The organism is Pseudoalteromonas sp. D15MCD-2, assembly GCF_038562745.1.
Taxonomy (GTDB): domain Bacteria; phylum Pseudomonadota; class Gammaproteobacteria; order Enterobacterales; family Alteromonadaceae; genus Pseudoalteromonas.
Window position 1 is genome coordinate 1 of record NZ_JBCFQE010000001.1, and the last position, 57,671, is coordinate 57,671.

General features: G+C 43.0%; 41 protein-coding genes, 3 rRNA genes and 1 pseudogene (1 of these 45 running past the window's edge). 33 read left to right on the plus strand and 12 right to left on the minus strand.

Features of this window, described 5'->3' with window-relative positions; translation table 11 throughout:
- Positions 1-152: 152 nt before the first annotated feature.
- The 19 genes from mioC (at position 153) to rrf (ending at position 21,584) form a co-directional block, all read left to right on the plus strand.
- Positions 153-602 carry an FMN-binding protein MioC gene (mioC, locus tag AADY36_RS00005; RefSeq protein WP_239962564.1) on the plus strand — a complete coding sequence of 150 codons (450 nt, stop codon included), beginning with the start codon at positions 153-155 and terminating at the stop codon, positions 600-602.
- A 429-nt stretch (positions 603-1,031) separates the two neighbouring features.
- The gene (gene mnmG, locus AADY36_RS00010; RefSeq protein WP_054554801.1) at positions 1,032-2,921 is read left to right on the plus strand and encodes a tRNA uridine-5-carboxymethylaminomethyl(34) synthesis enzyme MnmG; all 1,890 of its coding nucleotides are present in this window, start codon (positions 1,032-1,034) and stop codon (positions 2,919-2,921) included.
- Between the two features lie 15 nt (positions 2,922-2,936).
- Positions 2,937-3,557: a 16S rRNA (guanine(527)-N(7))-methyltransferase RsmG gene (rsmG, locus tag AADY36_RS00015; protein WP_054554802.1), complete on the plus strand. Its 621-nt coding sequence runs from the start codon at positions 2,937-2,939 to the stop codon at positions 3,555-3,557.
- Between the two features lie 13 nt (positions 3,558-3,570).
- Positions 3,571-4,356 carry a ParA family protein gene (locus AADY36_RS00020; protein WP_054554803.1) on the plus strand — a complete coding sequence of 262 codons (786 nt, stop codon included), beginning with the start codon at positions 3,571-3,573 and terminating at the stop codon, positions 4,354-4,356.
- A 20-nt stretch (positions 4,357-4,376) separates the two neighbouring features.
- Positions 4,377-5,288: a ParB/RepB/Spo0J family partition protein gene (locus tag AADY36_RS00025; protein ID WP_054554804.1), complete on the plus strand. Its 912-nt coding sequence runs from the start codon at positions 4,377-4,379 to the stop codon at positions 5,286-5,288.
- 159 nt (positions 5,289-5,447) lie between these two features.
- The gene (locus tag AADY36_RS00030) at positions 5,448-5,828 is read left to right on the plus strand and encodes an ATP synthase subunit I (protein ID WP_055022070.1); all 381 of its coding nucleotides are present in this window, start codon (positions 5,448-5,450) and stop codon (positions 5,826-5,828) included.
- A 15-nt stretch (positions 5,829-5,843) separates the two neighbouring features.
- Positions 5,844-6,701 carry a F0F1 ATP synthase subunit A gene (gene atpB, locus AADY36_RS00035; RefSeq protein WP_342408334.1) on the plus strand — a complete coding sequence of 286 codons (858 nt, stop codon included), beginning with the start codon at positions 5,844-5,846 and terminating at the stop codon, positions 6,699-6,701.
- A 56-nt stretch (positions 6,702-6,757) separates the two neighbouring features.
- A complete protein-coding gene (gene atpE, locus AADY36_RS00040; RefSeq protein WP_138683981.1) occupies positions 6,758-6,991 on the plus strand; it encodes a F0F1 ATP synthase subunit C in 234 nt (77 codons plus the stop codon).
- A 42-nt stretch (positions 6,992-7,033) separates the two neighbouring features.
- On the plus strand, positions 7,034-7,504 hold the full coding sequence (atpF, locus tag AADY36_RS00045) for a F0F1 ATP synthase subunit B (protein ID WP_054554807.1): 471 nt from the start codon (positions 7,034-7,036) through the stop codon (positions 7,502-7,504).
- A gap of 16 nt (positions 7,505-7,520) precedes the next feature.
- Entirely contained in the window at positions 7,521-8,054 is a 534-nt protein-coding gene (gene atpH, locus AADY36_RS00050; protein WP_054554808.1) for a F0F1 ATP synthase subunit delta, read from the plus strand.
- Positions 8,055-8,068: 14 nt separating this feature from the next.
- Entirely contained in the window at positions 8,069-9,610 is a 1,542-nt protein-coding gene (atpA, locus tag AADY36_RS00055) for a F0F1 ATP synthase subunit alpha (protein ID WP_054554809.1), read from the plus strand.
- 59 nt (positions 9,611-9,669) lie between these two features.
- The gene (gene atpG, locus AADY36_RS00060) at positions 9,670-10,530 is read left to right on the plus strand and encodes a F0F1 ATP synthase subunit gamma (RefSeq protein WP_054563740.1); all 861 of its coding nucleotides are present in this window, start codon (positions 9,670-9,672) and stop codon (positions 10,528-10,530) included.
- A 32-nt stretch (positions 10,531-10,562) separates the two neighbouring features.
- Positions 10,563-11,948: a F0F1 ATP synthase subunit beta gene (gene atpD, locus AADY36_RS00065; RefSeq protein WP_342408335.1), complete on the plus strand. Its 1,386-nt coding sequence runs from the start codon at positions 10,563-10,565 to the stop codon at positions 11,946-11,948.
- Positions 11,949-11,961: 13 nt separating this feature from the next.
- The gene (locus AADY36_RS00070) at positions 11,962-12,384 is read left to right on the plus strand and encodes a F0F1 ATP synthase subunit epsilon (protein ID WP_054554812.1); all 423 of its coding nucleotides are present in this window, start codon (positions 11,962-11,964) and stop codon (positions 12,382-12,384) included.
- 269 nt (positions 12,385-12,653) lie between these two features.
- The gene (gene glmU / locus AADY36_RS00075; protein WP_054563739.1) at positions 12,654-14,012 is read left to right on the plus strand and encodes a bifunctional UDP-N-acetylglucosamine diphosphorylase/glucosamine-1-phosphate N-acetyltransferase GlmU; all 1,359 of its coding nucleotides are present in this window, start codon (positions 12,654-12,656) and stop codon (positions 14,010-14,012) included.
- Positions 14,013-14,155: 143 nt separating this feature from the next.
- Positions 14,156-15,994 (plus strand): choice-of-anchor I family protein, encoded by a 1,839-nt coding sequence (locus AADY36_RS00080; protein ID WP_342408336.1) that lies wholly within the window; start codon positions 14,156-14,158, stop codon positions 15,992-15,994.
- Between the two features lie 585 nt (positions 15,995-16,579).
- A 16S ribosomal RNA gene (locus tag AADY36_RS00085) occupies positions 16,580-18,120 on the plus strand.
- Between the two features lie 277 nt (positions 18,121-18,397).
- Positions 18,398-21,281, plus strand: a 23S ribosomal RNA gene (locus tag AADY36_RS00090).
- Between the two features lie 188 nt (positions 21,282-21,469).
- A 5S ribosomal RNA gene (gene rrf / locus AADY36_RS00095) occupies positions 21,470-21,584 on the plus strand.
- The 16S, 23S and 5S rRNA genes sit together here, the layout of an rRNA operon.
- 285 nt (positions 21,585-21,869) lie before the next feature.
- Here the strand turns inward: rrf and AADY36_RS00100 are convergent.
- The 5 genes from AADY36_RS00100 to AADY36_RS00120 form a co-directional block, all read right to left on the minus strand.
- Positions 21,870-22,571: a hypothetical protein gene (locus tag AADY36_RS00100; RefSeq protein WP_342408337.1), complete on the minus strand. Its 702-nt coding sequence runs from the start codon at positions 22,569-22,571 to the stop codon at positions 21,870-21,872.
- 91 nt (positions 22,572-22,662) lie between these two features.
- Positions 22,663-23,940: a LysM peptidoglycan-binding domain-containing protein gene (locus AADY36_RS00105; RefSeq protein WP_054563028.1), complete on the minus strand. Its 1,278-nt coding sequence runs from the start codon at positions 23,938-23,940 to the stop codon at positions 22,663-22,665.
- 118 nt (positions 23,941-24,058) lie between these two features.
- Positions 24,059-24,598, minus strand: a complete 540-nt coding sequence (locus AADY36_RS00110) for a hypothetical protein (protein WP_304637703.1) — start codon at positions 24,596-24,598, stop codon at positions 24,059-24,061.
- 85 nt (positions 24,599-24,683) lie between these two features.
- A complete protein-coding gene (locus tag AADY36_RS00115; RefSeq protein ID WP_342408338.1) occupies positions 24,684-25,988 on the minus strand; it encodes a sensor histidine kinase in 1,305 nt (434 codons plus the stop codon).
- 3 nt (positions 25,989-25,991) lie between these two features.
- Entirely contained in the window at positions 25,992-27,395 is a 1,404-nt protein-coding gene (locus tag AADY36_RS00120; RefSeq protein ID WP_342408339.1) for a sigma-54-dependent transcriptional regulator, read from the minus strand.
- Between the two features lie 230 nt (positions 27,396-27,625).
- Between AADY36_RS00120 and AADY36_RS00125 the strand changes: the two genes are divergently transcribed.
- The 4 genes from AADY36_RS00125 (at position 27,626) to AADY36_RS00140 (ending at position 32,724) form a co-directional block, all read left to right on the plus strand.
- The gene (locus AADY36_RS00125) at positions 27,626-28,879 is read left to right on the plus strand and encodes an efflux RND transporter periplasmic adaptor subunit (protein WP_285221722.1); all 1,254 of its coding nucleotides are present in this window, start codon (positions 27,626-27,628) and stop codon (positions 28,877-28,879) included.
- An 11-nt stretch (positions 28,880-28,890) separates the two neighbouring features.
- A complete protein-coding gene (locus AADY36_RS00130; protein WP_285221723.1) occupies positions 28,891-29,592 on the plus strand; it encodes an ABC transporter ATP-binding protein in 702 nt (233 codons plus the stop codon).
- Between the two features lies 1 nt (position 29,593).
- Positions 29,594-31,990 carry an ABC transporter permease gene (locus AADY36_RS00135; RefSeq protein ID WP_342408340.1) on the plus strand — a complete coding sequence of 799 codons (2,397 nt, stop codon included), beginning with the start codon at positions 29,594-29,596 and terminating at the stop codon, positions 31,988-31,990.
- 287 nt (positions 31,991-32,277) lie between these two features.
- Positions 32,278-32,724 (plus strand): REP-associated tyrosine transposase, encoded by a 447-nt coding sequence (locus AADY36_RS00140; RefSeq protein ID WP_082401671.1) that lies wholly within the window; start codon positions 32,278-32,280, stop codon positions 32,722-32,724.
- A 299-nt stretch (positions 32,725-33,023) separates the two neighbouring features.
- On the opposite strand, the gene AADY36_RS00145 is transcribed toward AADY36_RS00140, so the two are convergent.
- Complete coding sequence (locus AADY36_RS00145) at positions 33,024-33,551, minus strand: sugar O-acetyltransferase (protein ID WP_342408341.1); 528 nt, start codon at positions 33,549-33,551, stop codon at positions 33,024-33,026.
- Between the two features lie 155 nt (positions 33,552-33,706).
- On the opposite strand from AADY36_RS00145, the gene AADY36_RS00150 reads away from it, so the two are divergent.
- The 5 genes from AADY36_RS00150 (at position 33,707) to AADY36_RS00170 (ending at position 40,877) form a co-directional block, all read left to right on the plus strand.
- Entirely contained in the window at positions 33,707-34,477 is a 771-nt protein-coding gene (locus AADY36_RS00150) for a DeoR/GlpR family DNA-binding transcription regulator (protein ID WP_054552250.1), read from the plus strand.
- A gap of 95 nt (positions 34,478-34,572) precedes the next feature.
- Positions 34,573-36,393, plus strand: a complete 1,821-nt coding sequence (gene glmS / locus AADY36_RS00155; protein WP_342408342.1) for a glutamine--fructose-6-phosphate transaminase (isomerizing) — start codon at positions 34,573-34,575, stop codon at positions 36,391-36,393.
- Between the two features lie 130 nt (positions 36,394-36,523).
- A complete protein-coding gene (locus AADY36_RS00160) occupies positions 36,524-38,110 on the plus strand; it encodes an N-acyl-D-amino-acid deacylase family protein (protein WP_342408343.1) in 1,587 nt (528 codons plus the stop codon).
- 169 nt (positions 38,111-38,279) lie between these two features.
- On the plus strand, positions 38,280-39,407 hold the full coding sequence (locus tag AADY36_RS00165; RefSeq protein WP_342408344.1) for an alpha/beta hydrolase: 1,128 nt from the start codon (positions 38,280-38,282) through the stop codon (positions 39,405-39,407).
- A 168-nt stretch (positions 39,408-39,575) separates the two neighbouring features.
- Positions 39,576-40,877: a DEAD/DEAH box helicase gene (locus AADY36_RS00170; protein WP_342408345.1), complete on the plus strand. Its 1,302-nt coding sequence runs from the start codon at positions 39,576-39,578 to the stop codon at positions 40,875-40,877.
- A gap of 62 nt (positions 40,878-40,939) precedes the next feature.
- Here AADY36_RS00170 and AADY36_RS00175 read toward each other — a convergent pair whose 3' ends face one another.
- The 3 genes and pseudogenes from AADY36_RS00175 to AADY36_RS00185 form a co-directional block, all read right to left on the minus strand.
- Complete coding sequence (locus AADY36_RS00175; protein ID WP_342408346.1) at positions 40,940-44,155, minus strand: S41 family peptidase; 3,216 nt, start codon at positions 44,153-44,155, stop codon at positions 40,940-40,942.
- 158 nt (positions 44,156-44,313) lie between these two features.
- Entirely contained in the window at positions 44,314-45,681 is a 1,368-nt protein-coding gene (locus tag AADY36_RS00180) for a 5-methyltetrahydrofolate--homocysteine methyltransferase (RefSeq protein WP_342408347.1), read from the minus strand.
- Positions 45,682-45,709: 28 nt separating this feature from the next.
- A pseudogene (locus AADY36_RS00185) lies at positions 45,710-48,123 on the minus strand (TonB-dependent receptor).
- A 138-nt stretch (positions 48,124-48,261) separates the two neighbouring features.
- Between AADY36_RS00185 and AADY36_RS00190 the strand changes: the two are divergent.
- From AADY36_RS00190 to AADY36_RS00200, 3 genes are read left to right on the plus strand one after another with little or no spacing between them, the layout of a single operon-like run.
- Entirely contained in the window at positions 48,262-48,765 is a 504-nt protein-coding gene (locus AADY36_RS00190) for a ZrgA family zinc uptake protein (RefSeq protein ID WP_055020614.1), read from the plus strand.
- Complete coding sequence (locus AADY36_RS00195; RefSeq protein WP_055198507.1) at positions 48,762-49,229, plus strand: Fur family transcriptional regulator; 468 nt, start codon at positions 48,762-48,764, stop codon at positions 49,227-49,229. Before AADY36_RS00190 ends, AADY36_RS00195 begins: the two co-directional genes overlap by 4 nt.
- Before the next feature lie 45 nt (positions 49,230-49,274).
- The gene (locus AADY36_RS00200; RefSeq protein ID WP_054563008.1) at positions 49,275-49,676 is read left to right on the plus strand and encodes a MerC domain-containing protein; all 402 of its coding nucleotides are present in this window, start codon (positions 49,275-49,277) and stop codon (positions 49,674-49,676) included.
- Between the two features lie 60 nt (positions 49,677-49,736).
- Here the strand turns inward: AADY36_RS00200 and AADY36_RS00205 are convergent, their stop codons facing one another.
- Together AADY36_RS00205 and AADY36_RS00210 are read right to left on the minus strand one after the other, a co-directional pair.
- Entirely contained in the window at positions 49,737-49,982 is a 246-nt protein-coding gene (locus AADY36_RS00205) for a DUF3297 family protein (protein ID WP_171037140.1), read from the minus strand.
- Positions 49,983-50,067: 85 nt separating this feature from the next.
- Positions 50,068-50,532, minus strand: coding sequence for an energy transducer TonB family protein (locus AADY36_RS00210; RefSeq protein ID WP_342408348.1), 465 nt, complete (start codon positions 50,530-50,532; stop codon positions 50,068-50,070).
- 178 nt (positions 50,533-50,710) lie between these two features.
- Here AADY36_RS00210 and AADY36_RS00215 point away from each other — a divergent pair, with 178 nt between their 5' ends.
- A complete protein-coding gene (locus AADY36_RS00215) occupies positions 50,711-52,795 on the plus strand; it encodes a TonB-dependent siderophore receptor (RefSeq protein ID WP_342408349.1) in 2,085 nt (694 codons plus the stop codon).
- Positions 52,785-53,930: a DUF1624 domain-containing protein gene (locus AADY36_RS00220; RefSeq protein ID WP_342408350.1), complete on the plus strand. Its 1,146-nt coding sequence runs from the start codon at positions 52,785-52,787 to the stop codon at positions 53,928-53,930. The genes AADY36_RS00215 and AADY36_RS00220 overlap by 11 nt, the downstream gene beginning before the upstream one ends.
- Before the next feature lie 62 nt (positions 53,931-53,992).
- On the opposite strand, the gene AADY36_RS00225 is transcribed toward AADY36_RS00220, so the two are convergent.
- Positions 53,993-57,671: the 3' portion of a S8 family serine peptidase gene (locus AADY36_RS00225; RefSeq protein WP_342408351.1), read on the minus strand. 1,259 nt of this gene lie beyond the right edge of the window; 3,679 of the gene's 4,938 nt are visible here — the last part of the coding sequence; its start codon lies off the right edge, out of view; it ends in the stop codon at positions 53,993-53,995.

Consider the following 57,671-nt stretch of genomic DNA (forward strand, 5'->3'; position numbering starts at 1 on the left):
TAAAAAACCATTAAAAACAGTAGATTATAAAAAGTATTGAATTAAAGCTGTCATTTTAAGCAGAAAAACTTATTCAGATCGTAATTCAACGCTTTACTCACACCCTAACTTAGTTATCATGTGGCCACTTATTTCTATACATGATCAATCACATGCAATCAGTAAATATCATCGTTGGCAGCCAAATGGGATCTGCAGAATACGTGGCAGAGCAACTAGCAGAAGCCCTTGAACAACAAGGGATCCAAGTGCAGCTTCATGAACAGCCTGTATTTGATGATATTGATCAGCAAGATACTATTTGGTTGTTATGTACTTCTACATACGGCGCTGGAGACTACCCAGAGAACCTACTGCCATTTGTTGAGTCTATTAACCAACAGCCTGATCTTAAAGGATTAAAATACAGTGTGATCGGATTAGGTGACACTAGTTACGACACCTATAACTATGCAGGCCGTAATCTAGATGAGTTATTAGCTATTAAAGGCGCAAACCGCGTGGCAGAACGCTTAGAGCTAAATATTCTTGATGAAGCATTGCCAGAAGACACAGCATTAGCCTGGTTACCAAGCTGGATCGAATCAGTGGGGCTCAATTAAACCGATCGGTGTTGATCGTTGTTATAAAAGTTACCCACAATTTACTGATAATTTAGATCGGATTGTGGATAAACACTGATCTAACTGCGATTTTAACCTAGTTTATCCCTTGGATAAGATCCAATCGATATTGCCCTGTGTATAAATAGCCCTTTTGATCAAAGCTTTTACGCGGGAAGATCCGATCATATTAACACCTTTAGATCTGCGTTAAGATCATGTTTTAAATAGTAAAGCGAACATTATCAACAGATCTAGCCGTTACTAGTAGTAAGAGTAATAAAAGATCTCTTTAAAAGATCCTTTATATTATTAGAGATCACCCACTTAGATCTTGAGCACTGTTTAATCATTTATCTTCTCTAAATTTCTAGGTAGAATACGCTCCCTTTACAAAGTTTTGCTGGTCGATTAAGTAGGATCCCATAAATGATTTTTCACGAACGTTTTGATGTTATTGTTGTAGGTGGTGGACATGCAGGTACTGAAGCTGCATTAGCATCTGCTCGCATGGGCATGAATACCCTATTGCTAACTCATAATATGGATACCCTTGGTCAAATGTCTTGTAACCCGGCAATTGGCGGTATTGGTAAAGGCCATTTAGTTAAAGAGATCGATGCACTTGGTGGTGCAATGGCTCAGGCTATTGATAAAGGCGGTATTCAATTTCGTACTTTAAATTCATCTAAAGGCCCTGCTGTACGTGCTACACGTGCTCAAGCTGACCGTGCTTTGTATAAAGCAGCTATTCAACACACTTTACAACATCAAGAAAACTTAAAGATCTTCCAACAATCATGTGACGATCTAATCGTTGAAGGTGATCGAGTAATCGGTGTTGTAACGCAAATGGGTCTTCGTTTTAGTGCGCCTTCTGTGGTTCTTACCGTAGGTACTTTCTTAGGTGGTCAGATCCATATTGGTTTAGAGAACTTCAAAGGTGGTCGTGCTGGCGATCCACCTTCAATTGCACTTGCAGAGCGTTTACGTGAATTACCTTTCCGTGTTGATCGCTTAAAAACAGGCACGCCTCCTCGTATTGATGCGCGTACTGTTGACTTTAGCAAGATGCAAGAACAGCCTGGTGATACCCCAACGCCTGTATTCTCATTTATGGGTAAACAATCGGATCACCCACAGCAGATCCCGTGTTACATCACTTATACAAATGAAAAAACACATGATGTGATCCGCAATAACTTACATCGCTCACCTATGTATTCAGGTGTAATTGAAGGTATTGGTCCACGTTACTGCCCTTCAATCGAAGATAAGATCGTACGTTTTGCTGATAAAGACAAACATCAAATCTTTGTTGAGCCTGAAGGTTTAACATCATACGAATTATATCCAAATGGTATTTCAACGAGTTTACCGTTTGATGTACAGCTTGAAATTGTGCAATCAATCACTGGTTTTGAAAATGCACATATTTGTCGTCCTGGTTATGCTATTGAGTATGACTTCTTTGATCCGCGCGACTTAAAGCAATCATTAGAAACTAAGTTTATTAATGGTTTATTCTTCGCAGGCCAAATCAATGGTACAACCGGTTACGAAGAAGCTGGCGCACAAGGTTTAATTGCGGGTATGAACGCGGCATTACAAGTACAAGGCAAAGAGTCTTGGACACCTCGCCGTGATGAAGCATACACAGGTGTACTAATTGACGACCTAGCAACATTAGGTACTAAAGAACCGTACCGTATGTTTACTAGCCGTGCTGAATACCGTTTATTACTTCGTGAAGATAATGCCGACATTCGTTTAACTGAGAAAGGCCGTGAACTTGGCTTAGTTGACGATGCTCGTTGGGCTGCCTTTAACGAAAAAATGGAAATCATCGAAAAAGAAACGCAACGTTTAAAAGAAACATGGATCCACAAAGATCACGTTGCTGTTGATCAAGTAAATGCATTATTAAAAACACCACTGACTCGTGAAGCGAGCCTTGAAGATCTGATCCGCCGTCCTGAAATTCGATATAACGACTTAATGGCGATCGATGGCTTAGGTTCTGAGTTTGATAACCAAGCTGCACTTGAGCAAGTTGAGATCCATACTAAGTACGCAGGCTATATTGCTCGTCAGCAAGATGAGATCAATAAGCAGTTACGTCATGAACAAACTGTATTACCAAAAGACTTTGATTATTCAACTGTTTCTGGTTTATCAAATGAGGTTATCGCAAAGCTTACTGATAGTCGTCCAGATACAATTGGCCAAGCGTCACGTATTTCAGGTATCACCCCTGCTGCTATTTCGCTATTATTAGTCTATCTGAAAAAGCAAGGCTTACTGCGCAAGACTGCGTAGTTGGTGAGGAATACAGTGTTACAACAACAATTAACTTCGCTGTTAGCGCAAACTGATATTGCGCTAACAGAAAAACAGCAACAACAACTTGTGCAATATGTTGAATTATTAGACAAGTGGAACAAAGCGTATAACTTAACCTCTGTTCGTTTACCTGAAGAAATGATGGTTAAGCATATAATGGATAGCTTAGTTGTTGCACCACACCTTAAAGGCAAACATTACATTGATGTAGGTACGGGTCCTGGTTTACCGGGTATCGTATTAGCTATCGCTTTACCTGATACACAATTTGTGTTGTTAGATAGTTTAGGAAAACGCGTACGCTTTTTGATGCAGGTAAAACATGCACTTGGCCTTGAAAATGTAACCCCAGTGCAGTCTAGAGTTGAAGAATATCAACCAAGTGTTAAATTAGATGGTGTATTAAGTCGTGCATTCGCCTCTTTACAAGATATGGTTGACTGGTGTGCGCACTTGATTGATCATTCAGGTAAATTTATCGCCTTAAAAGGCGTATTTCCGAGCGAAGAACTAGACTCATTACCTAAAGGTATTAAGTTTGATGAAAAAATCAGCTTGGAAGTACCTGAGTTAGATGCGCAAAGACATCTAATCATTCTATCTAAAGACTAGGGATCAGAGCACTGTGGCAAAAGTCATCGCATTAGCAAACCAAAAAGGTGGTGTTGGTAAAACAACCACCGCTGTGAATCTCGCGGCATCGATGGCCGCGACGAAGCGTAAAGTGTTATTAATCGATCTTGATCCGCAAGGAAACGCTACCATGGGTAGTGGTGTCGATAAATACGGTGATGTTGCGACTATTTACGATTTATTGATTGAAGAAACACCAATCGATGAAGTGATCAATAAAGAAACCTCAGGTGAGTATCACTTAATTGCTGCTAATGGCGATGTGACTGCCGCTGAAGTTAAACTAATGGAATTGTTTGCTCGTGAAGTGCGTTTACGTAATGCGCTTGAACAAATTCAAGATCAATACGATTTCATTTTTATCGACTGCCCGCCTTCACTTAACATGCTTACTGTTAATGCAATGGCTGCCGCAGATTCGATTTTAGTTCCGATGCAATGTGAGTATTATGCCCTTGAAGGTTTAACTGCATTAATGGATACCATTACTCAGCTATCTAAGCTAGTAAATCCAGCGTTAACAATTGAAGGGATTTTGCGCACCATGTATGATCCGCGCAATCGCCTTGCAAATGATGTATCAGAACAACTCAAACAACATTTTGGCGATAAAGTATATCGTACCGTTATCCCACGTAATGTCCGTTTAGCAGAAGCGCCGAGTTTTGGTGCCCCTGCCATGTATTATGACCGTGCATCAAGTGGTGCTAAAGCTTACTTAGCCCTAGCCGGCGAAATGTTACGTAGAAAAGAGAAAACATCTTCAGCAGTAGCCTAACTTCGAGGTAAAAAAATAACATGTCTGCTAAAAAACGCGGTTTAGGCCGAGGACTCGACGCTTTATTAAGTTCATCAAAACCTGCCCCAAGTGCAAATAATCAGCAACAAGCGACAGCAACACCAGAGCAAGTCTCTGAAGTTGTTGCAGAGCAAAGCAAAGGTGAGCTGCAAAAATTAGCGATTGAGTTTTTACAATCGGGTAAATATCAACCGCGTAAAGACATGTCTGAAGAAGCGCTAGAAGAGTTAGCCAGCTCAATTCGTGCCCAAGGCATCATTCAGCCAATTGTTGTGCGCCAAATTGGTGCAGACAAATATGAAATTATTGCTGGTGAACGTCGTTGGCGTGCTGCTCAACTTGCAAAATTAGATGCTGTTCCATGTATCATCAAAGATGTGCCAGATGAAGCAGCCGTTGCAATCGCATTGATTGAAAATATCCAACGTGAAGACCTAAACGCGATGGAAGAAGCGATTGCTTTGAATCGTTTACTTAACGAATTTGAACTCACTCATCAACAAGTCGCCGAAGCTGTTGGTAAATCGCGTACGACTGTGACTAATTTACTACGTCTAAATAACCTTAACGAAGATGTTAAAATCTTGTTAGAACATGGCGACATCGAAATGGGTCATGCACGCTGTTTATTGGCACTTGAAGGCGAAGCGCAGTCAGATGCTGCTAGATTAGCGGTTGCTAAAGCGTTGACTGTTCGTGAAACTGAGAAATTAGTTCGCTCTATCTTAGAACCAGCTCCGAAAAAAGAAGTGCAAGAAAAAGATCCGGATGTCAAACAGTTAGAACAAAAACTTGCTGAAAATTTAGGCGCCAAAGTAGAAATAAACTACAATAAAAAAGGCAAAGGCAAACTGGTTATCTCTTATACAACTCTTGATGAGTTGGATGGCATTTTAAGCCGTATAAATTAAGACTATTCCCGTCATTAATTAATAACATGTCCAAAAAGAGACATTTGTGGTGTTTTTGCACTACAAAGGGTCGACTCAAGTTGCAAAACTGGTAGGAATCAGTATAATTTCGCCAGTTTTCATACCCTGACAATTTAACGTTCTAAAGGTTAACAAAACGTGACTAATAGGTTAGCAAAGCCGTATAGGCTTGCCGCATTTAAATTAATTTGTCTTCAGGGTATCGTAGCATTAATCGCTGCAGTAATTGTTTTTATAGGTTGGGGAGTCAATGCCGGCCAGTCAGCGCTTGCTGGCGGAGCTGTTGCACTACTCCCTAATTTTGTATTTGCTGTCTATGCATTCCGTTATATGGGTGCAAGTCGAGTAAATCAAGTGTATGCCTCGCTGAAGCGCGGCAACGGATTAAAATTTATGCTAACAATCGTTTTGTTTGCACTGATACTGAAGTCTTACACGGTCGTTTTATTACCGTTTTTCTGTGTTTATGTATTGGTGTTATTTAGCGGATTGTTTGCGCCCGTTTTTTTTAATCATTAACTTTTGGGATATAACATGGCTGCAGAAGAAGTTACTATATCAAGCCATATTCAGCACCACTTAACTAACGCTAAGATGTGCTCGACCGACGCTGGTCTTGCCTTCAACAAAGCGTGTGCAGACAGTGGTTTCTGGACATGGAATATAGATACCCTCGCATGGTCAATCGGTTTAGGTCTTGTATTTTTATGGATCTTCCGTAGTGCCGCTAAAAAAGCAAATACCGGTGTACCTGGTAAACTTCAATGTTTCATTGAAATGGTTGTTGAGTTCGTTGGCGACAACGTACGTGACACATACCATGGTAAAAGCGCATTAATCGCTCCATTAGCTCTAACGATTTTCGTTTGGGTGTTCTTAATGAACTTAATGGACTTGATTCCGGTTGATTTCCTACCTGCATTCGCTGGCTTCGTTGGCGAGCAAGCATTTGGTATGGATCCTCACGACGTTTACATGAAGATTGTACCTACAACAGACATCAACATGACTGCTGCACTTGCTATTGGTGTGTTCATTCTGATGATCGGTTATTCAATCAAAATCAAAGGGATTGGCGGATTCTTAGCTGAATTAACGCTTCACCCGTTCAGCTCTAAAAACAAGCTGATGATGGTGTTATTAATCCCATGTAACTTATTACTAGAAACAATCGCTTTAGTGTCTAAGCCGTTCTCGTTAGCACTGCGTTTATTCGGTAACTTATATGCTGGTGAGTTGATTTTCATCTTGATCGGCGCAGTTGGTTTAATGCAACTACCGTTGCACTTTATTTGGGCTGTATTCCACATCTTAGTAATCGTACTGCAAGCATTCGTATTCATGATGCTTACAATCGTATACCTAAGCATGGCAAGCTCAGATAATCACTAATTTTTTACACTTTTAAATTTTAACTTTAATTTACAATTGAAACTTTGGAGAAAAAAATGGAACTAATGATTGGTCTTAAGTACATCGCTGTTGCTCTACTTATCGGCTTCGGTGCAATCGGTACTGCTATCGGCTTCGGTAACATGGGTGGTAAATTCCTAGAAGCTTGTGCTCGTCAACCTGAACTTGCACCTTCATTACAAGTTAAGATGTTCATCCTTGCTGGTCTAATCGATGCTGTAGCAATGATCGGTGTTGGTATCGCAATGGTAATTCTGTTCGTACTTTAATCTTATTTTTTGAACAGCTTACTATTTTAAGGAGGAGCGGTCGTGAACTTAACAGCCACTCTTATCGGTGAATTAATTGCATTTACGGTTTTCGTACTTTTCTGTATGAAATACGTATGGCCACCACTAAATGGTGCAATTGAAGCTCGCCAGAAGAAAATCGAAGATGGTTTAGCTGCCTCTGATAGAGCCGAAAAAGACTTAGAACTTGCGCAAAAGAAAGCTGCTGAGCAGCTTAAAGAGGCAAAAGCTCAAGCGGCTGATATCATTGAACAAGCTAAAAAGCGTGCCACGCTAATCGTTGACGAAGAAACTGTTCGTGGTCAACAAGAGCGTGAAAAAATTATTGCTCAAGGGCACTCTGAAATCGAAGCAGAGCGTAACCGTGTAACAGAAGAACTACGTAAACAAGTAGCGACGCTGGCAGTGGTTGGTGCTGAGAAGATTTTAGAGCGCGAAATCAATCAAGCCGCACACAGTGACATCGTTGAAAAACTTGTCGCTGAGCTGTAATTAGGAGGGTATGAGCATGTCTGAATTGGCTACTATCGCTCGCCCATACGCTAAAGCGGCTTTTGAACTTGCCGTTGAAAAAGGCACTGTTGAAAGTTGGAACGACATGCTGTTCTTTGCTGGCCACGTTGCCAGCAACGAGCAAGCCGCTGCCGCGCTAGCTGGATTGCCTACTGCTACTGAACAAGCAGATCTGTTTATCAAGATCTGTGCAGAGCAGCTCAACGAACAAGGTCAGAACCTAATCAAGGTGATGGCTGAAAATGGACGTTTAGTTGCACTGCCTGCTGTTGCTGAGTTATTCGCTGAATTTAAAGCGGACTACGACAAAGAAATCGACGTTGACGTGATTTCTGCAACACCGCTTGCTGCTGAGCAGCAAGCAACATTGGTAGCGGCACTTGAAAAACGTTTCGCACGCAAAGTTAAGCTGAATTGTAGTGAAGATACTACAGTTGTTGGCGGTCTTATCATTAAGGCGGGTGACACTGTAATCGACGGCTCAGTACGTGGCAAATTAGCCCGCTTAGCTACATCACTACAATCGTAATTGGGAAAAAGAGCATGCAACTTAATTCCACTGAAATTTCAGATCTGATCAAACAACGTATTGAGCAGTTCGAAGTTGTAAGTGAAGCTCGTAACGAAGGTACTATCGTATCTGTTACTGACGGTATCATCCGCATCCACGGTCTTGCTGACTGTATGCAAGGTGAGATGATCGAGCTTCCTGGCAACCGTTATGCTATCGCACTAAACCTTGAGCGTGACTCAGTAGGTGCTGTAGTAATGGGTCCTTACGCTGACCTTAAAGAAGGCGTAAAAGTTAAATCAACTGGTCGTATCCTAGAGGTTCCTGTTGGTCGTGGTCTACTTGGTCGTGTTGTTAACACACTAGGTGCACCTATCGACGGTAAAGGCGCTTTAGATAACGACGGTTTTGAACCTGTTGAGAAAATCGCACCAGGCGTTATCGAACGTCAATCAGTAGATGAGCCAGTACAAACTGGTTATAAATCTATCGATGCGATGATCCCAGTAGGTCGTGGTCAACGTGAGCTTGTGATCGGTGACCGCCAAACTGGTAAAACTGCATTAGCAATCGATGCTATCATCAACCAAAAAGGTACAGGCGTTAAGTGTGTGTACGTTGCAGTTGGTCAAAAAGCATCTACTATCGCTAACGTAGTACGTAAATTAGAAGAGCACGGTGCATTAGAAAACACAATCGTTGTTGTTGCATCTGCTTCTGAATCTGCGGCACTTCAGTACCTAGCGCCATTCTCTGGTTGTACTATGGGTGAATACTTCCGTGACCGTGGTGAAGACGCGCTAATCGTATATGATGATTTATCTAAGCAAGCTGTTGCTTACCGTCAAATCTCATTACTACTTAAGCGTCCACCAGGCCGTGAAGCATACCCAGGTGACGTATTCTACCTTCACTCACGTCTTCTAGAGCGTGCATCACGTGTAAACGCTGATTACGTTGAGAAGTTCACTAATGGTGAAGTGAAAGGTAAAACAGGTTCATTGACGGCATTGCCAATCATTGAAACTCAAGGCGGCGACGTTTCTGCGTTCGTACCGACAAACGTTATCTCTATCACCGATGGTCAGATCTTCTTAGAAACTGACTTATTCAACTCAGGTATCCGTCCAGCTGTTAACGCTGGTATCTCGGTATCTCGTGTTGGTGGTGCAGCGCAAACTAAAATCGTTAAGAAACTAGGTGGTGGTATCCGTCTAGCGTTAGCTCAGTACCGTGAATTAGCTGCGTTCTCGCAGTTCGCGTCTGACCTTGACGATGCAACACGTGCTCAATTAGAGCATGGTGAGCGCGTAACAGAGCTAATGAAGCAGAAACAGTACGCACCAATGTCTGTTGCTGAAATGTCTCTGTCGCTATTTGCTGCTGAAAAAGGCTACCTAAAAGACATCGAAATCGCGAAAATCATGGATTTCGAAGCTGGCCTAATTTCTTACGCAAACAGCACATACGCAGAGCTAATGGCTCAAATCAATGAAACTGGTAACTACAACGCTGAGATTGAAGCTCAACTTAAAGAACTTCTAGAGAAGTTCAAGTCGACGCAAACTTGGTAATTTAGTTATGAATGGTGAGCTTTAGGCAACTAAAGCCCACCTGATTCGGAGAGAGAGTCATGGCCAGCGGAAAAGAGATTAAAAGCAAGATCGGGAGTATCAAGAATACTCAAAAGATCACCAGCGCAATGGAAATGGTTGCTGCGTCTAAAATGAAAAGAGCGCAGGAACGTGTGGCGTCAAGCCGTCCATACGCTGAAAACTTACGCCAAGTGATTGGTCGTGTTGCTCAAGCAAATCTTGATTTTACTCACCCTTTCTTAGAAGAGCGTGAAGTAAAACGAGTTGGTTATATTGTTATCTCTACTGACCGTGGTCTATGTGGTGGCTTGAACTCAAACGAGTTCAAAAAAGTTGCCCTAGATGTTAAAGCGTGGAAAGAAAAAGGCGTTGAAGCTGAATTTACTACTTTAGGTAGCAAAGCAGCTGGCTTTTTCCAACGTTTTGGCGGTAAGTTAGTCGCTAAAAAAGCGAACTTAGGAGATACACCTTCACTACAAGACGTTATTGGTCCTGTAAAGACAATGCTAGATGCATACTCTGAAGGTAAAATTGACCGCTTATACGTAGTATTTAACAAGTTCGTTAATACTATGAAGCAAGAGCCAACAATCGATCAGTTACTCCCTTTGCCAAAAGCTGAAGAAGAAGTATCTCAACATTCTTGGGATTACTTATATGAGCCAAACCCAGAAGCAATTTTAGAAGCTCTGTTAGTACGCTTTATTGAGTCTCAAGTATACCAAGGTGTAGTTGAGAACGCTGCCTCTGAACAGGCTGCCCGTATGGTTGCAATGAAAGCTGCAACTGATAACGCAGGCGACCTTATGGATGAGTTACAGCTTGTTTATAACAAGGCTCGTCAAGCTGCAATCACACAAGAAATTAGTGAGATTGTTGGCGGTTCGGCAGCAGTTTAACGCTTCGGCAAAGTTTAATGAGAGGAATAGACATGAGTTTAGGTAAGGTCGTCCAAATTATCGGCGCCGTTGTGGATATCGAATTTCCACAAGACAACGTGCCAGCCGTATATGACGCACTAAAAGTAACAGATGGCGACTTAGCTGGTTTAACTTTAGAAGTTCAACAACAGCTAGGTGGCGGTGTGGTACGTGGTATCGCACTTGGTACTACTGACGGTTTACGTCGTGGTACTGCAGTAGAAGGTACAGGTCAGCCAATCCACGTTCCTGTAGGTACGAAGACACTAGGTCGTATCATGGACGTTTTAGGTAACCCTATTGATGAAGCTGGTCCAATTGGTGAAGAAGAGCGTATGTCTATTCACCGTGCAGCACCTTCTTATGAAGAACAATCAAGTTCAGTAGAACTTTTAGAGACTGGTATCAAGGTAATCGACCTTGTATGTCCATTCGCTAAAGGTGGTAAAGTTGGTCTATTCGGTGGTGCCGGTGTTGGTAAAACCGTAAACATGATGGAACTTATCCGTAACATCGCAATCGAGCACAGCGGTTACTCAGTATTCGCAGGTGTTGGTGAGCGTACTCGTGAGGGTAATGACTTCTACCATGAGATGAACGACTCAAACGTACTAGACAAAGTATCTCTAGTATACGGTCAAATGAATGAGCCACCGGGTAACCGTTTACGCGTAGCGTTAACTGGTCTTACTATGGCTGAGAAGTTCCGTGACGAAGGTCGTGACGTACTTTTCTTCGTTGATAACATCTACCGTTATACTCTAGCGGGTACAGAGGTATCAGCACTTCTAGGTCGTATGCCTTCAGCAGTAGGTTACCAACCAACTCTTGCTGAAGAAATGGGTGTACTTCAAGAGCGTATCGCATCAACTAAGACGGGTTCAATCACTTCAATCCAAGCGGTATACGTACCTGCGGATGACTTAACTGACCCATCTCCAGCAACAACGTTTGCTCACTTAGATGCAACAGTAGTACTTTCTCGTGATATCGCTTCACTTGGTATCTACCCTGCGGTAGACCCACTTGATTCATCTTCACGTCAACTTGACCCACTAGTAATCGGTCAAGAGCACTACGATACAGCGCGTGGCGTTCAAACAGTTCTTCAACGTTATAAAGAACTTAAAGACATCATCGCAATCCTAGGTATGGACGAGCTTTCTGACGAAGATAAGCAAGTTGTATCTCGTGCACGTAAAATCCATCGTTTCCTATCTCAGCCGTTCTTCGTTGCTGAGGTATTCACAGGCGCGCCTGGTAAATACGTGTCACTTAAAGACACAATTGCTGGCTTCAAAGGTATCTTAAACGGTGAGTTTGATGATATGCCAGAGCAAGCGTTCTACATGGTTGGCTCTATTGAAGAAGCTCAAGAAAAAGCCAAAAGCATGTAATTAGGAGGGTAGTATGGCGGCTATGACTGTACATCTTGACGTAGTAAGCGCAGAAGAGAGCTTGTTCTCTGGTCTGGTTGAATCGATTCAAGTGAGTGGTAGTGAAGGTGACCTTGGTGTTAACTATGGTCACGCTCCATTATTAACTGCCCTAAAACCTGGTATGGTACGTTTAGTTAAGCAATTTGGTCACGAAGACGTGATGTATATTGCTGGCGGCACGCTAGAAGTTCAACCGGATCGCATCACTATTCTTGCAGATACTGCAGTTCGTGGTGAAGACCTAGACGAGCAAGCGGCTGAAAAAGCTAAACGTGATGCTGAAGAGCAAATGGCGAATACGTCAACTGCTGAGTTAGATTATCAACAAGCTGCAGTGCAACTTGCTGAAGCAATCGCTCAACTTCGCGTAATTCAACAATTACGTAAAAAGTAAGCCTACTCGGTTTTCGAAAAGCCCACTTAATGTGGGCTTTTTTGTGTCTAAAATTCACTGTTTTATACCCTATTCTGAACATTGTACTTATAACCTGCACTTTTCCCCGCTACAATGTGTTAATTGATAATGAGCTAAGCTTTTATACAAGGTTCTTTCCTTCAAGCTAGGATTGAGTATTTGCACATGATGTGACTTGCGCAACTTTGCATGTTTATAGCTAAATTCATTACGTCCCACTAAAACAAAGAAAGAAGGATATTGTTTTAATGTCTCTGACTACCGTTATTCTCGCTGCGGGTAAAGGCACCCGTATGCGCTCTGCTCTACCTAAGGTATTACACAAAGTTGCTGGTAAACCTATGGTGCAGCACGTTATCGATAATGCCACTGCCCTTGGCGCTCGTGAAACAAATCTTGTTTACGGTCATGGCCGTGAGCAGCTTCAAGAAGCCCTATCGCACAACCAAGTAAACTGGGTATTACAAGAAGAACAACTCGGTACGGGTCATGCTGTTGCTGTTGCTAAAGAACATATTGCCGATGATGACACCGTATTAATTCTCTATGGTGATGTGCCACTAACAAAACGCGCGACCTTAGAAAAGCTACTTGCTGCGACTCCAGAAAAAGGCTTAGCAGTATTAACGGTTACCTTAGATGACCCATCAGGTTATGGCCGAATGATCCGTGAAAATGGCAAGCTAGTAGGTATTATCGAACAAAAAGATGCTTCACCTGAGCAACTTGCGATTAAAGAAATCAATACCGGTATTATGGCTGCTAATGGTGCGCTACTTAAACGTTGGTTAGGTAACCTATCTAACAATAACGCTCAAGGTGAATATTACTTAACAGACATTGTTGCGATGGCACACAGTGAAGGTGTTGAAATTACTTCTGCACAGCCAGAGCATCCGATGGAAGTTGAAGGTGCTAATAATCGCGTACAACTTTCAGCGCTTGAACGTGCATACCAAGCGTGGCAAGCAGAAGAGCTAATGCTAAACGGCGCAACACTTGCTGATCCTGCTCGTATTGATATACGTGGTGAAGTAACGACCGGCGAAGACGTACTGATCGACGTTAATGTTATTTTCGAAGGAAAAGTAACTCTGGGTAATAACGTACAGATTGGCCCAAATTGCGTACTTAAAGATTGTACTATCGGCGATAACGTTGTTATTAAAGCTAACTCACTGGTTGAAGAAGCCAGTGTTGCAGCGAAATGTACTTTAGGTCCTTATGCCCGCCTTCGCCCTGGTGCGATTATGGAAGAAGACTCACACATTGGTAACTTCGTTGAGATGAAAAAGACTCGCTTAGGTAAAGGCTCAAAAGCAAATCACCTAACCTACTTAGGCGACACTGAAGTTGGCGAAAAAGTTAATATTGGCGCAGGTACTATTACTTGTAACTATGATGGCGTAAATAAATCAAAAACCATTATTGGTGATAATGCCTTTATCGGTTCTAACTCATCACTGGTGGCCCCTGTTAATATTGGCTCAATGGCAACGATTGGCGCAGGTTCTGTTATCACTAATACTGTTGAAGACGATCAGCTTGCAGTCGCTCGTGGTAAACAACGTAACCTTACTGGTTGGAAGCGCCCAACTAAAAAGTAATGAGCTACCCTACTAATTTATAAATAAAAAGCGAGTTTATACTCGCTTTTTTTATGACTAAATTTTGTTCTCATAAAAGTGCCATATAGTTGTAATACCTGGGTGTTGTAATTACCTCAATACAACTCCAAGGAAAAATAATAATGTTAAAAAGATCAATTATTGCGCTATCACTTTTAACCATTCTTTCTGGCTGCTCATTAGACGGTGACGACGGCAAAGACGGCCTACAAGGTGAACAAGGTCCTGCAGGTCAAAATGGTACTAATGGAACTGATGGGGTAAATGGCACCGATGGTACAAACGGAACTGACGGAGCAAATGGTACAGATGCAAACGCTGCTTTAACTATAAATCTTATCGGCCGTGCAGTGCTGAACGCAGAAAGCCCTGAAGGTGCTGCGGAAATTGTCGCTTACCAAGCATCTAAACAACGAATATTTGCTATCAATAGTTCCGGTGATTCTGCGGTCGTTAATATTATGAAAGCCGATAGCTTTGACCGTGCAGCTTTAGTTAAAGATAACGAAGGGGTTATAAACGGCACTAATTTAAGCTCAGAGATTACCCTTGCACTTAATGAGCACAGTGTGGGCGATGCAAACAGTATCGCTATTGATGCTAATAATGAACTTTTAGCCGTCGCAATGGCAGCAAGTAATACCGGTGATGCCGGTTTAATCGCATTTTATGATATTAGTGGCGACGAGCCTCAGTTTATTAAAAATGTCACTGTAGGTGCCCTGCCCGACATGGTTACTTTTAGCCATGATGGCAATAAAGTATTGGTTGCAAATGAAGGCGAACCTAATGGTGATTACAGTATTGACCCTGAAGGCTCTATCAGCATTATTAATATCAATAATGGTGTAATTGCAGATACTGCTATTAGCATTACTTTTTCAGCTTATAACGACAAACAAGCAGAGCTTGAAGAACTTGGGATTGTATTTGCTAACCCGACAGGTCGAACAATCAACGGTAACTTGATTAATACAACCGTAGCTATGGATTTAGAACCTGAATACGTCAGCGTTTCGAAAGACAATAAGTTTGCTTACGTGTCACTACAAGAAAATAACGCCCTTGCTATCGTCAACCTTGAAGATAATAGCATCGAGCTAAAAGGCTTAGGTTTTAAGGATTGGTCTAATTTACTTTTTGATGCATCAGATAAAGACGGTGGCGTTAACTTTAAATCTTACCCTGGTCTCTATGGCATGTATCAACCAGATACTATTTCAAGCTTTACTTGGAAAGGTGCTAACTTTATTGTCACAGCGAACGAAGGTGATGCACGAGAATACTTCTTTGATACAACCGACGAAGCTGATTGTTTAGCAAAAGGTGGTCTTGATTACGATGAAGATGATGGGTGTTTATCATATATAGATGAAACCAGAGCTAAAGACTTAACACTGGCAAGCAATTTTGATTACCTGAACAATGACAACAGTGATATTGGCCGTTTAAAAGTGACCACTGTTAAAGGTGATGAAGATAATAATGGCGAATATGAATCACTCTATGCATATGGTGCCCGCTCTTTTACCATTTGGGATAGTAACGGCATGGTGGCTTTTGACTCTGGCGATCAAATCTCACGCATTACTGCATCAGTTCACGGAGCAGCATTCAATAATAACGAAGATGAAAATGACGGTGATAGTCGCTCTGATGACAAAGGTGCAGAACCAGAAGCGTTAGCACTGGGTACGATTGGCGAACGTACATTTGCATTTATCGGGTTAGAGCGTATGGGTGGCATTATGGTGTTTGATATTACTAATCCATACAATGTGACATTCCAAGATTACTTTTTTAATCGTGGCCTAGAAGCTGATGCAGATATAACAGGTGATCTTGCTCCTGAAGGTATGGCATTTATACCTGCAGAACAAAGTGCAACGAATGAAGCATTGCTAGTTGTTGGTAATGAAATTTCGGGTTCAATCGCTGTTTGGGAAATTTCTACTAACTAATCCGCCTTATAAAAATAAAAAGCGACATAGCTAATTTAAAGTATGTCGCTTTTCTATACCATTTTATCCTCACAAAAATGACTGCTTTTTGAGCTAAAACCCCTCTGCAGCCCTTTATTTGTATGGTTATTGTACTAATTTGAAAATAATCAAAAAAACCTTCAAAAAGTGCTTGCGTTAATTCTTCGCATCCCTATAATGCGCATCCACTGACACGGCGGGCAGCAATGAAAAGCGCTGAACAAAGTGACACAGAGTTAAGTAAAACTTCGGTTTAAAACGGTCTAAAAAGAAAGTTTAAAATTAAGTGTTGACTCGAAAAATTAAGGATGTATTATACGCATCCCTAGCGACAACGTCGCAACGTTCTTTAACAATATAAAGCAATCATCTGTGTGGGCACTCGTACAGATTGAGTTCTAACAGCAGATTCTAGTTCGCTAGATGACGCAAACAAATTTAGAGTCTCAATTGAACTGAGTGACCAACGGAAACAAGTTTACTTGTTTCAGCACAGTCAATTCGATTCGAAAGAATCAAAATTCAGAATTCATTGAGCACGAAACTTCGGTTTCAAAAAACTTTTAATTGAAGAGTTTGATCATGGCTCAGATTGAACGCTGGCGGCAGGCCTAACACATGCAAGTCGAGCGGTAACAGAGAGTAGCTTGCTACTCTGCTGACGAGCGGCGGACGGGTGAGTAATGCTTGGGAATATGCCTTATGGTGGGGGACAACAGTTGGAAACGACTGCTAATACCGCATGATGTCTACGGACCAAAGTGGGGGACCTTCGGGCCTCGCGCCATAAGATTAGCCCAAGTGGGATTAGCTAGTTGGTGAGGTAATGGCTCACCAAGGCAACGATCCCTAGCTGGTTTGAGAGGATGATCAGCCACACTGGGACTGAGACACGGCCCAGACTCCTACGGGAGGCAGCAGTGGGGAATATTGCACAATGGGCGCAAGCCTGATGCAGCCATGCCGCGTGTGTGAAGAAGGCCTTCGGGTTGTAAAGCACTTTCAGTAAGGAGGAAAGGTTAAGTGTTAATAGCACTTAGCTGTGACGTTACTTACAGAAGAAGCACCGGCTAACTCCGTGCCAGCAGCCGCGGTAATACGGAGGGTGCGAGCGTTAATCGGAATTACTGGGCGTAAAGCGTACGCAGGCGGTTTGTTAAGCGAGATGTGAAAGCCCCGGGCTCAACCTGGGAACTGCATTTCGAACTGGCAAACTAGAGTGTGATAGAGGGTGGTAGAATTTCAGGTGTAGCGGTGAAATGCGTAGAGATCTGAAGGAATACCGATGGCGAAGGCAGCCACCTGGGTCAACACTGACGCTCATGTACGAAAGCGTGGGGAGCAAACAGGATTAGATACCCTGGTAGTCCACGCCGTAAACGATGTCTACTAGAAGCTCGGGTCTTCGGACTTGTTTTTCAAAGCTAACGCATTAAGTAGACCGCCTGGGGAGTACGGCCGCAAGGTTAAAACTCAAATGAATTGACGGGGGCCCGCACAAGCGGTGGAGCATGTGGTTTAATTCGATGCAACGCGAAGAACCTTACCTACACTTGACATACAGAGAACTTACCAGAGATGGTTTGGTGCCTTCGGGAACTCTGATACAGGTGCTGCATGGCTGTCGTCAGCTCGTGTTGTGAGATGTTGGGTTAAGTCCCGCAACGAGCGCAACCCCTATCCTTAGTTGCCAGCGATTCGGTCGGGAACTCTAAGGAGACTGCCGGTGATAAACCGGAGGAAGGTGGGGACGACGTCAAGTCATCATGGCCCTTACGTGTAGGGCTACACACGTGCTACAATGGCGCATACAGAGTGCTGCGAACCTGCGAGGGTAAGCGAATCACTTAAAGTGCGTCGTAGTCCGGATTGGAGTCTGCAACTCGACTCCATGAAGTCGGAATCGCTAGTAATCGCATATCAGAATGATGCGGTGAATACGTTCCCGGGCCTTGTACACACCGCCCGTCACACCATGGGAGTGGGTTGCTCCAGAAGTGGATAGTCTAACCTTCGGGAGGACGTTCACCACGGAGTGATTCATGACTGGGGTGAAGTCGTAACAAGGTAGCCCTAGGGGAACCTGGGGCTGGATCACCTCCTTATACGATTTAGAACTTATTTGTTCGTAGTGTCCACACAGATGATTGTTAGTTAGCTAAACCACTAGGTTTAACTAATTAATATGCTCTTTAAAAATTTGGAAAGCTGATATTAAAATTCTTATAGATATTCGTATCTATAAAGAGTTTTCAAAAGTAAAAATATGCCATTAATCGAAAGATTAATTGGTATCTACTTTAGTATTCTCATCATTATTTGATGAATTAACTTCTGGCGAAGTTAACAGCTGTCACTAACAAAGACCCGTTTGGGTTGTATGGTTAAGTGACTAAGCGTACACGGTGGATGCCTTGGCAGTTGGAGGCGATGAAGGACGTATTAACTTGCGATAAGCCTAGTCAAGCTAGTAAAAAGCGCTTGAGGCTAGGATTTCCGAATGGGGAAACCCACCTGCTTGCAGGTATCTTGCACTGAATACATAGGTGTAAGAGGCGAACGCGGAGAACTGAAACATCTAAGTACCCGTAGGAACAGAAATCAACCGAGATTCCGGAAGTAGCGGCGAGCGAAACCGGACCAGCCCTTAAGCTTATTATGTGTTAGTGGAACATTCTGGAAAGTTTGACGATACAGGGTGATAGTCCCGTACACGAAAATGCATCTTAAGTGAAATCGAGTAGGTCGGAGCACGTGAAACTTTGACTGAATATAGGTGGACCATCATCTAAGGCTAAATACTCCCAACTGACCGATAGTGAACCAGTACCGTGAGGGAAAGGCGAAAAGAACCCCTGTGAGGGGAGTGAAATAGAACCTGAAACCGTGTACGTACAAGCAGTAGGAGCCCTTCGAGGGTGACTGCGTACCTTTTGTATAATGGGTCAGCGACTTATATTTTGTAGCGAGGTTAACCGATTAGGGTAGCCGTAGGGAAACCGAGTCTTAACTGGGCGTATAGTTGCAAGGTATAGACCCGAAACCCGGTGATCTAGCCATGGGCAGGTTGAAGGTTGAGTAACATCAACTGGAGGACCGAACCCACTAACGTTGAAAAGTTAGGGGATGACCTGTGGCTAGGAGTGAAAGGCTAATCAAACCGGGAGATAGCTGGTTCTCCCCGAAATCTATTTAGGTAGAGCCTCGGACGAATACTTACGGGGGTAGAGCACTGTTAAGGCTAGGGGGTCATCCCGACTTACCAACCCTTTGCAAACTCCGAATACCGTAAAGTACTATCCGGGAGACACACGGCGGGTGCTAACGTCCGTCGTGAAGAGGGAAACAACCCAGACCGCCAGCTAAGGTCCCAAAGTCATAGTTAAGTGGGAAACGATGTGGAAAGGCCCAGACAGCCAGGAGGTTGGCTTAGAAGCAGCCATCCTTTAAAGAAAGCGTAATAGCTCACTGGTCGAGTCGGTCTGCGCGGAAGATGTAACGGGGCTAAACTATGCACCGAAGCTGCGGATTCAAAATTTATTTTGAGTGGTAGGGGAGCGTTCTGTAAGCCGTTGAAGGTGTACCGGGAGGTATGCTGGAGGTATCAGAAGTGCGAATGCTGACATGAGTAACGATAATGCGGGTGAAAAACCCGCACGCCGGAAGACCAAGGGTTCCTATCCCATGTTAATCAGGGTAGGGTAAGTCGACCCCTAAGGCGAGGCCGAAAGGCGTAGTCGATGGGAAACGGGTTAATATTCCCGTACTTGGTATAATTGCGATGGGGGGACGGAGCAGGCTAAACAAGCATGGCGTTGGTTGTCCATGTGAAAGTGAGTAGGTTGGTGACTTAGGAAAATCCGGGTCGCTAAGACTGAGACACGAGACGAGCCACTAAGGTGGTGAAGTTGTTGATGCCATACTTCCAGGAAAAGCCTCTAAGCTTCAGATTATACCGAATCGTACCCCAAACCGACACAGGTGGTCAGGTAGAGAATACTAAGGCGCTTGAGAGAACTCGGGTGAAGGAACTAGGCAAAATTGTACCGTAACTTCGGGAGAAGGTACGCTCCTATCTGTGATGAGACTTGCTCTTTAAGCGGACGGGAGCCGCAGTGACCAGGTGGCTGGGACTGTTTATTAAAAACACAGCACTGTGCAAAATCGCAAGATGACGTATACGGTGTGACACCTGCCCGGTGCCGGAAGGTTAATTGATGGGGTTAGTTTTCGGACGAAGCTCTTGATCGAAGCCCCGGTAAACGGCGGCCGTAACTATAACGGTCCTAAGGTAGCGAAATTCCTTGTCGGGTAAGTTCCGACCTGCACGAATGGTGTAACCATGGCCACGCTGTCTCCACCCGAGACTCAGTGAAATTGAAATCGCAGTGAAGATGCTGTGTACCCGCGGCTAGACGGAAAGACCCCGTGAACCTTTACTACAGCTTGGCACTGAACATTGACCCTACATGTGTAGGATAGGTGGGAGGCTTTGAAGCAGAAACGCTAGTTTTTGTGGAGCCGTCCTTGAAATACCACCCTTGTAGTGTTGATGTTCTAACGTTGGCCCCTAATCGGGGTTACGGACAGTGCCTGGTGGGTAGTTTGACTGGGGCGGTCTCCTCCCAAAGAGTAACGGAGGAGCACGAAGGTTGGCTAAGTACGGTCGGACATCGTACGGTTAGTGTAATGGTAGAAGCCAGCTTAACTGCGAGACAGACACGTCGAGCAGGTACGAAAGTAGGTCATAGTGATCCGGTGGTTCTGAATGGAAGGGCCATCGCTCAACGGATAAAAGGTACTCCGGGGATAACAGGCTGATACCGCCCAAGAGTTCATATCGACGGCGGTGTTTGGCACCTCGATGTCGGCTCATCACATCCTGGGGCTGAAGTCGGTCCCAAGGGTATGGCTGTTCGCCATTTAAAGTGGTACGCGAGCTGGGTTTAGAACGTCGTGAGACAGTTCGGTCCCTATCTGCCGTGGGCGTTTGAGAATTGAGAGGGGTTGCTCCTAGTACGAGAGGACCGGAGTGAACGAACCGCTGGTGTTCGGGTTGTCATGCCAATGGCACTGCCCGGTAGCTACGTTCGGAACTGATAAGCGCTGAAAGCATCTAAGCGCGAAGCAGGCCTCGAGATGAGTTCTCACTAGACTTTTAAAGTCTCTGAAGGGCCGTTGAAGACTACAACGTTGATAGGCAGGATGTGGAAGTGGTGTGAGCCATTAAGCTAACCTGTACTAATTACCCGTGAGGCTTAACCATACAACGCCAAACGCGTTTTATGACAGCGTAACAGACAGAAGTTAAGACACTAAAGTAGATTTTACTTGATATCAGAATTCCAGATTTATGTAGGGTGAACCGCAACGCTTAATGCGAAATCAGTTCACCTTGCGCAAAGGACTCGTAAGCGCTACGCGCTTTGTCGAGAATCCTTTCCACGCCTTTTGCTTGGTGACAATAGCGTTTTGGACCCACCTGACCCCATGCCGAACTCAGTAGTGAAACGAAACAGCGCCGATGATAGTGTAGCAGCTGCTATGTGAAAGTAGGTCATCGCCAGGCTCCAAATTAGAGAAAGCCCGATTCGAAAGAGTCGGGCTTTTTTGCGTCTGGAGCTGTCAGCTTTCAGCCGTCAGCCGTCAGCTGAACTGTGGGGTTGTTTAGTGCAGATACTCCCTCAGCAACAACCCCCGTAGGAGGCACTTCAGTGCCGAATTCAGACCTTTACAAACACATTCATGGCTAAAGCCATTCCTACAAGTACACTTTGCCTAGAACCTAGAACCTAGAACCTAGAACCTAGAACCTAGAACCTCCACCTATCGGCTGAAAGCTGACAGCTCGTTGTCACTCACACTGCTGTATTTCTCTCACATCGCCGCGGCCGTCGCTTAGATAACATTGTTCTAGCAACGAGCAGTAGCAGATCTCGGTTTTGATATTAAAGCGTTGGTCATTTACCTTGTCCCACTGAGTTGCATTGAAGCCTGTTTTCTTAAAACCAAAGAGATTAAGTTCAGCGCCTGAGGCTAATAATCGGTTATTACTAACGCCGGTATACAACCAACCAAATTTTTCAAAAAAATTGATCTCTGGTGATTCATTTTGCAACTTATTTAATTGCTCTTGGTAAGCATAGATATCAAAGCAGCAGTCTTTTATTACTTTAAATATCTCTGTATACGACTTTTCATCGTGGAAGAATTTAACGTATTTAATAATGGCTGGGCCTGATCCTGAGTTTTTAATGTAAAAAGTAATTTCTTCAGAATTTTTTTCTTCATTAAAATTTCCCGTCATCACTTCGAGCCATGGCCAGGTTGCGGCTTTTACTTGTCGTTCTGCGGCGTTGGCTTGCAAGTAAGTGGCATAAAAGGAGGCTGCTGAAATTATAATGGCGCAGAGTGCGAGAAATAGGTTTAGCCGCTCGTTGGTAAACCATGCATTGCGCTGAGTGTTTTGCTGGGTGGTCTTTGTTTGCTCTTCAACGTTAGAGTTTTGCTCTGTTTTAACGGTGGAACAGCTTGCGTCCTGTTGCTGATTATCCATAATTTTTAATTGTTGTTTTTATAGACTAATAAAGATACAACTTTAATTGGATAGATAAAAGAGACAGGGAGTAAAACTCCCTGATTTGGTATTAACTATTTGAGATAAATACGGTGAGCTTTTCACCCACTCTTAAGCTATCTCTTGAAAGGTTATTCCATTGTTTGAGTTTAGTGATACTGACTTTGTATTGCTTTGCAATCTTCCAAAGGCTATCGCCAGATTTCACCTTATACTCGATTTGTTGATCAGCCAATTGCGGTAATATCAGTTTTTGACCAATACGAATGGTGTTTGTTTTTAGGTTATTGAAGGTTTTCAGTTGGCTAACTGTTACTTTATAGTTCTTTGCAATCACACTTAAGCTATCACCGCGTTTAACTGTGTAATGTTGCCACTGGCTATAATCATTGCTCTTTTGATTAGCTAATAGAGTTTGATAACTTGCTTGCTGATCTTTTGGGACCACAATGTGTGGCGCATCAATCACCGCGGGATATCGGATAACGCCATGGTTCAGCTCTTCTAGCTCTTGCCATTTCGCTTTGTCTGCCAAGATCACTGCACCAGTTACTGGTAAGGTCGCAATAGCCTGCTCATTCTTAATCGCAGGGAATATCATTTTTTGGTGTTTTAATAATTGTGCTGCGGCCAGTAACTTAGGCACGTATTGTTTGGTTTGCGATGGTAGCTTTAAACTAAAGAAGTCCGTCGACTTACCTTGTTTTTTATTACGAGCAATCGCCTGTAATACACGCCCTTCACCAATATTGTAAGCAGCAATAGCGTGATACCAATCGCCATCAAAGCGTTTATAAAGGTATTCCATAAAATCCAAAGCTGCGCGGGTGCTGTCGATCACATCTTGGCGACCATCATACCAAGGGGTAATTTTTACTTTAAAGTATTTGGCGATTGAGGGGGTGAGTTGCCATAAACCCGATGCATGTTTGTGCGAATAGGCACTGGCATCAAAATCGCTCTCTATAAGCGGCATTAGAGCGAGTTCTATTGGTAAGTCACGGTTTTCTACTTCTGTGACGATATGATACAAATACGGCGCTGCGCGGCGGCTTATTTCTTCCATGTAATTTGGATGAGTAAGGTACCAAGCAATGCGCTTTTGCACATCTGGGTGACTTGAATCGCTAAACTGCAGTTGAATGCGAATACGCTGCCATACGTCATCAAGTTCACTTGGTTTGAGCGGTGTCACCGCGTCTACTTGTTTTGTTTTAGCTTCTGCAACCACAGTGCCTGGATTGGCTTTGATGATGGGCTTCTTTTCGGGAAGTGACTCAGGGGCAGTCTGACAGCCTGTTACAATAAAAGAAACAACAACAAGGCCTAAAAATCGATTTAAAAACACGTATTAAAATACTCCGTTAACTTAGGTGCGGGTAAACTAAAGCGCCTAAGCTTAACATAGGGTGAGCTAAAAATGACCATTAGATTAACAGCTCGCTAACTTACTCACCCAATTGAAATTAAAACGAAATACTAACTTGTAACCCAGCATAACCATGGTTTTGTGCTTCCCAATAGCGACTGTCTATTTCTCGGGCTCTGGCATAGATCTCTATTCTAAATGGCTTTGAGTCCACGCCCATACCCACACCAACATAGCCATCAATATTATTGTGGTCGTCATCATAACGGTCGCTGTAGTCGTGGTCATCTCGGTCGTCGTATACAGCAAGCTCAATTAAATCTAAACCCACTTCGCCATAGACAAAAAAGTCGCTGAAATAGCCAAATTTGATGCCGCTATCTAAGGTGAGAAATGTCTCCCGATCACCTTTTTTAGTAAATACTTCTGCTGAGCCTAGTGCCGTTGTAAATGCTGCGCCGAAATTGCTGTAGTTATTTTTAGCCATGACTTCGATGCCGGCTGAGGTGATTGAATCAGTACTATTATGCTCTGATTTAACAAACAGGTTCATATTAGGGCTGTCATAAATACCAGCAAAGCTTGTAGCAGGAATGAAGGCAAGTGATGAAAAGAGTGCTAAGGCGAGGTATCGCATATTGGTTAGTCCATTAAACGTTAATGGGTACATGATACCAAACAGCGTCTTAGCAAATTGTAAGTAAGTGTTCTAACTATGTAAGTTAGCCGAACACGCAGCGGAAGCAGGCTCCTTGCTGGCGTTTGATATAAACCAGATCGCCGCCATGATTGAGCATGATCTGGCGTGATAAACTTAAGCCTATTCCTGAGCCTTGTTGCTTGGTAGTAAAAAATGGCACAAAAATCATCTCGATCACATGATCGCTGATACCTGTACCATTGTCGCCTACCTCTAAATACAGTTGCTGATTAGCATTTTGTGCAATGCTTACCTCAATGCACTTTGCTGACTCTGGACTATTTAACTGCTTAAGGACATCAAGGGCATTTGTAAGCAGGTTTATTATTACTTGTTCAACTTGGCCTCTATCTATCATTACTAACTGTTGGCTTTGCACCGATAAATTCAACTTGATATTAAGCTGCTTAGCTTGTTGTGAGTGCAGAGCGACAACTTGCTTGGCAAGATCTGCAAGAATATGTGGCTGTAAGTGTGGGACGGGTAAGCTACTAACCTTTTTAAATTGCGCTATAAATTCCCCTAAATGCTCGGTTCGTGATGCGAGTGTTGTTAGGGCGAGTTGCAAGTCTTGTTTATCTTCCTGATCATCAAAACTAAGCTCAGTTGGCAGCAGTGCCGTACAAGTTTGTGCTAAAGAAGAAAGTGGCGTAATCGAATTAGCAATTTCATGGGTTAGTACTTTGGTAAGGCGCTTATAAGCTTGTTGCTCTTTTAATTGCAGCTGATCATGAATCGATTGCAAACTGATCACTTTACGAACTTTACCTTGTATTTCGGCTATGCTGATTTGCACAGATAGCGTATCGTGCTGCTCACCATTTTGCCATGGCACGGTATTACGGCTATTTTGTTTTGCGTCTTGGACTAGATTTGCTATTACACCTAGATCATCGATGTGCTTTACAGCCTGCCCAAGCAAGCGGCTGACCGCCGGATTGTTTTCAATAATATTGCCTTGTTCATCACATACTAATACCGCTAAATCGATATGAATTAATAGTGCTTGTAAGAACTGAGCTTGTTGCTCTGCATTAAAACGTGCAGCCTGAATTTGTTGTTTAACCTGCTCAAATTGCTGCTGCATAGGGTGTTGGTCGCCAAAGCCTAATGTGCTGTCTCCATTCGCTAAAGCGCGAAACACCATATCCGCACGCCTTGTTTGGCGTTTAAATAAATTAAAAATTTGCGCGGCACATACCAAATTTAAAATTCCTAAAAGTGCCGAAATTGCAGAAAACCCGCTTTGCTCTACTTGCCAAAACAAAGTAATTGATAAACCTATTAATGCAGCTAATAGACTGGCTAAGCTAGTAAAGTTTCGCATCGATTAAAGCCCGTATTTTTCTAAACGACGATACATGGCTCCGCGTGTTAGGCCGAGCGCTTTTGCTGCATGACTCACGTTCCCTTGAAAATGCTTTAAAGCTGCACGAACGGTTCTCTGCTCGATGATGTCGAGATCAAAAGTGTCGTAGTCAGTGGCGTTTGAAGAGAGCTCACTTGTGCTAACAGCAGCATTTGGTGAGCTTATTACTGAGCTAATATCGAGCTCTGAGCCTTCTGAGAGGATGGCTGCTCGCTCAATTGCATGCGCAAGTTCACGGACATTGCCTGGCCAATGATACTGACTTAAACGTGTCATATCAGATGCCGTAATCGAGAGCTCACGTTTGTATTTATGTGCAAAGTGCTGCAAGTAGTAGTTACATAGTAATGGAATGTCTTCACTGCGCTCACGCAGAGCTGGCAAACGGATCTCTACGGTATTAACACGGTACAGTAAGTCTTGCCTAAACTTGCCTTCAGAAACTGCTTGTTCGAGGTTTTCATTGGTTGCACAAATCAAACGAATATCAATATCGATGACTTTTGAACCACCAACCGGTGTTATTTGCCTGTTTTGTAGTGCTGCGAGCAGTTTAACTTGTTGGTTAAGCGGTAAATTACCTAGCTCGTCTAAAAATAAACTACCACCATGGGCCAGCTCAAATCGGCCAATGCGATCTTCTTTCGCGCCGGTAAACGCCCCTTTTTTATGGCCAAATAGTTCGCTTTCAAACAGGCTTTCGGCTAGTGAGCCCATGTCTAGGCTTATGAAGGGTTGGCTTTGGCGCTGGCTTGCATTGTGGATTGCATGGGCAGTGAGTTCTTTACCTGTGCCACTTTCGCCACTAATCAATATGTTGGCATCTGTGTTGGCTGCTTTGTCGATAACCGAAAAAACCTGCTGCATGGCATCACTTTGGCCTAAAAACTCAAATGGTTGATTGCCGATTGACTGCTGCAAGGCCTGCTTTTGTTTTGTGAGCTTACCAACTTGCTGTTTGTCTTTAGCGTGTGAAAATGCCGCTGCAACAGCACCGAGTAATTGCTCATTTTGCCAAGGTTTGGCAATAAAGTCAGAGGCACCAGCTTTAATTGCTTCGACAGCTAGCTGAATATCGCTGTAGGCCGTCATAAGCAGTACCGCAATGTTAGCGTCTTGGCTCATGATTTTTTTTAGCCAGTAGAATCCTTCTTTGCCACTAATTGAGTCTTGCGTGAAGTTCATATCGAGTAACACAACATCTATAGCCTGATCTGCCTCATGCTGTGCGTTAATGATACCTTCGATATCAAAGGGGTTATCTGTGGTTTTTACAACCTGATAATGCTGCTTTAAAAGTAATCGTGCGGCGATAAGTACGTCGGGGTTATCATCGACGATAAGAATTGATCCTGCTTGTTTCATAGCTATTTATTATTATTCCTTTATGGGAACACTAAGACTAATTGAAAATAGTAAGAGTGTCCATTTATGGACGATATATAGCTTTTGAAGTGTTCTATAAGCGGACACTTGATTATATGCATCTTTATTAGCTTTTATGTAAGTTGTTGTAATTTAATAAAAATAAAAGTTGGCACAAGAGTTGTTTTATCTATAGGTAATTAGCACCTAGATAACTTAAAGGCGTCAACATGGATAAGAAAATTACACGCTCAAATAACAAAGCATTTTTTAAGAAATCAGTCATTGCAGCTGCATGCTTAGCTGTTGCGGCTGCAGCTTATGGTTTCACACAAACTGAGCAAACAGGTCGTAGCCAGCAAGTAACTGCTACAAGCTTAACGATTAGCACAGTACAACAAGGTGAATTTGTTGATGCTTTAAGTCTTCGTGGTCAGGTTATGCCTCGCACTACAATTTACCTCGACACCATTGCCGGAGGCCAAGTCGAAGAGCGACTTGTTGAGCAAGGTGAGTTTGTTAAAAAAGGCCAACCACTTGTGCGTTTAAGCAATACCAATTTGCAGCTTGATGTAATGAGCCGTGAAGCACAAGTGACTGAGCAACTTAACTTTTTACGCAACACGCAAATGAATATGGAAACCAGCCGTTTAAACTTACGCCGAGATTTGCTTGAAATCGATCTTAAAATCACACATTTATCGCGTCGCTTAAAACAAACTCAGCCGCTAGTTAAAACGGGTGTGTTAGCACAAGAACAATTATCTGAAATTCAAGAAGACTTAGCGTATTACAAAGCGCGTAAAGAACTAACCCTTGAGCGTCAAAAGCAAGAAAACAGCATTCGTGAAGTTCAGGTAGCTCAGTTAAAAGACAGTGCCGACATGCTAGAGAAAAACCTACAGTTTGCGCGTAAGAACCTTGAAAACTTACTCGTAACAGCACCTGCCGATGGTTATTTAAGTGAACTTGATGTTGAAATTGGTGAATCAAAAGGCCGTGGTGCTCGCCTAGGGCAGATTGATATTCTTAATGAATACAAGCTAGTTGTGAGACTAGACGAGTTTTACCTGAGCCAAGTTCAAACAGGTATGCAAGTGCTTATTGAACACGAACAAGGCGAAATTGCAGCAACAGTTAGCAAAATTGATAGCCGTGTTCAGCAATCACAGTTTCAGGTTGAAGTCGATTTACCCAATGGCACGAGCAACATAAAGCGTGGGCAAAGCCTTGATGTGCAGCTGATGCTAGGTGATAGCAAAGGCACTGCTTTATTACTTGAACGCGGCGCATTTTTTACCAGCTCAGGGGGTAACTGGGTTTATGTCATGGAAAAAGATGGCAATCGTGCAGTACGAAAAGACATTCGTCTTGGCAAAAAGAATCAAAACTATTATGAAGTGTTAAGTGGCCTAAGCGCCGGAGATCGCGTGATCACCTCAAGCTATAGCAACTTTGATAAAGCACAGCAACTACAATTTTAAGGATAAAAACAATGATTAAATTAACTAACTTATCACGCGTATTCCGTACTCAAGATGTTGAAACAACAGCGCTTAATAATATTAACTTACATGTAAACGAAGGCGAGTTTCTTGCCATTATGGGGCCATCTGGCTGTGGTAAATCAACATTACTTTCTATTTTAGGTATGTTGGATTCGCCATCTGAAGGCAGTTTTGAGTTTTTAGGCGAAGACATCGCAGGGTTTGGTGAAAAGCAATTAGCGGCACTTAGAAAAGCGTCGATTGGTTTTGTTTTCCAAAGCTTTAACTTAATTGATGAATTAACAGTATTTGAAAACGTTGAGCTGCCATTACAGTATCAAAATATCTCAAAAAGTGAACGTAAACAGCGAGTAGAAGAAATTTTAAAACGTGTTGCGATCGACCATAGAGCAGATCACTTACCGCAGCAGCTATCGGGCGGTCAGCAGCAACGTGTAGCAGTAGCCAGAGCTCTGGTGATTAATCCAAAACTTATCTTAGCGGATGAGCCTACGGGTAACCTTGATTCAAAAAATGGTGATGAAGTCATGGCGATGCTGCGTGAGCTAAATCGCGAAGGTACCACGGTAATTGTGGTTACTCACTCAGAAAAAGAAGGCAATTATGCTGACCGTTTAGTGCGCTTACTTGATGGCCAAGTGATGGTAGATAAAGCTAACCGTGTTCAACAAACAGCAGAGGTGGCATAACATGATTTTAAGTTATCTGATCACCGCGCTGCGTGCGTTTAAAAACCAAAAACAGCACTTTATTTTAAATGTTCTGGGTTTAAGTGTGGGCTTAGCTGCGGCAATTCTAGTTGCTTTGTTTGCAAAAAATGAGCTTTCGTACGATAGCCAACAGCCACATGCTGAGCGTGTTTATCGCGTTGGACAAGACTTCTCAAAACTTGGTTTAGCTGTGGTGCCTATTTTTAATTATGTGCAGTCAAAGCAGGCCGAAGATTACAGCCAAGTTGAAGAAGTGTTCGGATTAACTATGGTCGAGTTGACTCGTGAAGCCATGGTTGATGTGAGTTACCGCAACCAAGGCTATAAGTTAAATGCCTTATATGGTGCTACAGCAAATATTGAAAACTTTATTGCTATGAAGACGATTGCGGGTGACTTAACAACAGCAATGAGTACACCAGATAGCCTCGCTTTAAGTGAATCAGAAGCACTGCGCATTTTTGGTCGCACCGATGTGATTGGTGAAACACTTACGCATGAAAAAGGACAATACACAGTGCGTGCCGTGTTTGCAGACTTAGCAGACAACACTCACTTTGCCTTTAAAAACCTTGTTTATGTTAAGCATGATCCAAGCAAAATAGACATCAACAGTAGTTATGTTTATATGCGTGTCGCAGAGGGCACCGATACAGATGCATTAGCTAAAACCTTAACAGAGCGCTTTTTTAGCAATTCGATGCTGGAACAAGTTAGTTTAGAGCTGCATCCATTACTTGATTTGCACTTAACGGCTAAATCACCATTTGAGATGAAAGCAGGTGGTGCTAAACAAGTGGTGATGATTTGTGTTGGTTTAAGTGTGTTACTTATTCTTATTGCAGGTTTTAACTTCATCAATATGACCGTCGCTCAATCGACTAAACGTGCAAAAGAAGTGGGAGTGCGTAAAGCGCTTGGCGCAAGTAAAGGCCAGTTAGTAACGCAGTTTTTATCTGAATCTGTGTTGGTATCAATGCTTTCAATGGTGATTGCATGTGCTTTAGTGGAGCTATTTTTACCAAACTTTAACCAACTAGTAGACCGCGAATTGGGCGTGAATTATGCTTCTGAATTTGGCATTGCGATTATTGTGGTCGCAATTGCTGTGGGCATATTAGCTGGGCTTTATCCTGCATTCTTTATCTCGTCATTCAGTGCAAAGCGCGTTTTAAGTGGTGACTTACAGCGTGGTAATACAGCAATATGGGTTCGTAAGAGCTTACTAACCTTACAGACTTCACTAGCAATAGGTTTAATCATTGCCTCTATTACCTTGTTAAAGCAATTAACTTACTTACAAAGCTTACCTTTAGGCTATGAAACAACACAAAGATTGGTTATTTCAGAGCTACCTGTAGGCGAAGTATTCACAAAAGAAAAAAATGCCTTAGTTAACCGTATTAGTGCAATTCAAGGCGTACAGCAAACAACAGTTATTGATACCCGTTTAACCGTTTCAATCAATAATACACTTATGCCAACGTGGCCAAATGGTGAAGCGTCTGGCAGCTTAACGCCTGTTGTTGGCGCAAGCTACGATGTTGTAAAAACACTAGGATTAAAACTTGTTGCTGGTCGTGACTTTAGTCGTGAATTTGCTGGTGATTGGGCAAGCCGTGCAAATGGAGTAACAAGTACGGGCACCATCGTGACTGAATCTGTCGCAAGGCAAGCGGGTTACACTAACATGAGTGACATTATTGGTAAGGTAATTAAAGACTCAGGTCGCGGCGTAGATATGCGTGTTGTGGGTGTGGTTGAAGATGTAAAAGTAGGTAATGCTAAAGATGCCAACTCTAATATCATGTTCTTGTGTGGTTTTAACTTTTTATCACCTGTATCAGAATTAATTTTAACGATTGATCAGCAAAACTTGCCTTATATTAAAGCTCAGATCGCAGAAGTATTAGCAAGCTCAGCCAATATCTATGAGCCAAAAATTAACTTACTCGCAGACAACTATAAAACTCTGTTAAAAGGTGATGAGCGAATTTCGAATGTAGTTTTAATCTTTACTGGTCTTGCTGTGTTCTTAACTTGTTTAGGTACCTTTGGTTTGGCTTCGTTTGCAACAGTGCGTCGTCAAAAAGAAGTGGCCGTTCGAAAAGTGTTAGGTGCATCACGAATCAGTATCGTCAATATCATTGCTAAAGAGTTCTTATTGCTGGTGGGCGTGAGTATTGCTATTGCGTATCCAGTGACTTACTTGTTAGTTGGTGATTGGTTAGCAAACTTTAATGACCGTATTGAACAAGCTGTATGGGTATATTTAGTTGCTGCCGTCGCGGTGGCTGCCATTACTTGGGTTACTGTTGCAAGTTTAGCCTTTAAGGCCGCAAGCACCAGACCATCACTTATCTTACGATATGAATAACAGTTAACTAACTCCCAACTATAAGCCCAGCAATACAGCTGGGCTTTTTTTACTCGCTAAATACCTGTTTGGAGTGTTATTGCCATACATGGCGATCTTCGGCAAGGAGTGCTTTAGCGCGTTAGTATGTATTTTTTGTCGCCATAAATGACGACCTACGGTAGGACGTGCTTTAGCGCGTTAGTGTGTATTCTTTGCCACCATAAATGACAATCTACGTAGGACGTGCTTTAGTGCGTTAATCTACTATATTTAATGTTCTACAATTTTATGAAAAAGGATTTTTCATGAGCTGGAGCCATTTAAAGAAAGGACGAGTTTCAATTCAATCAGGTGAATATTTCATAACGTTCAACTGCCATAACAGAAAAGCACTGTTCAGTGATCATAACTTAGCAAAAGTATTTTGTAGGTGTATTGAAATAAATGAATTAATACATCAATGTTGTTGGTTAACTTGGGTTCTTATGCCCGATCATTTTCATGGTTTATTAAGGCTTAGTGATAGTAGCTTGGGTAAAACAGTTGGTCATCTAAAAGGTCTTTCTGCAAGAGAGATAAATAAGAGACGCAGTTTTTCGCAAACAGTGTGGCAACCTGCTTACTATGATCATGCACTACGTAAAGATGAAAGTAGAATAGCAGTAGCCAGATACATAGCAGCAAATCCTTTACGAAAAAAGCTAGTTGATAATTTAGGTAGTTATCCATATTGGAATTCTGTTTTTTTGTGATTGGTTGTCGCCATAAATGACGACCTACGGTAAGACGTGCTATAGCGCGTAAGCATGTATTCTTTGTGTCGCCATAAATGACGACCTACGGTAAGACGTGCTATAGCGCGTAAGCATGTATTCTTTGTCACCATAAATGACGACCTACGGTAAGACGTGCTATAGCGCGTAAGCATGTATTCTTTGTGTCGCCATAAATGACGATCTACGTAGGACGTGCTTTAGCGCGTTAGTATGTATTCTTTGTCGCCATAAATGACAACCTACGGTAGGACGTGCTTTAGCGCGTAAATATAGGCTTAAAGGTCTTTGACCTTCACCGCAGGGTTACCTGCTACTAAAGTATTTGCCGCGACATCTTTGGTAACTATAGCCCCTGAGCCAATCACGGCATTATCAGCAACTTTAATACCCGCAAGTATAATAGCGCCTGCACCAATCCATACATTGTTTCCAATGCTAATCGGTGCTGCAAAGTTAGCTTTTGCTAAACGCTCGGTTGGGTTTACTGCATGCGATACCGCGAGTATTTGCACATTTGGGCCTATTAAGCAGTCATCGCCTATCGTAATTTGCGCATCAGATAACGGCGCATCGAGCATAGTACAGTTAATATTTATGAAGGTTCGATCACCTATTTTAATACCACTGCCATAATCACAATGAAAACCCGCTTCTATAACAACCTGTTCTCCACAGTGAGCAAACATGCCTTTTAGTCGTTTTAAATTGCCTTTACTTGGACTTTTGGCAAATAAACGGCAAATTTCATGGGTATTTTTTCGTTGTTCGAGTAAGGACTTATCGAGGCTATTAAACTCTTTCATCGGGCATACTCATGGTTATATTTGCCAATAGCTTAGCGTGTTGGTGATGAAGATCAAAATTAAAGCTGTGTAGGTTAACGAGTATTCACTTGCCATTTATATTGTTTCGTTTAAAATCTCACAACTTTCGAAACGAAACTTATGTAATTCACTTTATGACAAAACGAAACACTCAACAACGTCGCCATACTATCTTAAGCCAAGTGAATGAACTTGGTGAAGTTGCTGTTGAAGCGTTAGCAGAGCAGTTTCAAACTTCTGAAGTGACGATACGTAAAGATCTGACAGCCCTTGAAAAAAGTGGCTTGTTGCTACGCCGTTATGGTGGTGCCATTGCACTGCCGCAAGAAATCGTTGCAAATAGCAACGAGAAAAGCGACTCGCTTCGCAAAATGGCAATCGCCCAAGCGGCTGCAAAGCTTATTAAAGATCATAACCGCATCATCATTGATAGCGGCCGCACTACAGCAGCGATGATCCCAGAGCTTGCTAGTAAGCGCGGTTTAGTGGTGATGACAAATGCTATTAATGTCGCTAACCGGCTGCTTTCATTAGAAAATGAGCCAACACTTTTGATGACCGGCGGAACTTGGGATCCACATTCAGAATCGTTTCAGGGCCAAGTTGCTGAGAATGTTCTACGCTCTTACGACTTTGACCAGCTCTTTATTGGTGCCGATGGCATTGATATTGATAGAGGTACTACAACCTTCAATGAATTAGTGGGGCTTAGCCAAGTGATGGCTGAAGCTGCCCGTGAGGTAGTGGTGCTGGTTGAGTCAGAAAAAATTGGCCGAAGAATACCGAATTTAGAACTGCCTTGGCAGCGCGTAACCACTGTTATCACAGACAACAACCTAAGCGCAGACAAGCGCGAGGCGATAACAGCATGTGGTGTACAGCTGATCTGTGCAGAAATTGAATAACCCGTAATAAGACCGACAACACCTTATTACGCATCATTTATGACAACACATACCGCCCAAAGTAGAACGCTTTGGCATGTGCAAAAGGAGAAATTATGTGTGGAATCGTTGGGGCTGTTGCAGAACGCCCAGTAAATAAAATTCTTGTAGAAGGCCTTAAACGCCTTGAATACCGTGGCTATGATTCGGCTGGTGTGGCTTTACTTAAAGGTACTGAGCTTAACACTGTAAAAGCAGTGGGTAAGGTTGCTAATCTTGAAGCGGCACTGAATGATGCAGCAGTAAATGGTACTACAGGTATCGCACATACACGCTGGGCAACTCATGGTGGTGTCACTGAAGCGAATGCTCACCCACATGTTTCGAACAGCGAAATTGCCCTAGTTCATAACGGTATTATCGAAAACCATGCCAGTCTACGTGATGCGCTTAAAGGCGACGGTTATGAGTTTTTATCAGAAACAGATACTGAAGTCATGGTGCACCTTATTCACCAACTTCGCCAACAACACGATACGCTTTTAGCTGCAGTACAGGCTGCTGTGAAGCAGTTTGAAGGTGCATTTGGTACCGTTGTTTTTGATAAAGCGAACGACAACGAAATCATCGTAGCGCGCTCTGGTAGCCCACTGGTGATTGGTTTAGGTCTTGGCGAAAACTTTATTGCCTCTGACCAACTTGCTCTATTACCTGTTACACGTAGCTTTATTTACCTTGAAGAAGGCGATGTTGCTCGTATTACTCGCGACAGTGTTGAAATCTTTGATGCAAACGGCGACGCAGTAGAGCGCGAAGTGATTGAATCAAACATTACGCAAGATGCATCAGGTAAAGGCGAATATCGTCACTACATGCTGAAAGAAATTTACGAGCAGCCACTTGCTGTACGTAACACCCTTGATGGCCGCCTAGTTAATGACACTGTAGCGATCGATGCCTTTGGCGAAAGTGCTCAGCAAATCTTTAAAGACGTAAAACACGTGCAAATTATTGCCTGTGGTACTTCATACCATTCAGGTATGGTTGCTCGTTACTGGCTTGAACAGTTCGCAGGCGTGAGTTGTAACGTCGAGATTGCTTCTGAGTTCCGTTACCGCGAATCATTTGTACATGAAAATAGCTTACTTGTGACCATTTCACAGTCTGGTGAAACAGCCGATACGCTTGCTGCACTTCGTCTTGCAAAACAGCAAGGTTACATGGCGTCAATGACCATTTGTAACGTGCCGGGTTCATCATTAGTACGTGAATCTGATTTAGCCTTTATGACTAAAGCCGGTGCTGAAATTGGTGTTGCATCAACTAAAGCCTTCACCACACAACTTGTTGGCTTATTAATGCTAACAGCATCTATTGCCCAAGAAAAAGGCCTAGAGCAAGGTGCGATTGTAAATGCAATTAAAACACTTCCTAACAAGTTAGAAGAAGCATTACTTCTTGCTGAAGGGATTGAAGATTTAGCTGAAGAATTTGCTGATAAGCACCACTCACTATTCTTGGGTCGTGGCTCACAGTACCCAATCGCAATGGAAGGTGCGCTTAAGCTGAAAGAAATTTCGTACATTCACGCAGAAGCATACGCAGCGGGTGAGCTTAAGCATGGTCCTCTTGCGTTGATTGATGCTGACATGCCTATCATTGTTGTAGCACCAAACAACGAACTACTTGAAAAGCTTAAATCAAACGTAGAAGAAGTACGTGCCCGTGGCGGTATTATCTATGTATTCGCAGACAAAGACTCAGCGTTTGAATCTGACGAAACAATGCGTGTAATCAACGTAAACCATGTAGATGACGTGATTGCTCCAGTTGTATATACAATTCCATTACAGCTACTTTCATACTACGTTGCGGTTATTAAAGGCACCGACGTAGACCAACCTCGAAACCTAGCAAAATCGGTGACGGTTGAGTAAGTTAAAGCATCAAGAGCCGGCTAATTAGCCGGCTTTTTTGTGTCTATAATTTGCTTAATTAGTGTTCACTGATGCAATTTGTATTGCAATTGATTAGGATGGTTAAACACTCTGGCTAAGGATAATAACAATGAAAAAGCGCAGTGTTTTAACCTCTATAGGATTGACCGTATTAGTACTCAGCTCGGGGATTGCTTATGGACAATCTTTTGATCTCATCATCAAAAACGCGATGTTGCTCGATGGTCGTGGTGGCAAAGCGGTTCGCGCAGATGTTGGTATTGAAAGCGGCAAGATCACTAAAATTGGTGATATGGCGGCTGACAAAGCTCAACAAGTTATAGATGCCAATGGCAAGGTTGTAGCGCCGGGCTTTATCGATTTACATTCCCATGCTGAGCGTTCAATTGCAGAGCTGCCTCGGCTCGATAACTTAGTGCAGCAGGGTATCACCACTATTTTGGGCGGTAACTGTGGTTTTTCTCCTGTCGACTTTAAGCAATTTTTTGCGCAAACCGAGCGTTCACCTCTAGGGCCAAATTTAGCCTTATTAATTGGCCATAATGATGTTCGTAAAGCTGTTATGGGTGAAGAGCAACGACTTGCCACTGCTGATGAGTTAAAAGCAATGCAAGCACTGGTAGATAAAGCGATGCAACAGGGGGCGTTTGGTTTATCGACTGGGCTAAAATATGTTCCTGGTGTGTACTCAAACTTTGCTGAGGTAAAGGTGCTTGCCGAAACAGCTCATGCTCAGCATGGATTTTTTGCCTCTCATATGCGGGACGAAGGCGCAGAGATTGTCACGGCGATGAATGAAGTGCTCGATATTGCAAAAGAGACCGGTATTCCTGTGCATATCTCTCATCATAAGCTGATTGGTCATCCAAATTGGGGTGAGAGTAAGCACACTATTCAGATGATTCGCGATGCTCGCAAAGTGGGTTTCGATGTCACCCTCGATCAGTATCCTTACACGGCTTCTTCTACGCGATTTGCTATATTATTTCCTGCATGGTCATTGGCTGGTGGCCAAGCTGAAGTTGAAAAGCGCCTACAAGATCCAGAGTTAAGGCAAAAAATAAAACAAGGCTTGATCAAAAATATCCGTGAAGACAGAGGCGGTGGTGACCCCGCAAGGTTGCAAATAGCGCATTATGCGGCAAACCCAACATGGGATGGGCTAACCTTTGCTGAAGTATTAAAACGTGAAGGGCGAGCGCAAAGTATTGATGAAGCAGCTGAACTTGCTATGGAAATTCAAGCAAATGGCGGTGCTCAGGGGATCTTCCACGCTATTAATGAAGATGATGTTAAGTACATCATGGCTTACCCAATTACTGCAATCGCCACCGATGCGGGTGGTTCAGAACTTGGTAAAGGCAACCCACATCCACGTGGGTACGGCACTTTCCCCAGAGTACTAGGTCATTATGTGCGTGAACAAGGAGTGATTTCGTTACCTGATGCAATACGTAAAATGACCAGTTTACCCGCAGCAAGAATGGGCCTAACTGACCGAGGAGTGATAGCACAAGGCTATGCTGCTGACATTGTCATACTCGACCCTGCGACGGTTGCTGATAAATCAACGTTTAGCGCACCACATCAGTACGCAGAAGGAATTCAATACGTCATTATTAATGGCCAAGTCATTAAATCACCGGATGGCATGACGGGTAAAAGCGCTGGGCAAATATTGCGTCATACGCTTTAGTAAAAGAATGACTTACATGTACTTTTTTACGAAAAAAGTACATAAGTTATCTTTGTTTGTACCTGCAATTCTGTTAGCTTAAAAAATTACCAATATTTCTTAAGGATAAGTCGTGCGACTATTTAAGTTACTCTGTATTAGTGGTTTTTTACTCTGTACTAGCCATGTAATGGCTCAACCAGCTGCAGATGATGCGGTTACACATTACAGCCAGCATACGCATACTATCGAATCAAGTAATCTTAGTGAGCAACGCACTGTCGTTGTGCAATTGCCAAAAAGCTATCAAACACATCCCAACAAAAGGTATCCCGTTATTTATCGTTTAGATGGGGCCGGTAATTTACCATTGATTAATGCTGTGCTTGAGCGCTTACAACAAAATGATCAAGCGCCAGAGGTGATTGTAGTTGCAATTGAAAGCACTAATCGACTTAGAGATTTTTATCCGACAGTGAACAAAGAACCACAAGGGCCTGTTGGCGAAGGCGGTGGTGCAGCAAAGTTTTTAGCTTTCGTAGAGCAAGAACTGATGCCTTTGGTTAATAAACAGTATCGTACTCATGATTATAGAGTTATCGCAGGAGCCTCAGCTGCGGGTGTATTTGCTCTTTACGCTATGCAGGCTGACCCTGAGTTATTTCAAGCGCACATTGCTTATAGCCCTGCAGTATGGTGGAACTATGGCGCCCCGGCTAAGAGTCTAAATACCTTTGTTACCAAAGCTAAAAGTATTAACAGCTATGTATATATGAATATCGGTGAAGAAGCCGGCATTATGCGCGAAAGATACGATGGTATGCAGCAAACGATGCAAAATAGTAAAGCGCAAAATCTGCGCTTTAAGAGCGATGCCTTTGCAGGTGTTTCGCATAACCTAACCTCAGCTGCTGGGGCATTTAATGCGTACCATGGCTTATTTTTATCTAAACATATGCCTTTGAGTGCACTAGGCGATGATGTTTCATCAATTGATGTTTATTATCAACGTTTATCTCAGCAATGGGGCGAGCAAATAGCGCCACCAGACCGCGCTGTTCGGATGCTGGGTTACAGCTTAACGGATAACCAGCAATTTGAGCGGGCTATTGAGGTGTTTAAGTACAATATCAAAAACTACCCAAAATCAGCGTATGCACTGTCAGCTTTGTCATATGGCTATGAAATGCAAGGTAATACTCGCCAAGCATTAGTTCAAATCGAGGCTGCAATCGCTGTTGCAGATGACTCGTATCCCTACCCAGATTACTTAAAAGAGACAAAAACGAGGTTAGAAGCACAGTTGAGTAAGGTTTAATAATATGGCCAACTTAGCTGTTGGCTTTTTAAGTGCCCCTTTAATATTGAGCAATTATCATAAACCAGTGACTGTTATCTAAAAGGTATTTAACTCACTAATTCCTACTTACCGGGCAATAAATGCGCTAAAATCGCAGGCTATTTTAGTAATGAGCCCACACTTTTTATGACCTCAGCCACAAACTCTCGCAATTTCAACGAACTTGGCCTTATTCCAGAGCTACTTGCTCGATTGGCGGATCTTGAATATACCCAGCCAACACCTATTCAGGCAAAAGCAATTCCAAGCATTTTAGCGGGTAGTGACTTAATTGCAGGAGCAAATACCGGTTCAGGTAAAACAGCGACATTTGCTTTGCCTATGTTGCAAAATTGCTTTTTAGATAAGGGAGATAAAAAAGCACAAGGCAAAGGTAACTTTGTATCAGGGCTTATTTTAGTGCCAACCCGAGAACTCGCGGTGCAAGTGGCTGATAGCGTTAAATCGTACTCTGCAAATTTTAATGGTGCGATTAAAACCGTTGCTGTATTTGGTGGTGTGTCAGTTAATACGCAAATGCAAGCATTGCGAGGTGGTGCAGATATTATCGTTGCAACTCCTGGTCGTTTACTTGATTTGATTTCAAGCAATGCTATTAAGCTTGATAGCGTAAACACCCTAGTGCTTGATGAAGCAGATCGCATGTTGAGTCTTGGTTTTACCGAAGAACTTGCTGAGCTATTAGCACTTATGCCCGCTAAAAAACAAACAATGCTGTTTTCAGCAACGTTTCCAGAGCAGGTTAAATTATTAACCCAAAAGCTGTTAAATGACCCTGTAGAAATACAAGTTCAAAGCAAACAGGAGAGCACTCTAGTACAGCGTGTATTTACCGTTAATAAAGGTGAGAAGACCACGGTTTTAGCGCACTTGATAAAAAACCATAAATGGCGCCAAACGCTGATTTTTGTGAATGCAAAAAAAGATTGTGAGCATTTAGCAAATAAGCTTGAAAAGCGTGGCATCAATGCACAAGTATTTCATGGTGATAAAGGCCAAAGTGAGCGTACTCACGTAATCGAAAAGTTTAAAAATGGCGAAATTGAGGTGTTAATTGCCACTGATATTGCTGCTCGTGGTTTAGATATTGCTAAATTGCCTGTAGTGATTAATTTCAATTTACCCCGTAGCCCTGCCGATTACATACACCGTATTGGCCGAAGTGGTCGCGCCGGTGAAATTGGGTTAGCGTTATCACTGATTGATTACGAAGACTTTCATCATTTTAAAATCATTGAAAAGAAAAATAAATTTCGTTTAGAGCGCGAAGAAGTGGCAGGTTTTACCGTAAATCAAGCAAACCTCGATGCCGCACAGGCACTTAAAAACGATAAGCCCGTAGCGAAACCTGCGGGAACAGGTAAGAAAAAGAAAAAAAATAAAGCTAACCAACAAGACGATGTTTGGAGTGGCTGGAAGAAACATTAATAGCCTTAAAATAAACCCCGCATTGCTGCGGAGTTTTTTGCTTTTTAACAACCAGTTAAGAATTAAAAGTCAGTCGGTGCTGGTGGCACGGTGAGTGGCTTTTTCGGGTTGTCTTTTAGCTCTTTTAATAGCTCTTCTACGGCACGTTCAATCGATGGATCTTTACCTTGGTAGATTAACTCTGGGCGGTCAACAACCTTGATATCTGGAGTGACACCTTCGTTTTCGATGATCCAGTTGCCATTGTTATCTAAAACGCGGAATGTTGCCGCGATAACTTGGCCGCCATCGACAAGGCTTGGGTTACCTGAAATACCAATTAATCCACCCCAAGTACGGGTACCAATAAGTTTACCTAACCCTGCTTGGCGGAAGTAGTAAGGAATAGCATCACCGCCTGAACTTGAGTAACCATTGATCAGCATGGCTTTTGGACCATCATGAGCAAATTGTGGTGTTTTCGTTGGCTCAACACCGCGGCGCTTCCAATAGTTAAGTGGTTTACGAGCAAGCCAAGTGATCATGTGCTCAGGAATAAAGCCACCGCCATTGTATCGGTCATCAATAATCATGGCGTCTTTGGTGGTTTGCGGCATGTAGTTTTTGAACATGGCGCGGTTACCCTCAAACGCTGTATTTGGTAAGTGAACATAACCAATTCGGCCATTTGATAGCTTATCAACGTAGGCTGCACGAGAGTTAACCCAGTCTAAATAACGCAAACCTTGCTCGCTAGCTACAGGCTTAACGGTAACTTGCCATGCACCTTTGCTGCGCGGCTTATTGTTAAGGACTAGCTCAACTTGCTCACCTTGAGTGTTCTCTAGTAATTCGTAGAAGTTAGCGACGTCTTTTACTGAGCGGCCATTTACGGCAATGATGTAGTCGCCGTTATGTGCTTTTACCCCTGTTGTGCCAAGTGGTGAGCGGAAGTCTTCATGCCAGTTTTCACCTTGGAAGATTTGCTCAATTTTTACGTATCCAGATGGATCGCTGGCAAGTTTTGCTCCCAGTAAGCCGTGCTTTTTACGCTCTGCTTTTGGCATATCACCCGACTGCACATAAATGTGTCCTGAATTAATTTCACCTGCGATTTCACTGAGAATGTAATCTAAGTCACTACGATGTGAGATAGCATCAGCCATAGGTTGATACTTAGCTAAAATTGCATCCCAATCTTGGCCGTGATGGTTTTCATCGTAGAACCAATCACGTAATGTACGCCAGCCTTCAACATACATTTGCTGCCATTCAATTTGCGGCTCAATTTTTAAGGTCATGTTACTAAGATCAAGCTTATTCGCTGCTAGGTCTTGTTTTGCTTTAGGCTCAATTAAGCTGTAATCGTTACCCGCATGTACTAACAGGTGTTCACCGTTGCTCGAAATAGTATAACTACGAACCCCTTTAGCCACAGTTTCAAGCTCGCTGTCATGAGCTGTGCCTATTAATTGTAGGCCGCCATTAGCCAGTGTTAGCACGCCATCTTTTACAGCCGTTAAACCGCGATAATCTCCAGCCGGTGCATTTAAAGCGGTAACGCGCTGCATAAAATCGCTGCTTTGCAGGGTATTTTTCGCTTTCTTGTCGTCATCTTTTTGTTTATCGCTGACGATCGCTGTTTCGTCACTTTGTAGTGCGATAAGTGGTTTGATGCTGTCATTTACGGCTGCGGCATAAATACGCGTTGCACGATTAAACATGTAGTCGAACTCGTAGCTGCTGAAGGCTAAGTTAAAGTCGCGCTCAGAACTAAAATACAGGTATTGACCATCAGGAGAGAAAGTTGGGTTTTGCTCATTGGTCATTTCATCCGTTAAGCGAGTCACTTTCTTTTTATCAACATTGTAGTGCCACAGCGAGGCATAGCGGTTTTCATTGTTTTTCACATACACAATGTCTTCGCTATTTGGCGACCAAGTATATTGGCGAATGCCTTCTTCATCGTAGATGCTGGTATCAATTTTGTGTTGTTTTCCTGATTTTGCGTCTATCCACCAAAGAGTGTGGTTTTTATCTGCAAATAACAGTTTTGAGCTATCAGGTGACCAAATTGGTGTAAAACGCCAAATAGTTCCGTTGCTGGTTAGTTGCTTGGTGGCATTATTTTTACTGCGGTCTTTTAAGTAAATTTCGTATTCGCCACTTTCATCGCTCATATAAGCAATATAACGGCCATTTGGCGACCAACTTGCGTCAATTTCGCGGCCTTTTGCTGTGTAAGATAAGTTACGTGTTGGGCCTTGTTTAACCGGTACGCTAAATAGCTCACCGCGGGCAGTAAAGAGTGCACGCTTACCATCATGAGAAATCGACATTGAGTCGATAAAGTCACTCACATTTTTTGTGTACGGCATTGCGTATTGACGCACACCAGCAATGTTAATACTTAGCTTGCTGCTTTTTTGAGTTTTTGGATCAAAGCGATAAAGGTAACCACCGTTTTCATAAACAACAGCATTTGGGCCAGCTGATGGCCACAGTACGTCAAAGTCTTTATGGTTGGTCAGCTTCTTCGGCTCAGCGCCTTTTTGGTATTGATACAAGTTAAGGGTGTAATCTCGGTCAGATACAAAGTAAATGTTGTCGCCAACCCAGGTTGGTTGCTGATCGGTAGCGCGGTTAGTGGTTAGCTGCTCTGAGGTATTGTTTTTTAGATCGTAAACCCAGACATCTTGTGCACGACCGCCACGGGTACGCTTCCAAGTACGAAACTCACGGTCAATTGGCGTGTAAACATATTTACTACCATCTGGCGAAAGCATACCGCCGCCAGTTTCTGGAATAGCCAGAGGCTGCTCAAGGCCTCCGTCAGCAGGAACCATGTATGGACGACCCATACGTTTACCCCACGGTGTGCGGTTAGCACGAAACACCACATTTTTGCCATCTGGTGTCCAATCGAGAACACGATAATCAAAACCGCCGCGTGGTGGCATTGGGCCAACATCGTTGTAGTAAGTCAGTTGTTTTAAGCCAGAACCATCGCTGTTAATTACATAAATTTGGCGGCTGCCATTGTACTCGGCTGCAAAGGCAATGCGTTTACCATCAGGTGAAAACTTAGGGAAAGTTTCAAAGCCAATATGGTCAGTTAAGCGTTTGCTCTCGCCTGTTTGCGTATTAGCAATGTAAATATCACCACCGTAAACAAAGGTAACATTTTGGTTATGAATATCAGGAAAGCGCAGTAAGCGCGTGTCTTTAGTTTCGTAAGCTGATGCCCAAGGTGCCAGTGTCGCAGCCATGGCCAGTGCCAACGTTGTTAGTTTTTTCATGGGATTACATCCTATATTGGGAACTGTTACATCATAACCATTAAGACTTAAATAGCGATGCAGTTGCGATGAAAGGTCTGTTACAAAATATGAATAAAAAAAGGTTGGCAGTAAATGCCAACCTTTGCGAGCTATGTCATACCATAAAACATAACTTCTTAGTGGTCGTGATCGACACTGTCTTCTGCAATACCTAACCAAGTGATGGCGCTTGGTGCAAAAGTCAGTTCAAGATCACCTTCAATTTCAAGATCTTCGATATGTACTTTTAGTACATGCTGAGCGATAGGGTCGGCAACATAAGCAAACTCCCTATTTTGTGACACAGTCATGCTGAAGTTCATGCCCTCTGGCATCGTTGTTACGTCTTCTTCAGTGATATCTACTTTACCGGCAAGCTCCCAGTGCATGTGGCCGTCGTGCTCATGGGCTTCAAGCACGTTTAAAAAGCCTAAGCTATCAAGTACTAAAAAGTGCTCTCCGCTTGCTGAAAATGAGTAAGATACAGCACTTACGCCTTCATCAAGTTGCCACTCTAGTACTTCCATTTCAGCTTCGCTTGGATTGATACTTACAAATACACCCGATGCAATTGCAATAAAGCTTTCACTACCTTCATGGCCATATAATGTGCCAATACGTGTATCACCTAGAGCATCTATATTGGCGATTTTTTCTGCATGGTATTCATCATCATGCTGGTGGGCTACCAGTACACCGTCACCACAACCAAATGCTACATAATCATGGTTTTGCGCTGCACCGTGTAAATCTGGGCAAGTAACTTCAAATGTTTGTTCAAGCTCATATTCACCTTCATGAAGGTGGAAAACACCCACTTGATCCGGCAGGATTTTAGCGTTTGAAGTGCTTTCGCTATCCGCACGGCGCAATGTTGCAACTAGGTGCTCGCCACGTGGCTCTGCAACACCATGCATATTGATGTCGTACTGAATACCAGCAAGCGTCTCTGTTTCGTTAGCAATGTCGTTATCGGTTAACACTTCTACAGAGGCAACCGTACCTGCATCGGCATTACCATCGTAAAACACGGCCATTTGACCATCATGTTTAACGATGTGAGTAGGGCGGCTGCCCGTTGTTAGCTCGTAGTCACTAAATGCAGGGCCTTGTTTATAATCATGTAAATGCTCGCCATGATCTTCACGCCATAAACCGCCATCGATAAAACCTAAGTAATCTTGGCTGCGGTTAGCAATAACTGCATAACGGTAGCTTGGTGAAACATTTAGTGAGCTTGAATCATGGATAAGCGAAAACGTTTCTAGTAGTGAGTCGTCATCTAAATCAAAGATATTCGCTTCGTTGCTATCAGCTGCTAAAACCGCTAAACGGCCCATTGAGTCAATGGTATAACCGTCATCATGATCATGGTCATCACCACTGTCGTCAGGAACCTCGATAGGGTCTTTCTCAACAATATTTGTTTCTGCGTCACCACATGCGGTGATCAGGGTGCTACTAATTGCCAGTGCCAATAGTTTTAATCTAAATAAGTGTGTCATGTAGGTTTCCTTTATTTGTAATTTTGTTTTAGAAGTAGCCGCGAACACCAAACGCAAAACTGCGCCCAGGACGTGGTGCAATGTCTTTTAAGAATGAGCTATGAACGCGGGCTTCTGTGTCCGTTAAATTTGTGCCTTTTAAATAAAGCGATAGGTCTTGGTTCAATACCGATAACTCATAAGAAATACTGGCATCAACAAGGGTATAGCCGTCTGTTGTGGTTTCTTCTTGTGCTATGCGGTCTTGTTCTTGGTAGCGCGTAACGTGAATATTTGCCGTTAGGTTTTCGGTTTGATAGCTAAACTCCGTACCAAAACGCAGTGGTGGAGTGCGTGGTAAATCTCCGCCGTCTTTTAGGCGCGCGCGTACATAATCTGAGAATAAGTCGAGTTTAAATTCATCGCTTAGCTGCCAAGCAACTTGCGCTTCAAAACCATGTAAAATCACATCGTCTGTTTTAAATAAATAAACCGGTAGTTCAGATGAATGATCGTGCTCTTCTTCGTGATCATGTTCGTCGCCATGGTCGTGATCATGACCGCTTTCAGCGTATAGGCCTGTGTTGATCTGGTAATAATAGTTATCTACTTGGTTGTAAAAGGCATTGAAGATAAAGCCAATATCACCTTCGGTTTTACGGAATGTCAGGTCGATATTATTTGCCGTTTCTAAATCGATAGCGTCATCTGATAGCTCAAAATGACCATCATGAGTGTCGAATAGCGCACCAACTTCATACGTTGCAGTACCAATGTGTGGGCCGAAAGATAACAGCTCAGAAGCAGACGGAGCGCGCTCAGAACGCGATACCGATAAACCTAGGTTATAACCTGGTGTAAAATCCCATACTACACCTGTTGATAAGCTTACCGGTGTAAACTCTTGGGCAACATCAAATACGCGTGTGTAGTTTGATTCTTCGTGGTCATGATCATGGTCGTGCTCATCACCGTCTTCATCATGTGCATGGGCGTCGATCTCAGGTAACAGCACATTATTAGCATCAATAGTAACTCGCTCAACACGGCCACCTAATTGCACTAAAAAATCGCCAAAATGCTTTTCTTCCATAATTGCAAAAGCAATACTTTCAGTAACAGAAGGAGGGGTGAATGCTTCTGAGCCTTGTGCTTCTACATCACTTTTTTTGTAATGAAAGCTAACGCCACCATTCCACTCATCAAATTGGCTATGCAGAATGTCAACGCGCAGCTCATTGGTTTCGTTTTTGAAAGTTGTGCCTACAGCACCGTGCTCGATTTCAGCGTGTTCGTAGTCTGTGTGGCCTGCACGTAAGTTAATTTTGCTTAGCCACTCACTGTCGATATTGTATTCACCAAGTAGCTGAACTTTGGTTTGTTCAAGATCAGCAAAAACAGCTTCTTCTTCACTGTGCTCCTCTTCGTGATCATGCTCTTCTTCTTCACCATGAGTATGGCCAGGAATACCGTATTGGCGGTTAAATTGCTCAACCGCAACACCAAGGTAACCTTGCTCAAATAAGTAGCTAGTACCAACAGTAAAGCCATCTGAGTCTTCATTACTGTTTTCTACTACGTACTTTGAGCTGTGCTCTGTGTCGTCAATATCGGCGGCAACAGGTACTTCGTAATCGCCTGATTCACGCCAGAATGCATCAGCATAAAAGGCAAATGACTCTGTCCCTGTGGTGGCATTAAACGAAGCAACTTTTTGCTCATCTACAGAGTTATGTTCTAGGTTCCATTCACCACGTGTTGTGCTGTCTGTTGGTACTCGGCTATCAACTACGTTGACGACACCACCAATTGCACCGCTGCCATAAAATAGAGTTGCTGGACCACGTAATACTTCAATTTGCTGCGCTGTTGATGCTTCCGATGCCACTGAGTGATCAGGGCCAACACGTGACACATCACTTACATCTAAGCCATTTTGCGTAATTAAAACACGTGGGCCGCTCAAACCACGGATCACAGGCGTACTGGCAACCTTGGCATGAAAGTTTGTGTTAACGCCCGGCAGCTTTTCGAGGCTATCGCCAAGCGTTGATGCTTGTTGGCGTCTTAATTGTTCGCTAGATAACACACTAACAGGTGAGGCAGATTCCATTGCCGACATATGAATCGGCGTTGCTTCAACATCAATCACTTCAATCGGTGAGCGCTTTAGATTAAAGGTTGCGCTGTGGTCTTGTCATTGGTAAGTGTGATATCTCGATGTAAGTGAGCATAACCTGGCGCTGAAATATGTAGCTCTTTTAAGCCGTTATTTAAGCCGCTGATTTCAAACTCACCTTTGTCGTTAGTTGTTACTTTTTGATCAGACCCTTCAAGGTCAACTGTGGCATTAGCCACCGCTTTACCTTGGTTATTTAAAACAACGCCTTTGATTGATTGTGCCAAAACACTGGCTGGTAATAACGCTGCTATGACGACAGCCACTCTTGAGATGTTATTCATTATTCACCATTGTAGATATGTTATAATGTATCAATTGTGCTTTAATTGTTATAATGTATCAAGTGTGAATCGACGAATGAGTTTTATTCTTTTTTGTAACAGCATGTTTAAAGTGAGGTAAATGGAGTGATTGGGGTTATGAAAGCAGCAAAATTAGCAGTGATATGCTTTATGGTTGGATGTATTTTTTCAGCTCAAGGGCATCAACACCATCATCATTCACATGGTGAGGGAGTGCTTTTTGTGGTTCATGATCAAGACAAGTGGCGGGTTAAGTTCATTTTACCGGCTGGAGATATTTTTGGCTTTGAGCATCAGCCCGAGACAGCTGAGCAAAAGCAAACCATTAAACAAACGTTAGCCCAATTAGCAAATTCACAGCAGTTAGTGACATTTAACGGCGAATGTAAGCTTACTCAAGCAAATTTTGAAAACCCATTTGAGCATCACACTCATCATGCACATCAAGACTTAGAAGTTGAATACTCGTTTAACTGTGATAAGCCCGTCTCTAAAGTCACAGTTACTTTATTTGCATGGGCTGAAGCAATATCTGTTATCGAAGCACAGTGGATCACAGAGCAAGCGCACGGGATAGCAGAGCTGACAGCAACAAAACCTTATATTGAGTGGCCGCTATGAATAAACAGCGATTAACCAGCACACTTAATAAAGCGAAGCAGGTTTGCCTTGAGCATGGTAGAAAGTTCACCATTCAGCGCAAGCAAATACTGCAAATATTACTAACCACAGACGTGCCGTTATCGGCCTACGAATTAGCCAGTTGCTACAAGCTGCGCACAAGTTCAAGTGTATCTGTTATGTCTGTTTATCGAATTTTGAGCTTTTTGGAGTCGGTAAACCTTGTTCGCAGGCTTAATAGTGCTAACAAATATATCGCTTACGGTACCGACAGTGAGGTTTTTAAGCGTGAGACTTCTTTGTTTTTGATTTGCCGTCATTGCCAAAAAGTTGAGACTTTAGCGGTTTCACACAGTGATGTTGCAAAGCTTTTCCCTCATTTTGATGATGCAGGTTTTACCTCACAAACAAAGCAATTTGAAATGCTGGGAGTATGCAATGAGTGCCAAGCAAAACTTGCTTGATGCACTTTTTATAATTCATGTGTTCAATTTTGTAGGAATTATTCAGTGAAATTACAAGAAATAATGGACAAGTTTGCCATCGGGTTATCAGCTATGTGTGCTATTCACTGTTTAGCTGTGCCTGTGTTATTGGTTTTATTACCAAGTGCTGCAGCACTGGGTTTAGGTAATGAGCAATTTCATTTTTGGATGTTAGTTGCGGTACTGCCAAGCAGCTTATTAGCACTATTTTTAGGGTGTAAAAAACATAAACGTTATCGATTATTGATGCTAGGAGGTGCAGGGCTGGTGTTGTTGTCTGCAGCGGTGCTGCTTGGCGAAAATGTTATTGGTGAGGCTGGCGAAAAAGTACTTACTTTATTGGGTTCGCTCTTTGTCGTCACCGGGCATTGGTTTAACTTTCGCTTGTGTGGGAAAAAACGAGGGGCTGAGTGCCTAAGCTCGTAAAGATATAAACTTGTTGGCCAACCATTGAATTGGCCAACAAGCTAATTCAGCAAAACTGAATTACTTGTAGAATACTTCTACAGTGCCTTTTACTTTTAATAGTAAAGGTTGGCCGCGGCGATCAAGGGCTTTTGGAGAAGCGACTTTGATCCAGCCTTCGCTGATATTATATTCTTCAACGTCAAAACGCTCTTTGCCGTTAAGTTTTACACCAATTTCATGTTCGAAAACTTCTTCCACATAAAATTTACTACGTGGATTGATAGAAAGTTGGTTTGGTAATTCTGGTTTTTGTGTATCAGTCATAGTTGCGATCTGCATTGAATAAATTGTGCGCCATTGTAGGCAATAGCTGGCATTGGCTCAAGTATCTACACGGCAAATTTATTGTTTACTCGCAGGCTTGTTCTGAATGCTCAACGCACATGGCAACGGCTTCACTCTTTTTGTCGAAGTCGTGTGTTAAGCAGTAGTCAAAACGCATGGTTAACTCAATTACTTGTTCATCCGTGCGCTCTGGCCATTGCCAGTCTCTCACTATTTGCCTTGCTGCCTTTCTAACGTCTTTACTAAAGCGCTTTGGCGCTGAATTTTCAATATTTAAGTTTTTCACATCGCCTTCTGGCGTTACCTGAAAGTTGACAATTGCGCAGCCACTGCCTTGTCGATTTAGCAGCCCTGTCGGGTATTGTACATGGTGCATTGGTGGCAGCCGTTGCCAGCTAGGCTTATCTGTAGTGGTATCGAGTACCTGGGCTTGAATATCAACAAATGGAAATTTACGTGATAAATCAGGGTTTGCGAATGAGCTGATTGATGCGCATATGAGCGTTAATGCTAAAAGTGATTTATACATAGCTTTCCTTAACTTGTTTGTTTTTTAATCCACCTCAAATTTAGCGTTAAAAATTATCTTTGTAAACTAGAGGCTTGGCTAAAAATTAAGGGATAAATGTATTGTTATACTATAACCTATTTTTTATTTGTGTTATTTTATAACAAATCATTTCTCTTAACTTTTACAATCAGACCTTATGAAGTACTCAACTCTTAGTTTAGCCTTAGCTGCGGCGTTTGCAGCGAATACACATGCAGCTGATAACAGCGATATCGAAACGATCACCATTGAACATAAACAGGCGTTTCGTGGTGATATTCCAACAAAAGATTTACCGCAATCGATCACCACATTAAGTAAAGACATGATGACTGATAACGGTATTACAAAGTTTCGTGATGCACTGGATTTTTCTGCCAGTATTACTCGTAAGAATAATGGTGGAGCACTGTGGGATAGCTATTCAATTCGTGGTTTGTCTGGTAACGAAAATATGCCGTCTGGGTACTTAGTTAACGGTTTTAGTGGTGGTCGCGGCTTTGCAGGCCCGCGTGATGTATCAAACATTGAATACATCGAAGTATTAAAAGGACCAGGCTCGGCACTCTATGGCCGTTCGGAGCCGGGTGGTACCGTAAACATTATTACTAAAAAGCCACAGTTTTATCAGCAAGGGCAACTTCAAGCTGAGTTGGGTAGCGATGATCACAAGCGTATTCAAGGTGATTACACTAACGGTTTAAGCGATGATTTAGCATTTCGTATCAATGGCGCATGGCAAGATAGCGACAGCTTCAGAGACTATGTACACCACGACAAATTCGTGATTACGCCTTCGCTTTATTATCAAATCAACGATAACTCATCGCTGACTTATGAGTTTGAGTATGTTGATCAACAGCAAATGTATGACCGCGGTATTGTGGTGTTAAATGGTGATTTTGATACCGTGCCTGAGTCACGCTTTTTAGGTAATCCAAATGATGCACCAACCAAGGTGCACTCGCGCGGCCATCAATTAAATTACAGCAACGATCTAAACCAAGATTGGAGCTTGTTATTAGGTGCTAGTTACCGTACTGCAACGTTAACGGGTTATTCGTCAGATGCTGAGCTTTCACCATCGCGTCAGTCATTATTTGATGATGGTAGAACTTTAACTCGCCAGCACAGATACCGTGACTATGAGTCTGATGATTTATCGCTGCGTTTTGAATTAAGCGGTCACTTTGATGTTGCCGGTATCACCAACCATGTATTGATTGGTGTTGACGGTTACGACTATGAGCTGCGCACTGGGCTTTATCGCTACCGTGGTGGTAATGGTACTTATACCATTGATATTTATGAGCCAGAGTACAGCACTACTGAAGGCCCTGAAGTGGGCATGCAGTACGAAAATAACGAACAACAAAATGCGTACGGTATTTACCTGCAAGACCAACTAGATCTAACCGATAACTTAAAAGTGATGTTAGGTCTGCGTTTTGATGAAATTGAACAAGATATTTTTGAGACTAAGTCTGGTGTGGCATCAAACAGCAAAGAAAACCGCATTAGTCCACGTTTTGGTGTGGTTTACGCACTTAATGACGACATTAACCTTTACTCAAGCTATTCAGAAGGCTTTTTACCACTGAGTGGCACCGATGCCGAGGGTAATCCATTCGGTTTTGAAGAAAGTGACTCGTTTGAGGTAGGTGTTAAATTTAGCTACGCCAATATCAGCGGTACACTTGCTTATTTTGATGCAAGCAAGAGCAACATGCTGGTGGCAGATCCAGTAAATGTGGGTTATTCAACACCTGTAGGTAAAGCAAATAGCACAGGTTTTGAGTTAGATTTAACAGGTTCATTGGGTGACAATACCGAGTACAACCTATCTTATGCCTATGTTGATGCCGAGACTGCCACAGACAGTCTAAATGTTGACTGGTTAGTGCCAATTCCTAAAGGTAGCCCACTTGTGAACGTACCAAAGAATAACCTTTCGATTGGCTTAAACCATGACCTAAGTCTATTCGCACAAGAAATAAAGATTGGTGGTCATTATCAATATGTGTCTGACCGTTTGGGCGACCCAGCTGATCTCACTTTCCGTTTACCGAGTTACCAAACTGTTGGTTTATTTGCTAAATGGCGAGCGACTGAACGTACGACAGTATCACTGAATGTTGATAACGTGTTTGATGAACATTATATTGCCAGTTCTTACAATGCATTGTGGGCCTACCCGGGTGCGCCAACGCAATTTAAACTTGGCGTAAGTTATGACTTCTGAGCAAGTTAAAAGCCGTATTCACAGTATCGACATCATGCGTGGTGTCGTTATTCTGCTGATGCTACTTGATCATGTGCGAGAGCGATTTTTCTTGCACATGCAGGTGGCCGATCCCATGGTGGTTGATACAACTTCGCCAGGGCTTTTTTGGAGCCGCTTTGCTGCGCATTTTTGTGCACCAACCTTTATCTTTTTAACCGGTTTGTCGGCGTGGCTTTATAGTCATCCAGCAAGTGGCGTGGCGCGCTCAGCACGAAGCTTTTTAATCAAGCGAGGGCTATTTTTAATCGCCCTCGAAGTGACCCTGATTTGTTTTTCGTGGATGGGTTACTACCACACTATTTGGCTACAAGTGATGTGGGCGATTGGCCTTTGTATGCTGGTGTTAGCAGCATTGATTAAGCTGCCACGCAACCTATTGCTGGTTCTTGGTTTAGTTATTGTATTTGGTCACAACTTACTGACTCCAATCAGCTTTACGCCCGATGAGTTTGGTTACTCGCTGTGGACGATTTTGCATGACCGAGGCTATCTATCACAAGGCGGTTTAATCGACGTCAAAATTAGCTACCCAGTGCTGCCTTGGATTGGCGTTATCTTATTGGGTTACTGTGCAGGTCCTTTATATGCACACACTCAATCGGCGGATTCACGTAAGCGAGCATTACTGCTGTTAGCCCTGTTATGTGTGGGATTATTTGCGCTGCTGCGTGGTTTTAATATTTATGGTGAAACTTTGCCGTGGCAAACGTTTAGCACCACAACAGAAACCATGATGTCGGTGTTTAACGTGACTAAGTACCCACCGTCACTGAGCTTTTTGCTGATCACGTTAGCAGGCATGTTTGTTGGCTTATGGTTATTTGAAAGACCACTCAACCGCGTTACTAATGCGCTACGTGTATATGGCTCTGTGCCTATGTTCTTTTATATTTTCCACCTCTATGTACTGCTCTTTATGTATCAAATAGGCATGCTGATCTGGGGGGCAAATCAAGGGCAATATTTAGGAGTCAGTGATATCTCAGGTATTTGGTTTATTACTTTGCTGCTGGCAATAGGGCTTTATTGGCCAACCAAGACGTTTAGTGAATACAAGCGTAAGGCTAACAAGCCTTGGTTAAAGTATTTATAATGAAAAATGCCGATATGCTAAGCATATCGGCATTACTCTTAACTATCCTAATTAACTAATCCTTAGTTAATTCGAGATTTTTTACGACGAAGTGCCATCAGTGGTGCAACAGCTAGTAATAACCAGCCGAATGAACCGCTTGATGATTTCTTGTCTTTTTCAACCTCAGTCTCTGGAATCACTGCCTCAGGGAAAGTACAGCTACCATCGTCAGTATTGGCGCTTTCATCATAGTTAGTTGCTGAGCTGTCAGTACAGCCAAGCTCTTCACCATCAGACATCACCGATAATACAAATGAACTCATTGCTGCATCAGTTGGGTTAACGCTGTCGCTAACTTTTACTGTTACATCAATATCACCATGGAAGTGCGCCGCTGGCGTGATAGTCACAGTGCTACCTGATGTGTGACCAGATACTTCATAAGTGAAGTTTTCGCCTAACACGTCGATTTGGTTGCTCACTTGGTTTTCGTCAGCATAAAGCACGTCAAAACTAATCGTTTCGTTCTCTGCCACCGACATATCAGTTAAGGCTGCCATTTCTAGGTTACCGATAACTTCAAGATCAAGGGTGATGGTTTCATCATCTGCGCCAACTAAACCATTTGTAAGTGATAGTTGATGCGTTTGATTCGCCGCTTGCTCACCAATGTACGCTTGGAATTTCACGTCAAACTTAGATATTTCAGGGCCTGTGTAGTCAAGACACACAACCAGTTTGTCGTGTAGTACTTCGTCCATATTGTCGAAGCCGTACTTGTTACCGATGTTTAAATCGATAGGAATATCACCACTGATAAAGCCACGGCCGTCAGCAGCTTTCAAGCCGATAGAACCTTGTGCATCAACCAAGCTTAGGTTGTCGTAAGCAAATAGTAGCTCGTATTCACCTGGCTCATAGTCAATGCCCATACGCATGAACATTTCAACATCAACTGATTGGCCTTCAGTTCTTGAGCGCTGGATATTATCCCACTCAAGTACTAACCACTCACGCGATACCGTGTAAGTTGGTGTGATACCTGCGTTGGCGTCATAGTTACCGTAACCACCGTCAACACGCTCAGGGATCATGTTGTCACCAACCCAGAACGGCGCGATTAGGTAAGGCGGCGGTGGCGGCTGAGTGTAACCTTCTGGCAGTTCAACGTGGAATGGCGTTGTACGGCCTTGCGAACCAAATGTGACTAAACCAGCTGGGTTAAGTTTAATTGAGTCGAAGTGGTACTTGTTAAAGAATGGGAATGATACATCAAGATTAGTGTTCATGATTTCTTTAAATGTGTACTCAAACTCGTTGTAGTAACGACCTTCAACACCTTCTAGTGTACGCCAGCCAAGCTCACGTAGTTCTAGGTAGTGAGGATCTGGTGAATGCGCCGATGTTAATGAACACATTTCGTCTGTGATGTTGGTGGTAATGTTATAATTACGCTCAACATTTTTAGTCGTCTCTTGAACACCAACTAGTGCTAGAGCGTTACTATCTAGCATTGGTGTTACTGGCGTTGAGTTAGATGCGACAATGCTGTCAGGAACAATGTCTACGCCCGCAGGGAACTCAGTGTTTAGTGCAAATTGACGCGCTTCATTTTCGTTATTAGCAATAACGCTGATTTCGAAGTCAACTAAGTCACCTACATAAGCTTTGTTTTTGTTGGCCGTAAAGGTCACGTCTTTATCAACTTGCTCGATGATCACTGGCACAAAACCAAGATTGCCTGCATCTTCAGGGTTGCTACCAATATCAAAGCCGCCGAAGTAAATATCGCCAATTTCCATATCAGGTAGGTTATAAGCAAGGTCAAGCTCCAGTTCGTCATAACCCGGTACGCTGTTTGGTCCTGTTACAGTGAGTGAGCCATTGTCTTCAGTGGTCACCGCTGTCGCAAATGAGACTTCAATACCTTCATCAACTTCGCCATACGATAGAGTCTGTAGACTCATGTATAACGTAAAATATTCACCCGCTTCAGGATCAACAATGTTACAGAAGTTAGTTAGGGTGTAGCTAGTTGACATACATAGCGTTTCTTCAAAAGACGCGATGCCATCACCATTACTATCTTTACCCATAAAGACCAATACGCGAGACTGCTCATTCATAATGCTTGCGCTGAACATTTTTGCGTCTTCAGGCACTGTCGTCCACTGAATGTGGTTGTTGTTTACAGCTTCATCTTCACCTTCAACCTCTACGCTATCGAATGGGTCGCCTGGTGTGGTGTCGTTGAATAGGTGTACTGTTTCAACTTGGCCTTTTACTAAGCCGTACGATTGTGTTGTTAGATTACTAATTTCAGAAGTATTAAATGGACCGACTTTCATCGTCGCAGAGCGGCGGTGTGCATCAACCTTAATAAATTCAGGTAAACCTGTATCGCCAACGTAGGTCCATACAGGCATTTCAAGTACTGGCGATTCAGGATTGCTAGACGTTAGAATTAATTGACCTTGGTTACCTGTGTAGTCAACCGTTTCTTGTGGTGTTGCATTTTGATGTGCTTCTACAGTGACAACAATGCTTTGAGTTTCGCCCGCTTTAATATCAAATTGCGCTGGCTCAACACTAATCGTACTATTTCCAATCCAGCTTTCAGTGTGTAGCGTCCAGCTTGCATCTTCAGTTGCCGTGAAGGTCCTGATAAACGTACACTTAAAGCCGCAGTCATTATCTACCATGTAAGCTGTGTTTAGTGCTTTTTCACGGCCACCAAGGCTTGGGTTGGCTGCACTCATGTTCGCAATGCTTTCATCAAGCAATAGGCCCGCTTTATCAGCACGTTCAACTTGCATTTTACCTGAACCCATTTCAGCAAGTGCCGCATCAAAGCCATCATCAGCATAATTATCTAAATAGCGAGCCATACCAAGTTGGTTGTTTGCAGTTAACATTAATGCTGATTGAATTTGCATTGGTGTCCAATCAGGATGAGATTGTTTTAACAATGCTGCTGCACCCGCAACGTGTGGGCTTGCCATTGATGTACCAGACATAGATTGCCAGTCTGAAGTCGCTGGGTTGCTAGTAAATGGTTGATCGTCTGATGATGGCGCATAGATATCAACACCCGGAGCAGCAAGGTCTACAAGTAAGGTGTCAAAGCCAAAGTATGATGGACCACGGCCAGAGAAGTAAGCAATGCGGTCTTTATCTACAGTATCTACGGTGCCTTCGGTTGCTTCAATGGTACCCATGTGGCTGTCGCCTGTGCTTAGCCAGTCAAGTAAGCTCGTACCATCGACGTTTTTAATGTGAATGGTAGGGATAGGGTAAGTCACTGAAGGAATCGTGTAGCGATCGTAAAATGATACATGGTTATAAATAATTAAACCTTCTGCACCGCCTGCCTCTACGTTTAGCGATTTAGAGTACAGCGGGTAAGAACTACGTTTACATACGACAATCACATCTTGTGCACTTTCGTCGATAGCGGTTGCTGGGTCATCAACTAAATCAAATGTCCCTTCAGGGAATGGCTTGTCACAGTTGGCAAGTGCATAGCTTGAGCTTTCATTTGGATTTTCAAAGTCAGTTGCGGCAACGATTAAACCTGTTAGCTCGTTAAAGTTAACACCTGCACCAGCAAATGGTCCTGGCGCTGCAGTATCGCCACCAGTTAGGTTTTTAAGTTGTTTGTTACCAAAATTGACTTTAGTTGAAGGCGTATGAGCTGCAACTGTGGTTACCCAAGGTGAAGAGTGGTCAGCCGTTGAATATTCAGGGCCGCTGTTACCT

Excerpts from the sequence above, each read along its gene's own strand:
- mioC (WP_239962564.1), top strand. The coding sequence starts at position 153 with ATGCAATCAGTAAATATCATCGTTGGCAGCCAAATGGGATCTGCAGAA.
- mnmG (WP_054554801.1), top strand. The coding sequence starts at position 1,032 with ATGATTTTTCACGAACGTTTTGATGTTATTGTTGTAGGTGGTGGACAT.
- AADY36_RS00025 (WP_054554804.1), top strand. The coding sequence starts at position 4,377 with ATGTCTGCTAAAAAACGCGGTTTAGGCCGAGGACTCGACGCTTTATTA.
- atpB (WP_342408334.1), top strand. The coding sequence starts at position 5,844 with ATGGCTGCAGAAGAAGTTACTATATCAAGCCATATTCAGCACCACTTA.
- atpE (WP_138683981.1), top strand. The coding sequence starts at position 6,758 with ATGGAACTAATGATTGGTCTTAAGTACATCGCTGTTGCTCTACTTATC.
- atpH (WP_054554808.1), top strand. The coding sequence starts at position 7,521 with ATGTCTGAATTGGCTACTATCGCTCGCCCATACGCTAAAGCGGCTTTT.
- atpA (WP_054554809.1), top strand. The coding sequence starts at position 8,069 with ATGCAACTTAATTCCACTGAAATTTCAGATCTGATCAAACAACGTATT.
- atpG (WP_054563740.1), top strand. The coding sequence starts at position 9,670 with ATGGCCAGCGGAAAAGAGATTAAAAGCAAGATCGGGAGTATCAAGAAT.
- atpD (WP_342408335.1), top strand. The coding sequence starts at position 10,563 with ATGAGTTTAGGTAAGGTCGTCCAAATTATCGGCGCCGTTGTGGATATC.
- AADY36_RS00070 (WP_054554812.1), top strand. The coding sequence starts at position 11,962 with ATGGCGGCTATGACTGTACATCTTGACGTAGTAAGCGCAGAAGAGAGC.
- glmU (WP_054563739.1), top strand. The coding sequence starts at position 12,654 with ATGTCTCTGACTACCGTTATTCTCGCTGCGGGTAAAGGCACCCGTATG.
- AADY36_RS00080 (WP_342408336.1), top strand. The coding sequence starts at position 14,156 with ATGTTAAAAAGATCAATTATTGCGCTATCACTTTTAACCATTCTTTCT.
- AADY36_RS00100 (WP_342408337.1), bottom strand. The coding sequence starts at position 22,571 with ATGGATAATCAGCAACAGGACGCAAGCTGTTCCACCGTTAAAACAGAG.
- AADY36_RS00110 (WP_304637703.1), bottom strand. The coding sequence starts at position 24,598 with ATGCGATACCTCGCCTTAGCACTCTTTTCATCACTTGCCTTCATTCCT.
- AADY36_RS00115 (WP_342408338.1), bottom strand. The coding sequence starts at position 25,988 with ATGCGAAACTTTACTAGCTTAGCCAGTCTATTAGCTGCATTAATAGGT.
- AADY36_RS00120 (WP_342408339.1), bottom strand. The coding sequence starts at position 27,395 with ATGAAACAAGCAGGATCAATTCTTATCGTCGATGATAACCCCGACGTA.
- AADY36_RS00125 (WP_285221722.1), top strand. The coding sequence starts at position 27,626 with ATGGATAAGAAAATTACACGCTCAAATAACAAAGCATTTTTTAAGAAA.
- AADY36_RS00130 (WP_285221723.1), top strand. The coding sequence starts at position 28,891 with ATGATTAAATTAACTAACTTATCACGCGTATTCCGTACTCAAGATGTT.
- AADY36_RS00135 (WP_342408340.1), top strand. The coding sequence starts at position 29,594 with ATGATTTTAAGTTATCTGATCACCGCGCTGCGTGCGTTTAAAAACCAA.
- AADY36_RS00140 (WP_082401671.1), top strand. The coding sequence starts at position 32,278 with ATGAGCTGGAGCCATTTAAAGAAAGGACGAGTTTCAATTCAATCAGGT.
- AADY36_RS00145 (WP_342408341.1), bottom strand. The coding sequence starts at position 33,551 with ATGAAAGAGTTTAATAGCCTCGATAAGTCCTTACTCGAACAACGAAAA.
- AADY36_RS00150 (WP_054552250.1), top strand. The coding sequence starts at position 33,707 with ATGACAAAACGAAACACTCAACAACGTCGCCATACTATCTTAAGCCAA.
- glmS (WP_342408342.1), top strand. The coding sequence starts at position 34,573 with ATGTGTGGAATCGTTGGGGCTGTTGCAGAACGCCCAGTAAATAAAATT.
- AADY36_RS00160 (WP_342408343.1), top strand. The coding sequence starts at position 36,524 with ATGAAAAAGCGCAGTGTTTTAACCTCTATAGGATTGACCGTATTAGTA.
- AADY36_RS00165 (WP_342408344.1), top strand. The coding sequence starts at position 38,280 with ATGGCTCAACCAGCTGCAGATGATGCGGTTACACATTACAGCCAGCAT.
- AADY36_RS00170 (WP_342408345.1), top strand. The coding sequence starts at position 39,576 with ATGACCTCAGCCACAAACTCTCGCAATTTCAACGAACTTGGCCTTATT.
- AADY36_RS00175 (WP_342408346.1), bottom strand. The coding sequence starts at position 44,155 with ATGAAAAAACTAACAACGTTGGCACTGGCCATGGCTGCGACACTGGCA.
- AADY36_RS00180 (WP_342408347.1), bottom strand. The coding sequence starts at position 45,681 with ATGACACACTTATTTAGATTAAAACTATTGGCACTGGCAATTAGTAGC.
- AADY36_RS00190 (WP_055020614.1), top strand. The coding sequence starts at position 48,262 with ATGAAAGCAGCAAAATTAGCAGTGATATGCTTTATGGTTGGATGTATT.
- AADY36_RS00195 (WP_055198507.1), top strand. The coding sequence starts at position 48,762 with ATGAATAAACAGCGATTAACCAGCACACTTAATAAAGCGAAGCAGGTT.
- AADY36_RS00205 (WP_171037140.1), bottom strand. The coding sequence starts at position 49,982 with ATGACTGATACACAAAAACCAGAATTACCAAACCAACTTTCTATCAAT.
- AADY36_RS00210 (WP_342408348.1), bottom strand. The coding sequence starts at position 50,532 with ATGTATAAATCACTTTTAGCATTAACGCTCATATGCGCATCAATCAGC.
- AADY36_RS00215 (WP_342408349.1), top strand. The coding sequence starts at position 50,711 with ATGAAGTACTCAACTCTTAGTTTAGCCTTAGCTGCGGCGTTTGCAGCG.
- AADY36_RS00220 (WP_342408350.1), top strand. The coding sequence starts at position 52,785 with ATGACTTCTGAGCAAGTTAAAAGCCGTATTCACAGTATCGACATCATG.